Source organism: Streptomyces sp. NPDC001406 (assembly GCF_042895285.1).
Lineage (GTDB): Bacteria > Actinomycetota > Actinomycetes > Streptomycetales > Streptomycetaceae > Streptomyces.
The window spans coordinates 1-40,904 of record NZ_JBIAWG010000015.1 but is presented as its reverse complement, the minus strand read 5'-3'; the positions used below and the strand labels follow the sequence as shown (position 1 = coordinate 40,904).

Genomic DNA, 40,904 nt, shown 5'->3' with positions numbered 1-40,904 from the left:
TCGGCAGGCTCACCGTCACGGCCAGCCCTTGCCCGGGGGCGGTTCGTACCGTGACTTCGCCGCCGTGTGCTTGTACGACGCCCTGCACGATGGCCAGGCCGAGCCCGCTGCCCGCGCCGCCGCCCGCGCGGAAGAAGCGGTCGAAGACTCGTGCCGCGTCCTCCTCGGACAGTCCCGGGCCCTCGTCCGTGACGCACACCCGGACCGTCCCGTCCGCCCGCTCCACGCCCAGCCGCACCGGCACGTCGGCGGGTGTGTGGATGCGGACGTTGGTCACCAGATTGCCCAGCACCTGCCGCAGCCCCGACTCGTCCGCGCGCACCAGCAGGGAGCCGTCGGCGGCCACGGTGACCGGGCGGTCCGGCTGCTGCACCCGCAGGTCCTCGGCCGCGTCCCGCACCAGGCGGCTCACGTCCACGTTCCGCAGGCGCAGTTCGGGCCGCTGGTCGAGGCGGGCGAGGGTGAGCAGCTCGTCGACCAGCCGCCCCATGCGGTCCGCCTCGGCGTTCACCCGGTCCCAGGCGCGTCGGCGCTCGTCCGGCTCGGTCAGCATGCCCTTGTCGTAGAGCTGGAGGTAGCCGCGTATCGCCGACAGCGGGGTGCGCAGCTCGTGCGAGGCGTCGGCGACGAACCGGCGCAACTGGGCCGCGCTGCGCTCGCGCGTCCGGTACGCCGACTCCACCTGGTGCAGCATGGAGTTGAGCGCGAGCCGCAGCTGCTCGACCTCCTGGGTCGGATGGTGGCTGGAGGGGACCCGCCGGGTGAGGTCGCCCTCGGCTATGGCCGACGAGGTCTCCACCATGTCCTCCAGGGGCCGTAGCCCCTGCCGGACGCTGAACATCGTCAAACAGCCCAGCAGCCCGATCAGCAGGGTGCCGACGGCGAGGTCCAGCTTCAGGGCCTTGGCTATGCCCTTGTGCAGGCCGTCGGTGGAGGTGGCGAGCAGGATGTAGTGACCGTCGGCGAGCCGGATCGCGGTCGCGCGGTACGTGGCGCCGCGCACCGTGACATCGTGCGGCTCGGGGTCCGCGGCCAGGGCCCGCGGATCGTCCACCGCCGCCGCGAGGCCGCGCTGGGCGACGGTGGGCTCGATGTCGAAGAGCGTGATGGCCTCGCCCCGGCCGTCCACCGCGGCGAAGATCGAGTCCGGGGCCGGCTGCTCGTCCGTGCCGTTGGGCGCGAACCGGTCGCGGATGACGCCGAGCACGCTCAGCGAGTCGATCTGGCGCAGGGTGAGCCGCGAACCGCCCAGCGAGTCACGCATCTTGACCATCTCGGAGTCCACCTGGCCGACCAGATAGTGGCGCATCCCCATCAGGCTGACCGCGGTCGCCGCGATGATGCCGACGGCGAGCAGCGCGACGTTCGCGAGGGTCATCCTGCCGCGCAGGGAGTGCACCCCATGGGGCCGTTCGAACCGAGGGAGCCTCATGCCAGCCCGTATCCGACGCCCCGCCGGGTGGTGATCACCGGGGGCCCCAGGGTGTCCAGCTTGCGCCGCAGATAGCTGATGTAGGTCTCGACGACGGTCGACTCGGCCGGGGTGTGCTCGTACTGCCAGACGTGACGCAGGAGTTGCTCCTTGGGCACGATCCGGCCGCCGTTGCGCACCAGGAACCGCAGCAGCGCGTACTCGGTGGGGGTCAGCTCGACCGTGCGGCCCGCGCGGTGCACCGAGTACGTCGTCTCGTCCAGCTCCAGGTCGCCGTAGCGCAGCGGCGGCTGCTGCGGGATGACGTCGGCCGGGCGGGTGCGGCGCAGCACGGCGGCGATCCGGGCGACGACCACGTCGATGTCGAACGGCTTGGTGATGTAGTCGTCGCCGAAGGCGAGGGCGCCGACCATCTCGGCGGGCGAGTCGCGCGCGGTGAGGAAGACCAGGGCCAGCTCGGGCCGCCGGGCGCGCAGCTCGCGGCCCAGGGCGCGGCCGTCGCCGTCCGGCAGCATGACGTCGAGCAGCGCGGCGTCGGGCCGGGTGCGCTCGGCGAGCGCGAGGGCCTCGCGGACGGTGCCCGCCGTCATCACCTCGAAGCGGTGGTAGCGCAGGGCGATGGCGAGGACGTCCGCGATGCTCGGCTCGTCCTCCACGACCAGCACGGTTCCTGGAGCCGTCATGCCCCCAGTATCCGTACACCCACCGACAACGGTGGCCGGTCGCAGCTTTGGAGTTCCTTGAGAGTCAAGTCGGTCCCATGTCCACACGCGAGTGGTGCCCCCAATCCTGTTGCCCAGGACCTGGGGGACCAACCGACCGAACGAACCGGATGAACCGGACTATCAAGGAGTTTTGAGCGTGGAAGCATTGGCACGGTGGTGCTATCGGCACCGGCTGGTGGTCCTGTTGTTGTGGGTGGGGGCGCTGTTCGGCCTGGGATTCTCGGCGTCGACGGCGGGCACGGACTACGCGAACGTCTTCTCCCTTCCCGACACGGACTCCAAGCGGGCGTACGACCTGATGGAGAAGGCGTTCCCGGACAGCTCGGGCGACACCGACACGGTGGTGTGGAAGGTCGGCTCCGGCTCGGTGAAGGACCAGGACGTACGGTCCCGGATCCAGCCGGCGCTGGAGAAGATCGCGAAGATGAAGGGCGTCGGCGACGTCACCGGCCCCTACTCCGGCCCCCGCGGCGCGGCGCAGGTCAGCCGTGACGGACGGATCGCGTACGCGCAGATCACGTTCACGGACCGGGCGAACGCCGTACCCAAGGACCTGGTCCAGGACGTCGTCGACACCGCGCAGGCCGCCGAACGCGGCGGTCTCGAAGTGGAGCTCGGCGGCCAGGCGATCCAGCGGGTGCAGGAGCCGCCGACGGGCCTCGCGGAGATGGTCGGCATCGTGGCCGCCGCCGTCGTCCTGTTCCTGGCCTTCGGCTCGCTCTTCGCGATGCTGCTGCCGATCGGTGTGGCCATCTTCGGCGTGGGCACGGGGCTGTTCTCCACCCAGCTGCTCAGCCACACCACCGACATCCCCGACCTGGCCCCGCTGCTCGCCACCCTGATCGGCCTCGGCGTCGGCATCGACTACGCGCTGTTCATCGTCACCCGGCACCGGCGCGGCATCCTGCGCGGCATGGACCCGGAGCAGTCGGCGGTCACCGCCCTCAACACCTCCGGCCGCGCGGTGCTGTTCGCGGGCGGCACGGTGTGCATCGCGCTCGCCGGAATGCTGGTGACGAACCTGCGCTTCCTGGACGGCGTGGTGATCGGCACGTCCCTCACGGTGGTGCTGAGCGTCCTCGCGGCGACCACGCTCCTGCCGGCCCTGCTCGGCTTCCTCGGCCCCCGGGTGCTCAGCCGCCGTCAGCGCCGCCGGCTCGCCGCACAGGGCCCCGAGCGGGAGCGGACGAGCGGACTCGCGGTGCGCTGGTCGGCGGGCGTCCAGAAGCGCCCCCGTACGATCGCCGTGCTCGCCGTGGTCCTCATGGCCGCGCTCGCCCTCCCGGTGCTGTCGCTGCGGCTCGGCGCGACGGACCAGGGCAACGACGACGCGTCGACGACCACGAGGAAGGCGTACGACCTGCTCGCGGAGGGCTTCGGTCCCGGCTTCAACGGGCCGCTCCAGGTGGTGACGTCCGGTGGCGACACGACGACCCTGGTGAAGGACATCGAGGCGACGTCCGGGGTGGCCCAGGTCGCGCCGTTGCCGCCCGCCCGGGGCGTCACGGTCATCCAGGTCGTCCCGACGACCTCGCCCCAGTCGAAGCAGACGGACGACCTGATCGACGTCCTGCGGGACGAGGTGATCCCGAAGGCGGGCGTGCAGGCGCACGTGGGCGGTGTGACGGCGGTGTCGAAGGACTTCGCGACGGTCACCGGCGACCGCCTCCCGTACTTCATCGCGACCATCGTCGGCCTGGGCTTCCTGCTTCTGCTGATCGCCTTCCGCTCCCTGGTGGTGCCGCTGACGGCCGCGGTGATGAACCTGATCGCGGCGGCGGCCTCCTTCGGCGTCCTCGTCGCGATCTTCCAGTGGGGCTGGGGCCTGGATCTGCTCGGCCTCGGCAAGGAGGGCCCGATCAACGCCTTCCTGCCGGTCATCATGCTGTCCCTGCTCTTCGGCCTGTCGATGGACTACCAGGTGTTCCTGGTGAGCCGGATGCACGAGGAGTGGGTCCACACGAAGGACAACGCGCGCGCGGTGCGTGTCGGTCTGGCCGAGACCAGCCGCGTCATCAACTCCGCGGCCCTGATCATGGTCTGCGTGTTCCTGGCGTTCGTGCTCAGCGGCGACTCGGGCGCGGCGACGGCGGGCGTGGGCCTTGCGGTCGCGGTGGCCCTGGACGCGTTCATCCTGCGTACGGCGCTGGTGCCGGCGGCGATGCATTTGCTGGGCGGCTCGAACTGGTGGCTGCCGGGGTGGCTGGAGAAGCGGCTGCCGCACCTGGCGGTGGAGCCCAAGGAAGAGGCCGAGGAACCGGCTGAGCAGCAGAGCGGCCCCGCCTCGGTGGTCCATGGCTTCGTCCGCACGGCGGACGGCGACCCCGTCGAGAACGCCGCGGTGACCCTGCTCTCGAAGGCCGGCCGCCAACTGGACCGCGTGATGTCTCTGGCCGACGGCTCGTACATCGTGTCGGTACCGACGCCGGGTTCCTATGTGCTGGCGGTGACAGCGGGCTCGTACGGCTCCCGGGCCCGGCATGTGGCGGTGACGGACGGGCCGGTGGTGTACGACGTGGAATTGGCGGAGGGGGAGGTGGACGCGGTCAACTGACTCAGGTCAGCCCGGCTTTGAGGAGGCGCTCGACATCCAGTACCACCTTGCCACCCACGGACTCGGGGAGCGTGACGAGCTCCCCGGGGATGTGGATCCCGTGTTCGGCGTAACGGCCACCCGTGGGTTCGGTCAGTACATGCAGGCGCTGGTGCTGGCGGTCCACGATGACGTAGACGGGAATTCGGGCCTTGGCGTAGGAGCCGACCTTGGTCTGCAGATCCGTCTTCCAGTTGCTGGAGGTGACCTCCATGACCAGACGGAAGCACGTCGGGTCGTAGCAGCTGTTCTCCACGAGGTGATCTCGGTAGTCGTCGTCGACCACCGACAGGTCGGGGATCGCGTAGTCCTCCGGGCCGCTGGGGAGCCAGAGTCCGATGCCCGGGAGCACCCGTACCAGGCCCATACTCATGAATGGGGCAGCGAACAGCATCAGGGCCTCGGAGTGGGGGCCGTCCGGTGCGGGGCTCACGAGAATCTGCTCTCCGATGATCTCGACGCGGAGGCCCGGAACGCTCTCCATGATGTGGTTCGCTTCGGCGATGAGCGACCGCTCCTCGTGCGGCTGCTCGACAGCTGCTGCGGACATCAGGTGCCTCCCATGGGCTGGTGTCGAGAGCATCATCGTAGGCAGAAAGAGCCCCCGCCGTCCCGTCCGAACCGCTTCATCGAAAGTGATCACTCCGCCCCGCCCCGCCGCCCCTTGCCCGCCGGATCCGGCAGCGCCTTCGTCATCCCCGGCAGGAAGTCCGTGAACAGCTCGTGCACCTCGTGCACCAGCGGCCGCAGCACCCGGAACCGGGCCAGCGACACACCCCGCGCGGTGAGCCGCGCCCCCCGCGCCGCCAGGCGGTAACTGCGCTCGCGGCCCTCCGTGCGGTCGAAGATCCAGTACAGGACGAGCCCCATCTGGGAGAGCCACATCAGCTCGGGCAGGACCTCCCGCAGTTCCTCCGGCACCTTGGTCTTCGCCCCGCGCAGCACCTCCTTGTGGACGCTGATCGCCTCCATGCGCGCGTGCTCGCTCTCCGGCGAGAAGGGGCTGAGCGGGCTGTCCGGATCGGCGGCGTTCTTGAAGAACTGCACCGCGAACTCGTGGTAAGGCCGCGCGACGTCCAGCCATGCCTTCAGCACGCCCGCGAGCCGCGCCTCCAGGTCGGTCTCCCGGGCCAGGACCTCACGGACCGCCACCTGGTGCTCGGCGGCGATCCGGTCGTAGAAGCCCTGGATCAGGTGCTCCTTGCCCGCGAAGTAGTAGTACGCGTTGCCGACGGAGACCCCGGCCTCCTTGGCGATGGCCCGCATCGTCGTCTTGTCGTAGCCGCGCTCCTGGAAGAGCCGCATCGCGGTCTCCAGGATCAGCGCGCGGGTCTGCTCGGACTTGCTGGGGGCGTCGGCCTCACCGGGCCGGCCGGACTCGTTCATCGCGGACACGCAAAGAGCCTAACGACTGGCGCAGGCACCGCCGTCGCACCCCGGAGGAGCGTACGTCCACCCCTGGCGGGGGTCGTACGACCAGCCGTCCTCCCGCCGGTAGACCTTCCCGCCCCACTGGCCGCCCCGCCACTTGGCGGCGGCCAGTACCGCACCCTTGGCGAGCCCGGTGCCGACCGTGGTGCTGAGCCGGTGGGCGAGCGGGCGGTACTCGCGCAGGGCCCACAGGACGACGATCCAGGCGGCGGCGCCCCGGTAGACCTGCCCGGCGTCCCCGACGACGGTGACCTCGTCGAGGGTGGCGCGGTGGTCGAGCCCCGGGTACCGCCGCCGGGCCTGCGCCGACCCCGCCGGCACCAGCTCCAGCGGCACCAACTGCCGCTGCTTCACGAGCCAGTCGCGCACATGGGCGCACAGGGAGCACTCGGCGTCGTACAGCACGGTGAGCCCGTGGACCGGGACGCGCACGGCGCCCCGGTCTGCGGTGGCCGGCACGGCGCTCACACCCCGGTGCCCGGGGCGGCCCAGCCCTGCGGCGCGACGGGCGGCACCTGCTCCCGGTCCAGCACCCCGCGCCGCCGGATCCGGCTCAGCACGTACACATTGCCCAGGTGCATCACACCGAGCACGAGCAGCACCACGCCGAGCTTGGTCGACAGGGCCTCGAAGATGCCGCGGGTGTCCTCGATGGTGTCGTCACCGCTCAGGTACAGCGCCACGAAGCCGAGGTTGACCAGGTAGAAGCCGACCACCAGGAGGTGGTTGACGGCGTCGGCGAGCTGCTCGTTCCCGTGCAGTACGTCGGAGAGGAAGATCCGTCCGTTGCGGCTGAGCGTGCGGGCCACCCAGACGGTCAGCGCGATGCTGACGGCCAGGTAGATGACGTAGGCGATGACGGTGCGATCCATGCCCCACCCCTTCTTGAACGCGTTCAAAACGCTGACAGGGATGACTGTAGACCTGTTTTTGAACGTGTTCAACTCAAGTGTGGCGGGCTCCGCATCAGGGCCGTCTGCCGAGCTCCGGGCGCTTGGAGTAGTCCGCGAACCCGAGGACGTTGCCCCAGGGGTCGGCGATCTCGACGGTCCAGCCGGTCGCCACGGGGAAGGGTTCGTCGAGCAGGGTGATGCCGCGTTCGGTGAGCTTTTGCGCCGCGACCCGCGCGTCCGGCACCTCCAGCCAGACGCGCGGCGAGGGCCATGTGGGCGGCCGGTACCCCAGCTCCTCCTCGACCCGCAGCAGAATCCCGGGCGTCTCGCCGCCGACCTTCAGCAGCGCGATCCCGCCCTCGTCGAACCGGAAGGCGACACCGAACCCGGCACGCTCGTAGAAGCCGACGGCCTCCGCGAGGTCCCCGACGGGGAGCAGCACGTTGTCGAACCCGAGCAGCTCGTACGACTCGTCATCTGACATGCCATCAGATTAGGTACGGCGCAACGGGCCCCCACGCGGACAGACCGCGTAGGTCACCCGCCCGGCGGTGTCGGAGAGGGGCGAGCACGGCCGCCGCGTCCTCGGCGCGCAGGGCCCGGACGAACGGCTCGGCCAGGTTCAGGGGGGCACCGGTCGTGGACCGACACGGGCAGGCACTGCGCGGGGCCGTCCCCGGTCCTCGTCGACCGCGGGTCCGACTCGTCAGCCGCCCAACAGTCGAACTCGGGCAGCACCCGCAGCACCCCCACGGGAGGCTTTCATGGTCACCGTATGCCCGTCCCCTTGAAGTCCGAACCCGGGCTCGGCCCGGGAAGACGAGTGGGCCCCGTCCCGGTGTGAAACCGGAGGCGGGGCCCACCTTGCCGCAGTGGAGCGGAGCTCAGAAGCGGCGGGTGATCAGGGCCTTCTTGACCTCGGCGATCGCCTTCGTGACCTCGATGCCGCGCGGGCAGGCATCCGTGCAGTTGAAGGTCGTGCGGCAGCGCCACACGCCGTCGCGGTCGTTGAGGATCTCCAGGCGCTGCTCGCCGGCCTCGTCACGCGAGTCGAAGATGAAACGGTGCGCGTTGACGATGGCCGCCGGGCCGAAGTACTGGCCGTCGTTCCAGAAGACCGGGCAGGAGGACGTGCAGGCGGCGCAGAGGATGCACTTCGTCGTGTCGTCGAACCGCTCGCGGTCCTCCGCCGACTGCAGACGCTCGCGCGTCGGCTCGTTCGTGTCCTTCGTGACGAGGAAGGGCATGACGTCCCGGTACGCCTGGAAGAACGGCTCCATGTCCACGACCAGGTCCTTGAGGACCGTGAGGCCCTTGATGGGCTCGATCGTGATCGGCTTCTCGGGGTTGATGTCCTTGATCAGCGTCTTGCAGGCAAGACGGTTCTTGCCGTTGATCCGCATCGCGTCCGAGCCGCAGATGCCGTGGGCGCAGGAGCGACGGAAGGTGAGGGTGCCGTCGAGGTCCCACTTGATCTTGTGCAGACCGTCGAGGACCCGCTCCTTCGGGTCGATTTCCAGCTGGAAGTCTTCCCAGGCCGCCTCGGCCGAGACCTCCGGGTTGAACCGGCGGACCCGGAACGTGACCGTGATGTAGGGAGAGCCCGCGGCCTCCGCCTCCACCTTGTCCAGAACAGGAGTTGCCATCAGTACTTACGCTCCATCGGCTGGTAGCGGGTCTGGACGACCGGCTTGTAGTCGAGACGGACGGACTCGGTGCCGTCGTCGCCCACCTCGCGGTACGCCATGGTGTGGCGCATGAAGTTGACGTCGTCGCGGTTGGGGTAGTCCTCGCGGTAGTGGCCGCCGCGGGACTCCTTGCGGGCGAGTGCCGACACCGCCATGACCTCGGCCAGCTCCAGCAGGTTGCCCAGCTCGATGGCCTCCAGCAGGTCCGTGTTGAACCGCCTGCCCTTGTCCTGGATCGCCACGTTCTTGTAGCGCTCGCGCAGCTCGGCGATCTTCTCGACCGCGGTCTTGATCGTCTGCTCGGTGCGGAACACCATGACGTTCGCGTCCATGGTCTCCTGCAGCTCGCGACGGATCTGGGCGACCCGCTCGTTGCCCGTCGAGGTGCGCAGCTGCTCGATCTGCTCGACGACGAAGGACGCCGGGTCCTCCGGCAGCTCGACGTACTCCGCCTTCTGGGAGTACTCGGCGGCGGCGATGCCCGCGCGGCGGCCGAACACGTTGATGTCCAGCAGGGAGTTCGTGCCGAGACGGTTGGCGCCGTGCACCGACACGCAAGCGACCTCGCCGGCCGCGTACAGGCCCGGGACGACCGTGGTGTTGTCCGACAGGACCTCACCCTCGACGTTCGTCGGGATGCCGCCCATCGCGTAGTGCGCGGTCGGCTGGATCGGGATCGGGTCCGTGTACGGCTCGATGCCGAGGTACGTACGCGCGAACTCGGTGATGTCCGGGAGCTTGGCGTCCAGCTGCTCCGGCGGGAGGTGGGTGAGGTCCAGGTAGACGTGGTCGCCCTCGGGACCGCAGCCGCGGCCCTCACGGATCTCCGTGTAGATGGAGCGGGAGACGACGTCACGGGACGCGAGGTCCTTCATGACCGGCGCGTACTTCTCCATGAAGCGCTCGCCGTCCTTGTTGCGGAGGATGCCGCCCTCACCACGGGCGCCCTCCGTCAGCAGGATGCCCATGCGCCAGATGCCGGTCGGGTGGAACTGGAAGAACTCCATGTCCTCCAGCGGCAGTCCGCGGCGGTAGACGGCGGCCTGGCCGTCACCGGTCAGCGTGTGCGCGTTGGACGTCACCTTGAAGAACTTGCCGGTGCCGCCCGAGGCGTAGATGACTGCCTTCGCCTGGAAGACGTGGATCTCACCGGTGGCCAGCTCGTAGGCCACCACACCGGCCGACTTCTTGACGCCGTCGACCTCGGTGATCAGCTGGTCCAGGACGTAGAACTCGTTGAAGAACTCCACGCCCTCCTTGACGCAGTTCTGGTACAGCGTCTGGAGGATCATGTGGCCGGTGCGGTCGGCCGCGTAGCAGGAGCGGCGGACCGGGGCCTCGCCGTGGTTGCGGCTGTGACCGCCGAAGCGGCGCTGGTCGATCGTTCCGCCCGGCGTCCGGTTGAACGGCAGGCCCATCTTCTCCAGGTCGAGGACGGCGTCGATGGCCTCCTTCGCCAGGATCTCGGCGGCGTCCTGGTCGACCAGGTAGTCACCGCCCTTGATCGTGTCGAAGGTGTGCCACTCCCAGTTGTCCTCCTCCACGTTGGCCAGCGCGGCGGCCATGCCGCCCTGCGCGGCGCCCGTGTGGGAGCGGGTGGGGTAGAGCTTGGTCAGGACCGCGGTGCGGCTGCGCTTCGTGGACTCGATGGCCGCGCGCATGCCCGCGCCGCCGGCGCCGACGATGACGGTGTCGTACTTGTGGATCTTCATGATTCTCGCAGCCCCGTGCCTAGCGGATGTTCGGGTCGAAGGTGAAGATCACCAGCGTGCCCAGCAGGATGGTGAACACCGTGGCCGTGTAGAGCAGGCCCTTGAGCCACAGCCGGGTGTTCGCGCGCTCCGCGTAGTCGTTGATGACCGTGCGCAGGCCGTTGGCACCGTGCAGCATCGCGAGCCAGAGCATCAGCAGGTCCCAGACCTGCCAGAACGGGGACGCCCAGCGGCCGGCCACGAAGGCGAAGCCGATCTTGGAGACGCCGCCGTCCAGCACGAGCTGGATCAGCAGGTGGCCGATGACCAGGACGACCAGCACGACACCGGACAGGCGCATGAACAGCCAGGCGGCCATCTCGAAGTTGCCGCGGGTGGACCGCGGGGTCTTCTTGGTGCGCTTGCGCGGAGCCTCGATGAGCGGGGCCGGGTTGTCGACGTTGTACAGGGCGGCGCCCTCGACGGGGCCGATCCCGGACGCGGTGGTTTCAGTGGTGGACATCGGCGTCAGCTCCCGAACAGAACACGAGCGGCGTGGCCGAGGACCGGGTAGATCGCGCCGGCCATCAGGACGACCCAGACGACGACCACGGACCACAGCATCTGCTTCTGGTAGCGCGCGCCCTTCGACCAGAAGTCGACGGCGATGACGCGCAGGCCGTTGAGCGCGTGGAAGAGAATGGCGGCCACCAGGCCGTACTCCAGCAGCGCGACGATCGGCGTCTTGTACGTGGCTACGACCTTGTCGTAGTCCTCGGGGGAGACACGGACGAGAGCGGTGTCCAGCACATGAACGAACAGGAAGAAGAAGATGAGGACGCCGGTGACTCGGTGAGCCACCCAGGACCACATTCCTTCCCGGCCGCGGTACAGCGTTCCAGCCGGCACGGAAGAACCCTCCGGGAGCGGGGACTAGGGCCGCGCCGGCTTCGGTTGTCGGTCGGGCCCGGCCGGGTACGGTCCACCGGCCCCCAGCATCGTAGCCACGTGCCGCCGCTCGCCTGACAGGGGGCCTACCTCGTGTGATCAAACTGGCACCGGACGGGCTATTGGCGGGGCGGCATCTGGGGTGGGGTGTCCCGTTATTTGCCGGGTGCGGGTGCGTTGTGGCTTCTCGTGCGGCACCCCGCGCCCCCGAGCAGCTGCCCCAGCCGTTGCTTCGCGAGGCGCCGGATCTCCTCTGCCGTGAGGACGCGCTCCTCCTCCCGATCGTTCGTCAATCGTGACCGGATTCCTTCGAGGATGCGGTCGAGGGTTTCCTCGGGCGGAGTGTCACCCAGATAGATGACGAACGCGTGTCCGAATCGCGCCTCGTACGCGGCATGGGCAGCACTCAGTGCCGTATGCGCGGCGGAGTACGTGTCTTCGGGCAGGTCCGGCAACGACTCCCCGGCCAGCGCTTCCGAGAGGTCCGCGGGAGCGAGGTCGTACGCCGCCTCGTCCGCCGCGGCCAGGAGGGAGTCCAGGTCGGGGTAGGGACGGTGGTCGGCGACCCGCCGCGCCCAGCGCACGCTGCGCAGACAGGCGAGGAGGACGGTGTGGGCCTCTTCGACGGGCGCGGTGTTGAAGCCCTCCAGGAGGTCGGCGCAGGTGGGAGTGCGGGTCTGCTCCGGGAGGTACGGGAGACGGTGCGCAGGCAGCGTGGGTCCTCGCGTCACATGTGTTTTGGCAGGGGATGCTGGGAAAGATGTATCGCCACGTTACCGAGAGCGGTCAGGGTGTGTCCGAAGGATGCCCGAATTTCACTCGGACGGGAGAGTTTCGGACCATGCGGTGGACGCAGCGCCCTTCCGGGAGTCGTAGGTTGGCAAGGTGAGCCAGCACAGGCGCCGGGCGTCGGCGCAGCAGGTGAGGCAGAGGCGGGCGTTGACCGCCGCCGCCTTCGTCGGCACGGTGGCCCTCGGTGCCGGGCTCGCGGTCTGGGCCTCCACGGGCGGGGGCGACGGCGGACAGCCCGCGGGGGCGGCGCGGACGTCCCCGGGCGCCACGGCGACGACCTCGGGCAAGACCCCGGCCAGCCCGACGCCCTCCCGCTCCTACCCGCTGTCCCAGGCGCCCCGCACGATCCCCGCCGTCCGCTCCCACACCCCCGCACACGGCCCCGGCTGGCGTCCGGCGCGCGGTGAGCGCGTGGTGGTGAGCGACCCGGCGCTCGCCGACGAGGGGCGGCTCATAGCCGGTGAACTGGGGCTGTCGTACGCGGGCGAGAAGAACGACGTACGCCCGGGGGACGTACGGCTGGCGCTCGGCGGCGGCAAGGGCGCGAACCCGGAGTCGTACACCATGACCGTGCGCGGCGGGGGCGTGGACATAACCGGTCCCGCCGACGCGGGAGTCTTCTACGGCACGCGCACCCTCAAGCAGGAGGTCCACGGCGGCGGTACGGCCCCGGAGGGCGTCGTACGCGACCAGCCGGCCAAGCCGCAGCGCGGGTTCATGCTGGACATAGCGCGCAAGCCGTACTCCGCATCCTGGATCGAGGACCGGGTGCGTGAGCTGGGGGACCTGAAGTACAACCAGCTGGGGCTGCACTTCTCCGACGACCAGGGGTTCCGGATCGAGTCCACGACCCACCCCGAGATCGTCTCCGCCAACCATCTGACCAAGGCCCAGGTCAAGCGGATCGTCGACCTCGCGGCCGGCCGGCACATCACGGTCGTTCCTGAGATCGACTCGCCAGGGCACCTGGGTGCCGTCCTCGCCGCCCACCCCGACCTGCAACTGCGCAACGCGCAGGGCGCTGCGACGCGCGGGGCGATCGACATATCCAAGCGCGCGTCCGCGGCGATCGTCGACGACCTGCTCAACGAGTACGCGAGCGTGTTCCCCGGCGCCTACTGGCACCTCGGCGGCGACGAGTACCAGGCGCTCGTGGTCGCCGACCCGCAGGCCTCCTACCCGCAACTGGCCGCGGCCGCGCGGAAGGCGTACGGCTCCGGCGGGACCGTCGCCGACCTCACCACCGGCTGGCTGGGCGACCGCGCCGACACCGTCCGCGCCCACCGGCGGACGATCCGGGTCTGGAACGACGGCTTCTTCCGCGGCACGTCCGTCCAGCCCGCCAAGGACCTCCAGGTCGCCTACTGGACCGGCAAGGAGATCGGCGCCCGGCAGCCGGTCGAGTACCTGAGCGCGGGACGGCAGGTCCTCAACTACAACGACGAGTTCCTCTACTACGTCCTCGGGGAGCCGCAGACCTTCGTCTATCCCACGGGACAGCGGATCTACGAGCAGTGGAACCCGCGGGTGCTGCGCGGCACCACCGCCGTGCCCGCCCGGTACGACGGGCAGATACTCGGCGGGTCCTTCGCGGTCTGGAGCGACCGCGCGTACGCCCAGACGCAGGACCAGGTGGCCGCCGGCATCCGGATGCCGCTGCGGGCCACCGCCCAGAAGCTGTGGGACCCGGGCACACCCGCCATGCCCTGGACGGAGTTCAAGAAGCTGGCGGACCGGCTGGGCTGACGCCCGATCGAGTGGACGTACGAGTCTTTCGAACCGTATCTTCCGGATATCGCGCACGTGCCTCACGGGGGAGAGCCGTGCCCGGATTCGCGACCACACCTCGGGGGACTCAATGATCTGTTCGCGCTGCCATCACTTCGCCGCCGCGCCCGGCGGAACCCTCTGCACCCGGTGCGCGGGCGAGCCGCCCGCGCCGATGCCGGCGTACACCGGGACGCCGTACAGCGCAGTGCCGTACGCCGCCGCGCCCGGTGCCTGGCTGCGCTCGCCGGTGGTGCTCGGCCGGGCCGCCGCCGCGGCGCTCGGGCTCGTCATCGCCGTCGATCTGTTCGCGATCTGGGCGGACTTCCTGCAGCTCGACGTCGCGAGCGAGATCGTGGACGGCGCGAGCGGCTCCGACGTGGTCCGGCGGGCCGACCGCGCCGACTCCCTCTACGGCGCGTCGGGCATCGCCCAGGGGGTCGCGCTGATCGGGAGCATCGTCGTCTTCCTGTGCTGGTTTTACCGGGTGCGCGTCAACGCCGAGGTGTTCGACGCGTCCGGGCACAGCAAGTCGCGCGGCTGGGCGATCGGCGGCTGGTTCACCCCCGTGGTCAACCTGTGGTATCCGCGCCGGATCACCCTCGACATCTGGGACGCCAGCAGTCCCTGGGGCAAGCCTGCCTCGCACGCGCTGGTCAACGCCTGGTGGACGCTGTGGATCATCTCGCTCTTCGCCGACCGGGCCGCGCTGACCCAGTACCGCAGGGCCGAGGGCGCGGCGGAGCTGCGCGACGCCACCCGCACGATGCTGTTCTCCGACGCGCTCGACGTAGCGGCGGCCGTGCTCGCCATCCTCGTCGTGCTGCGGCTGACCCGGATGCAGCACCGCAAGGCGCTCGCGGGACCGGTGCCCGCCGCGGTCTGACCTTCGCCGGCGCGTATTTCCGCCCTTCCCCGGTCCGCAATACCGCATACGGCTGCGAACCCCTGTACGGCTGTGGTGTATTCGGCGCGACCGAACCGTGCGGCCGTGGGGGGACGAGCAATGGGTCACTGGGGCTACTTCGTCGTCGGCCGCGCCGAGCGGCCGCTCGCCGAACTGGACGCGCTGTCCGGCGCCGAGGGCATGACCCGGCGGGCCTTCGCGCCCGGCGGCTGGCAGGTGTGGGAGTACACCGGGGACGGCGGCGACATCGGGAACATGAACGCGCTCGCCGAACAGACCGGCGCGCCCGCGCTCTTCGGGTACGTCATGGACAGCGCCTGTGTGGTCGTCGAGGCGGCCGCGCCGGAGAGCGGCGGCTGGACCACGTGTCTGGCACGGGCGGCGATGGCCGGGTACCTGGGCGCCGAGCGCGAGGGTCTCACCCTGGACGACTACTTCCTCGAACCCGCCGACGCCGCCGGACGCGCGGTCGCCTGGGCCGCCGAGGCCGGGCACACGGTCAGCGCCGAGGCGCTGATCGAGGTGCTGACCGCCGACCCCGACCCTTTGGCCGAAAACCTTTTCTTCCGCCTTCTCGACCTGCTCGGTGTGGTGCCCCTGTGACACTACCGGCCCATCGCACGCAGTAAGGGGAAGTGCGGGCTCCGTAAAGGTCGGCGCCCTGGCGAGGGAGGCGTGGATGAGCCTGGTGGAACTGATCGCGCAGGCCGACGAACGCGGACTGGCTGCCAGCGGGTTGGCTTGTTTGGATCGGTGCGTCCCCCTGCTGGGCGGCGACGACGAGGTCCTTCGGCCGGTCTGGGCAAGCCTGACGGACGGCGGTGGCGACTGGGGCGAGTGCCTGGAGAAGGCACGCGCCGCGCTCGACTCGGCCGACCCCGACGACCCCGGCGAGGACGAGGCCGCGCTGCTCGCCCGCCGGATGCTGGGCGCCGCGCCGGCCGTGCGCGACGCCGCCGAGATACGGGTCTGGGCCGACGCCTGCTCGGTCGCCTCGCTCCAGATCCACCGCCTCCTCGACTCCGCCGAGGACGGTGCCGGCTCCGTCGACCAGCGCCGAGAGGGCCGTACGGAGGGCATGTCGCCGCTGGTCGCCGCCGAACTGCGGCGCCAGGTCACCGTCCTGGAGCTGCTCGCCGAGCACGGCGCGGGCGGGCTGCGCCGGGCGCTGGAGGTGTCGGTCGAGGGGCGGCGGGTGCTGCGCGCGGTCGTGTCGCGGCGGGCACGCGGCCGGGCCTGAGGCCGGGCCTGAGGCCCACCGCACCACCCGCCCCGGCACACTTCACCGCACGAGCCGCTTCACCGCACGAGCCACTTCACCACCGCTTCGCCGTAGTGCGCCGCCTGCGCGTAGAACGCCGACAGATCCCGGTGCGCCGACTCGAAGGCGGCCCGGATCTGTGACTCCGTGTCGGCATCGGCATCGCGCGGCACGAGATCGTGCCGGGCCATACGCCACAGCGACTCGAAGTCGATCGAGTCGAGGAATGCGGCGACCCGGTCCGCCTCCGCCGCGGTGAGCAGCAGGAACGGCGGCTGGGCGGGGTCGGGGTGACAGACGCGGTGCCCGCCGAGCACCACGTCGGTCTCCGGACCCTCCATGTCATGGCGCAGCGAGGCGCCGACGTAGAGGAGGTCATGGTCGAGATACCGCTTGTCCAGCATCTCTTCACGGTGCCGGTCGAGCCGCACCCGCACCGTGTTCCAGTCGTCCTCGAACAGCCTGCGCAGCCAGTTGGCGCTGTTGCGCAGCGCCGGGGCAGGTATTGCGCGGAGATGGAAGTACGTGCTCATCACTCAATGGAGCGCAGCGGAGGCCCCAAGTATCACTCCCCGGCAAACCCGAAATCCTGAGCGAATCCTGTGGGCGTTGTGCGGGTGCGCTGCGCCGGTCCTGCACCGGTTGCGGAAACGGCCCGGATCCGGGTGACGAAAACGCCGCTGACCTCGCTCTACCGAATGTGACTGTCGAGTATGTGAGAACACAGCAGGAGACCAGGCCGCATGCGGCGGCGAAGCCGGTGCGGTGGGCGGCCGACGCGGTGGCGACCATGCGTGAGGGCGCGCGGGTGCGGCTCGACTACTCGGCGCAGAGCCTGTGGCGCGTCGACCGGCTGATCGAGGACATCCGGCGCGAGGACGCACCGTACGCCGCCGTCGAGAACGTGCTGCGGGCTCTGGGCGCGTACGCCGGTGAGGTGATCGTCCGGCAGACCGGCGCCGAGTGGTGGGCGACCGGCGGCGACCACTGGGTCCGTACGCCCGACGGCAAGCTCTGGGACCCCATCGACGAGGCCCGCCGCTGCTTCGACGGGCAGGGGTCGCTGCGACTGCTGTGCCGGGACGCGACGGCCGCGTCCGCACGGCTCTGACGGGTTGCGGCCGCACGGCTCCGACAGGCCGCGTCCACACGGCTCGAACGAGCCGAATGCACACGGCTCAAACGAGCCGAATGCACACGGCTCGGAAAAACAGAATGCGCACGGCTCGGAAAAACCGAAGGCCGGGGCCCCGCTGAGCGGGACCCCGGCCGACTGCTGAACAGGGTTACGGCGTCATCGTCTGGCCCAGCCGGGCCCCCGCCGGTGTGCCCAGTGCCGACCTGCTGAGGACGAGGGTCTGGCTGTAGCCGAGGCCCGTGCTGTTGCTCGGCAGGTACATCAGGATGCCGTCACCGGCGTTCTCGCCCTCCACACCGAACGTCAGATCGGCGCGCCCGTACCCGGACAGGTCCGTCAGGGACACCGACGAGCCGAACCGGTCGTCGGTCTCGGTGCTGTCCGGGACCCCCGTGGTGTCCTGCGAGACGAGGACCGCGCCGGTGCCGGTGAGACCGGAGGCGCTGCCCTTGACCAGGAAGGTCGCTCCCGCGTTGGAGTACTTCACGGCCGAGCGGGTGAGGTCCTCGCCGGGGGCGCCCACGAGCGTGTCCTGGTAGCCGTCGCCGTTGAAGTCGCCGACCGAGACGGCGGTGCCGAAGGCGTCACCGGACTCGTCCGTCTCCGGGACGCCCGTCGTGTCCTGGTGGATCACGGTCATGCCGGTGGTCGTGAAGCCCGTCGACGTGCCCGGGACCATCGTGACCTGGCCGCCCGCCTTGCCGCCGGACTCGCTCGCGACCGGCTGGCCGATGACGATGTCGTCGTAGCCGTTGCCGTTGACGTCTCCGGCCGCGATCGACCGGCCGCCCTTGACGGAGATGACCCCCGCCTTGGTCAGACCCGTCGCCGAGCCGGCGAACCGGACCACGCGCCCGATGCCGCCCGCGTCACGGTAGTTGAGGGCCACGTCGCCGTAGCCGTCCCGGTTGAAGTCGCCGGTCGCGGCGTCCAGGTAGGCCACCGAACCCGTGGCGGTGGTCAGGGTGCCGGCGGTGGTGGCGCCACCGGTCAGCCGGACGTTCCAGTTGCCGCCCTTGCCGGTGCCGGCCGAGAACACGTCCGCCTTGCCGTCGCCGTTGAAGTCGCCGACCGCGACCGTGGAGCCGAGCTTGGCGCCCGCCGCCGTGACACCCGACGTGGTGTACGAGAAGCCGGAGTTGAGACCCGGCCCGTACAGCACCGTCACCGTGCCCCGGTCCGCGTTGCCGCTGGTGTCGTCCTCGCCGGGCGCGCCGATCGCGAGGTCGGCGTAGCCGTCGCCGTTGACGTCGCCCCAGGAGGTCGAGGTGCCGAAGGCGTCGCCGCTCTCGGAGGAGCCGGGGACACCGGGGCTGTTCTGGGTGAGCGTCACCTTCGATGCCTTGACCGGCCCGTCGACACCGCCCGGCACGACGGTCACCGAGTTCGCCTTGGGGGTGCCGGCGACCAGGTCGGCGATGCCGTCCCGGTTGTAGTCCGAGGTGCGCAGGGCGTGCGAGACACCCGGCGTCCTGGCCAGCGTGGCGATCAGGGGGAGCTTCTTGTAGAGGTTGTCGCCGGGGCAGGCCGTGGCGTTGGTGTCCCGGTGGCCGAAGACGCGCGGCAGCGTGATGGACGTGCCCTTCGCGACCTTGTTGCCGTCGACGCCCGCGGCGCTGCCGGAGGTCAGCGTCACCTTGCCGGTCGGGTCGACGCCGTACATCCCGAACTTCCAGGCCACGATGCGGGCGATCGAGTCGAGCGCGGCCCTGGACGGCTGCGCGCTCATGTAGTTGCCGATGTACGAGATGCCGACCGTGTTGGTGTTGAACCCGATGTCGTGCGCGCCGATCACCGGCAGGTCCGCGCCGCCGCTGCGGCCCTCGAAGATCTGGCCGCAGCGGTCGACGACGAAGTTGTAGCCGACGTCGAAGTAGCCGCGGGCGAAGTGCTCCTGCTGGATGGTCCGCATACGGCCGCGGGACTCGGCGCAGGACAGCTTGTTGTCGCTGTCCATGCCCGTGTGGTGGATCACGGCGGCCTTGATCTCGGCGCCGTACTCGGGTGTGCCGTTGTAGGCGGTGGAGGCGCCCCACTCCGCCTGCGTGATGATCGGCGGCTTCGCGACCGTGGAGGGGCGCGGGGCCGGGACCGTGCTGGACGGGGACGGGGACGGCGAGGCGGATGCGGAGGCCGAGTCGGACACGGAGGCCGAAGGCGAGTCGGACGGTGAGCCGGACGGCGGGTCCGTCGGGACCGGCGGGTCGCTCGGCGTGACGGTCCCGGCCGGGGAGTCCGTCGGCAGCGGGGAGTCCGTCGGTACCGGGGAGTCCGTCGCCGGGGCGGTGGTCTCCTCCGCGAACGCCGCGGGCTCCGTGGTGCCCTTCGGGTCGGTGCCCGGGTCGAGCAGTCTGACGTCCATGCCGGCCGGCTGGCCGCCCGCCTCGGTGCCGTCGGCGTTCACCAGGCGCACCTGGACGCCGTCGGAGTCACCGGTCCACAGCGAGGCCGTACCGCCACGCACGGCACCGGCGGCCCGCTGTGCCTCCACTCCGTCGGCCTGGAACGGATCGTCCACCAGCCGCTGCCACGCGGACCACTTGCCCGTCTCGATGTCCCGGGTGCGCACCTCGGGCCTGCCCTTGGCGTTCACGTGGGCGTCGTCCCAGGTCAGCAGCAGCGCGCTGAACCGGTCGGTGCGCTGCTGCCCCAGGCCCTTGCGGCCGGCGCCCCGGCTCTCCAACTTGACCGTGTGCACGGCCGCCTTGCGGCCCGCGCCCTTGCCGTCGCTCTGCGCGCCGGGATCCGCGATCGCATAGGTCACGGCTCCCGCGCCGCCCAGGACGACGGCTCCGAGTGTCAGCCACGCCCTCCGCTTGAGACTGAGCGGTCTGTACGCACGCGTCCTGCGAGGACTCAACTACCCCACCCCTAGAAATGAACCACGATGACACCACCTGTCACACAGGTGATACTTGTAAAGCGCAATGAAAGGTCCAGACGTCACCCGAGGGGCCGAACCGCGGCGGCCGCCGCCTGCTGCGGCGTCGGTGAGCCGACCTCGGCCTGACAGGTGGCGCGCCCGAACTTCCCGTAGGCGGAGGCGGTCTGGACGTGCTTGCCGCGCACGGCGAGCGAGCAGCTGGCCCGTCCGCCCTTCTCACCGAGCGTGATCGAGACCAGCGGCGACCGCCCGAGCGGCACCTCCACGGTCTTCTTCCACGGCAGCGCGACGGCACGGTCGACGATGGCCGCCCCGGCCTCGCTGCGGCCCTGGTAGGCGATGTCGGCGGTGCCGTCGCCGGTCACCTCGTACGTCACGGCGGCGGTCGGGACATGCGGCCCGGCCGGCTTGTCCGCCGTGTCGAGCACGCCGTACAGCACGAGCCCGCCGCAGGCGGCGACCAGGATCCCGGCGACGGTGAGAGAGCGCCAGTCCCTCGTCGATTCCGTATCGGTTGATGCCATGGGCGCGGTTTATAGCTCATTCGGCGAACCGCTTTCCAGTGCGCGGAAGAAACGGGCGAATCGGCGGAGGGAAATCCCGGGATCCGCCCCGACGTGGGGTCAACTATCCGTTTTGCCTTAGCAATTGACAGCACGTCATCTGAGTGATTAGAACTCCGCTCGCCACACAGGAAGATCACAGAGAGGAGTGGTCGAAGGCGCCTGACCGGCGCACTTCCGCGTGGCACGGCTCGACACAGTCTCCGGCCGGAATTCTCCGGACCGGAAGTTCGGCGTGCCCGCATTCGCCCTGGCGCACGCGCGCACAAGGGCGTCGGTGAAAACGCGGGTGCGCCACCAAAGAAAGGGCACAGGACGTGAAAGTCCGATATGGGAGATTGATCTCCTGCCTTGTCGTGTCGGCGGTGGCGAGTACCGCGCTGCCGCAGATCGCCTATGCCGTACCCGAGTCCGATTCCGGATCGGGCGGCCACGACAAGGGCATCGTCGACACCGTCAAGGGCTGGTTCGCAGACGACGACCACCACCTCGACAAGCCGCCGTCCCACGACGAACTGGACATGGCCGACCGGCAGAAGCTGCCGAGGGGCAAGAAGGCCCCGAAGGCCAGGCGGGTCAAGGAGCTGAAGGGCAAGCGGACCGCGACGGCGCGGTTCTGGCAGCTCTCCGACGGCCGTGTCCAGGCGGAACTGTCGGCCGTGCCGACGTCGTACCGCTCCGGCGACGGCAGGCACGCGGCCTGGAAGCCGATCGACACGGCGGTCCACGCGACGGACGCCAAGGGTTTCGAGTTCGCCAACACGACGAACGAGGGCCGGAGCTGGTTCGGTTCGGACACGGACAAGCTGGTGCGCTTCCGGTCGCCGGACGGCCGTACGGTCACCCTGGGCCTCGAGGGCGCGGGCGGCAGGCTGAAGCCGGTGGCCAAGGGGTCGACGGTCACGTACAAGGACGCCGCGCACGGCGCGGACCTGGAATACGGCGTCGGTCCCGGCCGGGTGAAGGAGAACATCACCCTGGCCGAACGCCCCGCCGGTCCGGTGAAGTTCACGTTCACGCTGGACACCGACGGGCTTGTCCCGCGGGCCCGTAAGGACGGTTCGATCGCGCTGTACGGCGCACTGCCGAACACCCCGGCGATGGTCATCCCGGCGCCGTACATGACGGACGCGAAGAAGGCGGACAAGTCCGTCTTCGGCAAGACCTACAGCACGAGGGTCAGGCAGAAGCTCACGAAGGACGGCAGGTCCTGGAAGCTGACAGTGACCCCGGACGCGAAGTGGCTGGCCTCGAAGGACCGCCAGTACCCGGTGGTGATCGACCCGACGATCACGATCGCGCCGTCGCCGTCGGACTCGCAGGACACGATGGTCCTGCAGGAGGCGCCGACGACGAACTACAACACCTCCTGGAAGCTGTCGGTGGGCCGCACGGCCACCGGCACGGCCCGCTCCCTGATCAAGTTCCCGCTGAGCGAGATCCCCTCGGGCACGCAGGTCGACTCGGCGCGTCTGGAGATGTACTTCGACAACGCGCACGACGGCGGCGGCACGAAGGTGCCGGTCGAGGTGCACCGGGCCACGGGAACCTGGGACGAGACGACGGCGAACTGGAACAACACCAGTTCGTACGTCGGTGAGCTGTCCGGCACCAGCTACACGGTGGACGACGGCGACCCGGGCACCACGGCGGCCACCGGCTCGTGGCCGGCGACGACGTCCTCGCTCGCGCAGTACGGCATCGGCGGCGACTACCGCTACAACAAGGACACGGTCGCCGGGGACACCTACACCTGGCAGCCGAACATCAAGGACGCGGGCACCTACCAGGTGGACGCGCACTACGTCGCGGCCACCGACCGGGCCACCAACGCCCCGTACTCGGTGACGTCCAAGACCGGCACCACCACCTACACGGTGAACCAGCAGTCCGGCACGAACGGTGTCTGGGCCCCGCTGGCGGGCGGCGCGCAGATCGACTTCGCGGCCGGTACGGCGGGCAAGGTCGTCCTGGGCGACGGCCCGGCCTCCGCGACCACGGCCGTGATCGCGGACGCGGTCCGCTTCACCAACCCGGCGATGATCAACAAGGACATCGGCGAGTACAGCCAGTGGCACAAGTTCCCGGTGACCGACACCGTGCAGCAGTGGCTGGACGGCACCTCGGTCAACAACGGGTTCATCCTCAAGGCCGCCGACGAGTCGGCGACCGGCCCGATGGGCGGCCCGCGCTACGAGGCCGGCGACGGCGACTACGGCGGCGAGACGTCCACGATCCCGCGGCTGACTGTCACGTACGGCAAGGTCGGCACCACCCTCAACTCGCCGACGGTCGTCCACTCCACGGGCCCGGAGCTGTCCTGGAAGGCGTACTCGAACACCACCGGTGACCCGAACAACGACATCGTCGAGTACCAGCTGCACCGCTCCACGCAGCAGGCGTTCACCCCGTCCGCGGCCACGCTCGTCGCCCCGATCGACAAGTCGGCGACGGCGTACACGGACACCACCGCGACTCCGACGCCGGACTCCTCCTCGGTGGAGATCGGGCGGTCGTACTACTACCAGCTCGCGGTGAAGACGAAGGGCGGCCAGCTCCTCGGCTCCCCCACGCGCATCGTGGGCGTCCCCAAGGCGGGCCGCACCATGCGCCTCGTCCAGGGCACCGCGGCCGGCGTCACGGACACCACCCTGTCCTCCGCGACACCGACCACCAACCTGGACACCATCAGCCGGGACGGTGTGGGCCAGAAGTGGCTGAGCGTGGGCAACAACACGCCCACGAACACCACCGAGAAGACCCGCGCGGTCATGAAGTTCCCGACCAGTGCGATCCCCACCACCGCCACGGTGCTGGAGTCCCGCCTGTTCCTGTGGGGCGCGGAGACCACCACCAAGACCAACGGTGCGATCTACGAACTCCACGGCCTGAACAAGGACTTCACCGAGACGCAGGCCACCTGGAACAACGCGAACTCGACCACGGCGTGGACGACGGCGGGCGGTGACTACTCGGGGACCGTCTCCGACACGGTCGGCACGGTCTCCGACGTCGGCCGTCACTGGTGGGACGCGACCTCCCTCACCCAGGGCTGGACCCGCACCCCGTCCTCCAACCACGGCGCCCTGATCAAGCTGAAGGACGAGACCGCCACGGGCCCGCAGGAGCAGACCATGTTCCTGGCCTCGGAGACCGCCGACCAGCAGATCGGCCCGCTGCTGCGCGTGATCTACGTCGACTCCACGACGGACGACACGTACTACGCGCCGCAGACCCCGGCCCGTATGACCCCGAACTCGACGTACACGGTGGACTTCACGGTCACCAACACCACGTCGAGCGCGTGGGCGAGCGGTGAGCGGGTCCTGTCGTACACCTGGCAGCTCCCCGACGGCACGGACGCGACCACGGGCGGCAACCAGCTGTCCACGGCGATCCCGCCGCTGTCCCCGGGCCAGTCGACGACGATCCAGGCGCAGGTCAAGACGCCGATCAACTCGGACTCGGGCAGCAAGCGCACCAAGTACGTACTCGGCTGGGACGTCAAGAAGGTCTCCGACGGCAGCTGGCTGTCGGCCGGCACCGGTGGCATTCCGCCGCTGAAGCAGAACGTGGCGGTGGAGGACCCCACCTCCAACGCGCTGGGCCTGGAGAAGTTCTACAGCTACACCGGCAAGAACACGGGCGCCGGCTCGACGGTGATGAACAACCTCGCCTACGGCAACACCGTGTGGTCGTACAACGCGTTCAGCAACCCGGGCCGCGGCCTGACGACGTTCGCGCGGTTCGCGTACAACTCGCTGGACACCGACAACACGACAGGTGGCGCGGGCGCGGGCTGGTCGGCCCAGGTCGGCGGGCCCATCCGGCTCGGCGCGGCACTGGACTTCCACCCGAACCCGGTTCAGAACGCGACGGAGATCCGTCTGCCCGACGGTGACGGCACCACACACGTCTTCACCAAGCAGGCCGACGGCAGCTGGAAGGCCCCCGCGGGCGTCCACTACCGCATCACGGCCAAGGCGGGCCTGGACTGCACCCCGGACAAGGACCCGGTGCCGGACGCGTGGACGCTGCTGCGTCCGGACGGCACGCGGTTCTACTTCGGCTGTGACGGCTATCTGACGTCTGTCGTCGACAAGAACGGCAACACCCAGACGTACACCTACGAGCAGCACAAGACCCAGGGCAAGGCGGCGAAGTTCCTCGCCTACATCACCGACCCGGCGGGCCGGCAGTCCCTGACGCTCGACTACTACAAGAAGGGCGACGCGTCGTACGACTACATCGACGGCACGGGCGCCAAGGTCACCGGCACCAGCCTGACCGACCCGGACATCTACGACCACGTGAAGTCCATGACGGACATCTCGGGCCGCAAGGTCTCCTTCTTCTACACGGTGGAGGGCCTGCTCGGTCAGTTCACCGACGGTGACGGCTCCAGCCAGCCGAAGAACTTCAAGTTCACCTACGACGCCCTCCAGGGCAACAAGAACGTCAAGCTGGTGACGGCCACGGACCCGCGCGGCCACGACACCAAGCTGGCGTACTACGAGCCGAAGGCGGGTGACGACCCGAAGTACCACTGGTGGACGAAGACCGTCACCGACCGCCTGAACGGCGACACCGGCTTCGCCTATGTGGCCGACACCGCGAACACCAAGTTCACGGACACCACGGTCACGGACGCCGAGACGCACGCCACGAAGTACGTGACGGACGACTTCGGCCGCCCGGTCCAGACGACCAACGCCAAGTCCCAGAACACCAAGATGAGCTGGGACGCCGACAACAACGTCACGTACCTGGAGGAGGACAACGGCGCCAAGACCGCCTACTGCTACGACCAGAAGACGGGCTACCCGCTCTGGCAGCGCGACGCGGAGAACAACAAGGCGGGCGTACCGGACCAGACGACCACCTGCGTCTCGGACACCACCAAGTGGCCGGCGAACGCGGCGAAGTACGAGTACCAGACGCGCGCGGACGGCTTCTCGGCGGACCTGTTCCGCAAGACGTCGCCGGAGGGACGGGCCTGGCAGTTCGGCTATGACTCGTTCGGCAACCTGAAGACGGTCACGGACCCCAAGGGTGTCGCGACCACGACGGTGCCGGACGACTACACCACGAAGTACGACTACGACGCCTACGGTGAGCTGATCAAGGCGACCGATGCCAACGGCAACCCGACGACGTACAGCGGTTTCGGGTCGACCGGTTACCCGGACACGATCACTGACGCGAAGTCGAACGTGACGAAGTTCGTCTACGACGACCGCGGCCAGGTCACCCAGGTCACCGACGCCAACAACAAGGTGACCACACAGACGTACGACACGTACGGGCGTCCGCTGGTCAACACGGTGCCGAAGGAAACCGGTGTCGTCATCACCACGCCGGCGCCGGTGTACGACGAGAACAACAACGTCACCAAGTCGACGGCACCCAACGGCGCGGTCTCGACAGCGGTGTACGACAACGCGGACCAGGTCACCTCGGCGACGGCGCCAGCGAACAACCAGACCGCTCCGCGCACCTCGACGTACACATATGACAAGGCCGGCAACCTGAAGACGACGACCGAGCCCAAGGGCACGGCGACGACGACGGATTCGACCGACTACGTCACGACGAACAACTACGACGAGATCTACCAGCTCACGTCCGTGGTCAACGCGAACACCGACAAGGTCTCGTACGAGTACGACAACGTCGGCAACGTCACCAAGGTCATCGACCCGAAGAAGAACGCGACGGCCGACACGACCGACTACACCACCAAGACCGACTACGACCTGGACCACCGGGTCACGGTCGTCACGGACGCGGCCGGCAAGACCACCAAGAAGGGCTACGACAAGGACGGCCTGGTCACCTCGGCCACGGACGCCGAGAACAACACCACGCTCATCACCTACGATGAGCGCGCAAAGCAGACCGAGGTTAAGGTCCCGCACGAGGGCACCACGACACGGTCGACGAAGTACGAGTACGACCAGGTCGGCAACACCACCAAGGTGCTCACCCCGCGCGCGACGGCGGCCGGTTCCACCGACGCCTTCACGGTCCGCACGTCGTACGACGAGCTGAACCGTCCGGCCAAGCAGTACCAGCCGTACGACCCGGCGGACTCCCGTTACAACGACCCGAATGTCTACACGGAGACGACGTACGACAAGGTGGGCCGGGTCGCCAAGACCTCCCTGCCGCCGTCGGACGGCGAGACGGTCCGCAACGACACCACCTACGGCTACTTCGACAACGGCTGGGTGAGGTCGTCCACGGACCCGTGGGACATCGCCACGACCTACGACTACAACGAGCTGGGTAAGCAGACCAAGAGGACCCTGACCTCGGCGGGCGGCTCCTCGGACCGCACGATGACATGGTCGTACTACCCCGACGGCTCGCTGAAGTCCCGCGCGGACGACGGTGTCCCGGCGGGCAAGTCGGTCGTCCTGGTCGACAACTCCGACACCCAGAACACCTCCAAGACCGGCACCTGGACCAAGGGAGACATCACCGGTCAGCAGGGCTACAACCACGAGACCCACGCGGCCGGCACCGGCACGGATGCCTACACGTGGACGCTCAACATCCCCAAGGACGGCACGTACGCCGCGTACGTGAAGTTCCCGAAGGTGACGGGCGCCGCGACGACGGCCAAGTACACGGTGACCTACGACGGCGGGACGGCCGACAAGACGATCGACCAGAACGCCACCGCGAACCAGGGCACCTGGGTCTCACTCGGCTCCTTCGCCTTCAAGCAGGGCAACGCGGCGAAGCTGCAGCTGTTCCAGAACAGCGCCGGCACGGTCGTGGCGGACGGCGTGAAGCTCGTCCGTGACACCACCGGCGACCCGGCCGACACGGAGAAGGACAACTTCGCCTACTCCTACGACCTCAACGGCAACCTGACCCAGATCGACGACACCTCGTCGACGGCGAAGATCGACTCGTACGCGATCACCTATACGGGCCTCAACCAGGTCCAGAAGGTGAGCGAGTTGCTGGCCGGGGTGGAGAAGAAGGCCACGTCGTACACGTACGACGCGAACGGCCTGTCGGACACGATCACGCACCCGGACCAGTTCTCCAAGTACACGTACGACCTGCGTGACCTGGTGAAGACGGTCTCGGTCGGCAAGACGGCCACAGACGCCTCACCCAAGGTGGCGTCGTACACGTACACCGACCGAGGCGCCAAGCTCCAGGAGACGAAGGCCAACGGCAACACGGTCGACTACACGTACTACCTGGACGCGGCACTCAAGTCGACGACGGAGAAGAAGCCCAACGGCACCCTCGTCTCCACGCACACCTACGCCTACGACCCCAACGGCAACAAGTCGCAGGACGTGGCCAGGAAGATGAACGCCGACAACCACGCGGCGTACCTCGACTCCACCACGGACTACACCTACGACCCCGCCGACCGCCTCAAGCAGTCCGTGAAGACCGGCAACGGCGCCGGGACGGAGACGTACGTCCACGACAACAACGCCAACGTCATCAGCCAGACGGTCAAGAACGTCACCACCAACTACAACTACGACCGCAACCGGCTGTTGAATGCCACCATCGGCAGTTCAACAGCGAACTACAACTACGACCCGTTCGGCCGCGAGGAGTCGGTCACCTCGGGCAGTCAGGTCATCGAGCGGAGCGTGTACGACGGCTTCGACCACGTCATCGAGTCCCAGAAGATGGACGACATGGGCGCGATGAAGTCGACGACCTACACCTTCGACCCGCTGGATCGCACCGCGTCGAAGACGGCAGCCGGCAAGACGACGAACTTCGAGTACCTGGGCCTCTCGAACGAGGTCCTGGACGAGAAGGTCGCCGGCACGCTCACCAAGTCCTACCAGTACAGCCCCTGGGGCGAACGCCTGTCGCAGGTCAAGCACAACAGCGACGGCACGACGGAGGACGGCTACTACGGCTACAACGGCCACACCGACGTCGAGACCCTCACGGACAACAACGGTGACACGAAGGCGACGTACGGCTACACCGCCTACGGCTCCGACGACACCTCCGAGTTCACCGGCATCGACAAGCCCGACACCGTCGACCCGACCAAGGAGGCATACAACCCGTACCGGTTCAACGCCAAGCGCTGGGACGCCCAGTCCGGCACCTACGACATGGGCTTCCGCGACTACAACCCGGGCCTGAACCGCTTCACCTCCCGGGACATGTACAACGGCGCACTCGCCGACATGGGGCTCGGTGCCGACCCGTACACCGGCAACCGATACGCGTTCGGCGGTGGCAACCCCACCAGCTTCGTCGAACTGGACGGACACACCAGCTGCGACGTCACCGGGATGTGCGGGGGCACCTACCGCGAGACTCCGATGATCAAGGCGGAGGAGCGGCAGAGCCCCGCGAAGTCCTATCAGGCTGTCGAGGACTTCATGTTCGCCGAGATGAAGGGAAATCTGAAATCGGACGCGTTCAAGGAGATCAAGCACTACACCAGCTCCTGCGACACCTGGAATCCCATCCAGTACGAGCTTGACTGCCGCCCCAGCCTGTCCATCAAGCTCTGGTTCGACCAGGTCCACGAGAACGGTCCCTGGGACCACAAGAACTTCCTCCTGAAGAACTTCGCTGTCCACAAGGAGAACGATGTCTGTTGCTACACCGGCAAGATCACCGGGATGAGCGCTGAGGTCTACCACGACGTGTGGTCGAACGTGCACTACGGCTATGTGGGAGCGGCGGCCGGTCTCGACGACGACCTGCTGGAGACCGCGGCGGCGCCCAGCCTGCCGGGCGGCAAGAACATTCCGGGAGCCGAGCACATCCCGTACGTCGGAAGGTCCGACGACGGTGACAAGGCGACGGTGCAGTTCGGCATCAAACTGTGGCACAAGTACGGTGCCGACCTCACCCAGGAGCAGTTCCACTCCGAGCTGCTCAACATGTTCGGGCAGCTCCAGGGAACCGACAAGATCTACTCGTTGGCCCCGCCGCCACCCACCTGGGACAAGGTCCCTGGGGGCTGGGTGTAACCAGCACCGTTGGGCTTCCTGAGCCCGATGTACCATCCCTCGCCGTGGAGGCAGCCGGCTCTGTTCCGGCTGCCTCCACGGCACCTCTTCTGGTGGAAGGCCGCACATGAGAACGGATGAAGTACGGGGCGTCCCCGAGAAGAAGGCCGTGCCCTACAGCGCAGGCGCCTGGCTGCTCGGTATCGCCCTCTTCCTGGTGACCGGGTACGTGACCGCGCTGCTGCTTTTCAGTACCTGGGTGAACTGCGACATCGGCGCCAATAACCCCTACCAGTTGGTGCTGCTGGTGGCCGTGTCGACCGGCATGGCGTTCGCCTCGACACTGCTGTGGGCCCTCATGCGCAAGCTCACCGGTCGCCGGGGCCTGCTGAAGCCCCTCGCGCTGACGGTGCTCGCCGTTGTGGTACTGCTCTGGCCGGTGCTGGCGGTCTGGTACGTCTCACCCGGCCACCCCGACAGCGTGTGCGAATCCGGCGGCACACCCCTGGTGTGGCCGGCCTGGTTGCCCGTGTAGGGGGTGGCCCCGGCGGACGGGTGCTTCTGGGGTGACCGGGGCGAGCTGCACGGTGGACAGCTCTGGCCGGGCCTCCCATTCTTCGCCAGCTCCTCCACTCCCACTGCTACCGGTACCTGGGCCTGTCCAATGAGGTCCTGGACGAGAAGGTCGCCGGCACGCTCACCAAGTCCTACCAGTACAGCCCCTGGGGCGAACGCCTGTCGCAGGTCAAGCACAACAGCGACGGCACGACGGAGGACGGCTACTACGCCTACAACAGCCACTCCGACGTCGAAACCCTCACGGACAAGGACGGCGACACCAAGTCCACGTACGGCTACACCGCCTACGGCGACGACGATTCCTCCGAGTTCACCGGCATCGACAAGCCGGACACGGCCGATCCGACGAAGGAGGCATACAGCCCTTACCGGTTCAACGCCAAGCGCTGGGACGCCCAGTCCGGCACGTACGACATGGGCTTCCGCAACTACAACCCGGGTCTGAACCGCTTCACCTCCCGGGACATGTACAACGGCGCCCTGGCCGACATGGGCCTCGGAGCCGCCCCGTTCACCGGCAACCGGTACGCGTTCGGCAGCGGCAACCCCAGCAGCAACGTCGAGGTCGACGGTCACTTCGACATCGGCGGATTCATTGACACCGCCATCGACACCGCTGAGAGTGCTGTCGAAGGGGCGGCGGAAGGGATCGCCGAGGGAGCCGAGACCGTCGCCGGCAGTGGTTCCAGCCTGCTCAGCAAGGCGGGCGGATACGGCCTGGCGGCCTGGGTATTCCTGGAGGAACTGGGCTGGGACACTCCGACCGCCCAAAACGGATACGAGTCCGACCCCGGTGACAAGCCGGACTACAGCGAGGGGCTCCTCCTCAAGCCGGACTCCGTCAAGGAGTGGCAACCCGGCGACGCTCGGGTGCCGTTCACCAAGGAGGACTGCGCGAAGAGCCGGTCGAGCATGATCTATTACATGCCGCTCGACTCCCAGGGGCGTGCTCAGGGCGCGATTGCGTGCCTCAGCGAGGCGGACATCAACTACACCGACAAAGACGGAAACCTGAAAGACCCGAACAATGCGACAAAAATTGTGGGAAGCACCACAATCTGGCCGATGAGCACTCCGGGTGCTTGGGCTGCTTCTCCCAAAGGGTGGCGTCCGGGTATGGGCCTCGATCGGTCGTTGCGGTGGACCGGCTCTGGCTTCCGGGCCGCTGGTGCTTCGCAGGGCAGTGTGCTGAGGCGTGTTGACGTGGGCCCGGATCGGGCGGTCTGGTCATGCGGCCGCGTCGACCAGGGCTTGGAGCAGGCGCTGGGGGTCTTCGGCGATGCGGTTGCAGACGTAGAGCCACCATTCCGTGCCGAAGACGATGTACTCCCGGGTGGGGTGGCCGCGCTCGGCCATGGCCTGGAGGCGGTCGGGCCCGAGGCCGAGGAGGGTCTCGAACTCCCAAGGATCGGAATCGTGACCCTTCCCTCCGAGGAGCTGGTCAACGCGGTTGATCAGATCCCAGTCGTGGGTGGCGAAGGAGCACAGATGGCCCGAATCGGCCAACTGTTGCGCGTACGCAAGATAGGCGGCGGTCAGGGCCGGGGCCTCGCGCCGGTGGGCGATGGCCTCAGGTTCGAGGAAGGCGCCCTTGACCAGGCGGATGCGGCCGGGACGGGAAAGCAGCTCCGGCAGGTCGTCTGCCGTGCGATATAGGCGTGCCTGGACAGTGATGCCCACATGATCGAACCGCTCGCACAGCTTGCGGTGCAGGGCAAGCACCTCGCCGGTACGGTCGGAGCCTTCAGCCGAGATCACCATCTCCCGCCCGGTGTCGGCGGTGGCCTGGGCGATGCGGGAGGCGTTGGCAAGGGCAAGCTCCGCATCGACGGCCAAGCCGATGTGGGACAAGTCCAGGGAGATCGAGCACCCGGGTGGCAGTAGCCGGGCCGCAGAGAGGAACGTGTCGGTCTCTTCCGTGGCTCGCCGCGGGTCGCGGCAGCTCTCGCCCATGTACTCGACGTTCACGCGGTGGCCGACGGCCAGGACCTGCTGCGCCCGGTCCAGGGCGTCGGGCAGGGTTTCACCGGCCACGTACCGCCGCGCAACTTTGCCGGCCAGAGGGCCCAGGACCGGGTCACCTGGGACACGCCACTTCAGCTCCTCGTCGAGCGCGAGCCCACGCAGGACTTGGGCAGCCTGTGACGAGAGGACGGCGTTGGTGGCGGGGATCTGCGTGGTCATGCGCTGTGCCTAGCTGTTCGCGGGATGGATGAACGCCTGCGAGCCTTCCAGACCGGTGCTCCCACCCGAGAGTGGCAGAAACGACAGGTAAGCTGAAATTCCTGCCACTGTCGTAAGAGGGGATCGGGAACCGATGCTTCACGACGTCGCCGTCCTAGCCCTCCAGGGTGCCCACGCATTCGAGCTGGGCGTGTTCTGCGAGGTCTTCGGGATCGACCGCAGCGACGACGCGCTGCCCGTGTACGACTTCGCTCTTGTCTCGGCCACCGGCGACAGCGTGCCGACCCGCCACGGCTTCGAGGTGCGGGCCCGGCACGGCCTGGAGCGGCTGGCCTCGGCGGACCTCATCTGCGTCCCCGCCTACGACCCGCACGTGCGCCAGCCGGACCACCTGACCGAGGAACTGCGGGCCGCTGTGCAGCGGGGCGCTCGGGTCCTGAGCATCTGCACCGGGGCCTTCCTCCTGGGCGAGGCCGGGCTGCTCAACGAGCGACGCTGTACCACGCACTGGCGCTACACCGACGAACTCGCCCGCCGCCACCCGCGTGCCCGGGTCGAGTCGGACGTGCTCTACGTCGACGAGGACCCGGTCATCACCGGCGCCGGCACCGCCGCCGGCGTCGACACCTGCCTCCACCTCATCCGCAAGGAGCACGGCAGCGCCGTCGCCAACGCAATCGCCCGCCGCATGGTCACACCCCCACACCGTGACGGCGGCCAGCACCAGTACCGCCAACGCCCCCTCCCCCGGGAGGGGACCGGGTCCCTCGCCCCTGTCCTGGCCTGGGTGGAAGCCAACCTCGACCAGGACCTGACCGTCGACGCAATGGCCTACCGTGCCCACCTCTCCCCACGGACCTTCGCCCGACGCTTCCGGCAGGAAACCGGGACCACACCACTGCAATGGCTGACCGGACAGCGAGTCCTGCTCGCGCAGCACCACCTGGAGACCACAGACGACCCAGTAACCGCGATCGCCCACCGCACGGGCTTCGGCACCGTCGACAACCTCCGCCACCACTTCGCCCGACACCTCGGCACGACGCCCCAGGCGTACCGGCGGGCGTTCAGAGCCCTGCCCACCAGCCGACGATCCGCGCCCCTCACAGTTCCACAAGGGCCGCGCAGTACTGACTGATCGCTGTCCGGTCTTGAGAACGGAACCAGGTCGGCAAGCCCGTCACTCACCGTGACTGCACGTCAGTGGCCCAGACGTTGCGCACCGCTCAAGATCGAAGACCCGGACAAGCACGTCACCGCCATGGACGTGGACCCGTACCTGACCGAGGTGGCGACGGAACGGCTCGCGGACCGGAATCAGGACGTGCAGTTCGGGCTCGCGGACCGGCTGCTCAACCGGACACGGGACGTGCGCGGCGAGTGGCAAGAACTTGCCACAAACACGGGCCAGTTGGCGGAGACACCTCTGATGCTCTGCTCGTCGCCTGGTCGCGAGGCGTAAGCCTTCTAGGCCGGCCGTCGGCTCCTTCGGTTGGAGTTCCAGCGGTGGTGTTGCCCATGAGGGCTGTCGATGACGTTCTTTCGCACCACCCAGCCGGGCAGCTGTCGTTCACACGGAGACTTTATGTGGGTGGACTCTCTTCTCCGTGACACAGGTTGGGGTGTGCGGGAGCCCCGCAGCGGGTGGGGTCGTCGATCCGTCGCTGACCGAACGCTTCCGCCTGCTGCTGGTCGAGCACTTCGGGGCGGCGGAGTTGCTTGAGATGCGGGGCAACCGACCCGAACGGTCAACCTGACGGCCTGCCGGCCAATGGCAGGCCCTCAGTCATGTTCTCCTTGCGATTCGTCAGCTCAGGAACCTCTCTCCATTCGGAGACACGGCCGTCTCGGCCGGCCCCACGGCTGGGTCAGCCCGGCTTGACCGCCAGCGTCGCAAAATAGTTCGACATGTATTGAGCGGATGCGTTGGATTGGTGCGGCGCTTCCGCGAAGCCGGTGATGACGAACCCCGCGGCGAGTTGCCCGCCGATCTGGTCGGTGAGGGTGTGGCTGTATTCAAGAGGGGCATCCGCGCCGAACTTCGTGGCGCGTTCCTCGGCGGAGTACTGCGTGACATCGCTGTAGGGCAGCTTGTGCACGACGATCAGCTCGCCGCGCTCGTCGAGCGCCTCGTGGTCGAACAAGTACACATCAGGGTTGAGGAAGCCCACGAGCAGAGTTCCGCCCGGTCGCAGGATGCGGAAGCACTCACGCCACACCGGTGCCAAGTCTGGTACGAATACGTTAGAGACCGGATGGAATACCACGTCGAATGTTGCGTCGCCGAAGGCGCTGAGGTCGCGCATGTCGCCCAGGACGGTGCGCAGCTCGAGTCCGTCGCGCGCCGCCACCATCTGGTCCTGGCCGAGCTGGCGGGGTGAGTTGTCGAATACGGTGACCCGCGCCCCTGCGGCGGCGAGGATCGGACCCTGCTGGCCACCGCCGGAGGCCAGGCACAACACGTCCTTGCCGGTCAGGTCCGTCGGCAGCCAGGAGCGGTCGACTGGCTCACGCCCGATGAGAACAATCGACCAGTCGCCCATGCGGGCGCGCTCGACATCCTCAGCACTCACCGGCCTCGACCACTCGTTGCCCTCTTGGACACACTTGTCCCAGGCTGCCCGATTGTGGGCAACGGGGTCGACAACAATGTCCTGCACGTTTAACTCCCTGCTACAGCCAAGCGGACACCTGCGGTACTGACAGTTCGGTGCCGCTAGCCAACACGATTGCAGGGTGCGGGCTCAACGAAATTCGCGGGCATCGAGGTGTCCACGGGCTCGACGGGTGGTCGCGCAGCGGGTGCGTAAGCGCTGGTTGCCGGGGTTGCGGAAGCCGTAGGCGTCGCGGGCGATGGTCTTGATGACCCGGTTGGTGCCTTCGGAGCCGGCGTTGGTGATCCCAGTGTGCAGGAACGCAAGGATCTCTGGCCCCCCATGTCTCGACCGTTGTGGCTAGGCGCTGCAGTTCGGGAAGGTCGGCGTCGGCGCATCGGCGGTAGAACCGGTACAGCAGATCGCGGACCTGTTCCCGGTCCGGGCGGGTCCGGGCGGTGGCAAGCAGGTCCAGGAGGTCTTCCTTGGCGTTCCACGCAGCGGTGATCGGCGCGCCGATCACCCTGGGCAGGTTGGACAGCTCGTCGAGGAGAGCGTCGACCTGCTCGCCGCGCATCCGGGCGGCGGAGCGGGTGAGCCGGTTGCGCAGTTCCCACTCGCGGTTGCCCTTGCGGCCGCGCCGGCCGCGGTGGGTCACGGTGATCCGGCGGCGGACCTCGGCGAGGGTCTGGTTCGCCGGCTGCACCAGGTGGAAGTGGTCCACGACCAGGGTGGCCTGCGGCAGGACCCGGCGGATCGCCGCAACGGTCCGGCCTCCCGGTCGGCGCGTGTCGTCGCGGTCGCGATGGCGGCCCTGTGCGCCAGTGTTCCCACCTCGCTCCTGGTAGGGGTGTTCGCCTGGCCGGCGGTGCTATTGGCCTGTGCCGTACCCGCGGCTCTGGCCGCGCCCGTCTTTATGCCGTGCAAGGGGGCCCTGCGTACGCCGCTACCCACGCCGCTACTTCCGTACCGTGCGGGCGGGGGAGGGCCGCCGAACGGCGACGGCCCTGTGATCAGCTCGGACGATCAGGCCTTGACGTAGGGGCGGGAGCCGGGCTCGCTGCTGTCGTCATAGCTCAGGAACCAGTGGGCCGCGAACTCGACGGGAATGGAGAAGGGATGCCGGCGGTCGGTCAGGTAGTGGAACAGGAACTCCGTGGCCGTGCAGTCGAAGCGGCTGTCTGCCTCCCCGTCGTCATTCGTGGCGTAGACGGGCCATCGGTCGGGGTCGGGGCCGTCGATGATCCAGTAGAACGCCTGCTCATGCTCGTTGCTGGCCCAGCGCAGCAGGCCGCCCGCCGCCGGGAGGGGCGAATCCGGCTCCCATGACTGCGGCTCCCATGGCTGCGGGCCCGGTCGCGCGCCGTACGGGACGGAGCGGATGAGGTCCGGGGGAAGGTAGACGTCGAGGAAGCCGTCGAACTGGCCCTCGCCGAAGGTTTCGACCAGCGTCTTGTAGTCGGCCGGCAGGGGTGTTCCCAGCTGGGACTCGACCGCCGTCCAGTCGACCGGATACGTGCGTGCGGATGTCCACCCCGTGACGGCCACGAGTCGGTCCAGCCAGGATGCCTCCGGCGGCAGTCGGTCCGGGCTCGCGGTGGTCCGTTCGGCGACGGCCAGCACCGGCCGGGCGTCGTCCTCGTGAAGGTGACCGAAGGCGATCCATCGTCCGCCGAACGGCCAGACGAACTCCCAGTCGATCTGTTCGGCGCAGGGCAACCACGCCTGCCCGCTGCCTTCCGTGCGAGGAGACCCGTACCGGGTGTCGAGCGTCGCCACGAGGTCGTCCACGTCCGCGGTGTCCGAGACCGGCAGGCACACATGTCCCGCCGGATGAGCGGGCTCCGCACACCTCAGGTCGCCGAAGTCCGGCCACACGAGTGCTGCCACCTCCGCCAGCAGTTCCTGAACATCCATGGCCGGGATTCAAACACGGGCCACCGACAGCGGGCCGAAGTGCGGGCCACCGCTTCGGTGCGACCACGAAACTCCGCTTTCGGCTTGCTTCGTCCCATCGTTCGCGGCCGCCTCGACGGCTGTTGTATAACCAGGCCGCCATCGAACTGCCCATCCCTTTCGAAGAGGTACGTCATGTTGTCCGGAACCGGAAGACCTCTCCGTCCGAGCTGGCTCCGCGCCCTCGGTCTCGTGTCGGCCGTGGTTGCCGTGGCAGTGTCGTCCGGATGTTCGACGAGCGACGGCAAGGGGACGTCGGCAGAGCGGCATGCTTCCGGGAAGCCCGGGGCAGCGCGGCCCGACTCGACGCGTACGGCACACCCCACGCCCAAGCCCGTCCCGCCGCCGAGGACCGCCGCGCAGTTCGTCTCCCGGGCCCGGCAGGCCATGGGCGCCGAGGAGGGGTGGACGTTCGCCCTGCGCGGCAGCGAGTCCGCCGTCATGCAGGGGCAGGCGCCGTCCGGGGCGACGTACGCCGCGACCGTGCACCGGACCACCGCCCCCGTCGCGCTCCAGCAGACCGGCACGATCACCACCAGCAAGGGGGAGCGCAAGCCCGAGGTGGTGTATGTCGTCGGCGGCACGGGTTACGTCAAGGAGGGTGCCGAGGGATGGAAGAAGGGGGCGCTCTCCGAGCCCGACATCGCCGATGACGTCGAGGACCCCTTGGCCGAGCTGGACGCGTTCGCCGCGTACGCGAAGAGTGCGACGGTGAGTCGTACAGGGGCGGGCGTACGACTTCGGGTGAGTGCGTCCGGATGGCGGTTGTCCGCTGCCCGCAGCCGTCCTGCGCTCCGGCGGGCCGTACGCGAAGTGGAGCCCGCCCTGGCGCAGTTGCGCAAGGCGGGCGTCACGGCGACCGACGGTCAGGTCATGCTCAAGAGCTTCACCGAGACCTGGGATCTGGGGGATGCGGTGCATGGGTATCGGGTTGCGGCACATCGGTACGCGTTCGCGTTTCATGTGCCGTTCCAGGGTGGGGACATAACCGTGAGTCAGGAGGTGCGGGCCGACAACCGTGGCGTGTTCAGCGGGCACTTGGCCTTGCCGTCCGGTGTGAAGTGACCTGTGCGACGCACCACAGGGTAAGAAGGTTGTACATCCGGTGTGAGTTCCCATGTGGCGATTGACACTCCCGTGGCCTGTGATGTTGGTCAGTCAGATTCCGCTTGGTGAACGGGGGAACGAGGTTCTGCTCCCCCTGATCCGAGCGAAGGGGGAACGTTGTCATGGGTGGAGTGGACACGCGACCGTGCCCGGGCGAGATGCGTGCGTGCGCGGCTGCCTTCGTCGCCCGTGCCACCGCGCGCACCCGGCTGCCGCTGGACTACTCCGAGCGCAGCCTGAGGGTCGTGGACTTCCTGATCGACGGGCTGCGCAAGGGCGGCGCCGACCGGGAGCGGGCACGGGACGCGCTGTTCGGGCTGGGGGCGTACGTCGGTGAGGTGCTCGTGCGCCGCGCGGGGGCGGTGTGGGTGGACTTCGACGCCGGGCAGCGCGCCTACTTCGGGCAGCCGGTGGGCGTGCGCATGCCGGACGGTCGGGTGTGGAACCCGCTGGGCAGGGTGCTCAACCGTTTCGAGGTGGGCGGTCCGGAGGACTCGTTGCAGACCTTCTGGCTGACCCTGCACGGGCGGCCGCGCCGCGAAGTCGGCTGACCGGCGGGCACTCCAGCGGCCGGACGGGCGGTTTGCGCGCAGAGTCCGATTTGTCGCCCCAGTCGTCCCGACGCTTACCGCTGCTGTATAACCAGCCCTCGTTCCGGTCGGCCGCCATTTCTCGGCCGTGCCTCTGCTTTCCGCTGCCCATCGAAGGGTCTCTTCGTGCTGCCCTCTTCGCGTTCCCGTGCTCGTACGTGCTTCGTCGCCGCGCCGGCCGTCGCCGGCGTCCTGCTGATGGCGTCGGCCTGTGGGAGTGGAGGAGGCGACGGCCCAGGGGCGGATTCCGCCGACGCGGCCGAGAACGTTGCCGTCGAGACGTCCGCAGCCTCCGGCGCGTCCAAGGTGTCCGCCTCCGCGTCTGCCTCGGTTTCCGCCTCCTTCTCAGCCTCCGCCTCGGCGAAGGGCAAGGCCAAGGCCAAGGTCAACGCCTCCGCCTCGCCGAGTACGGCCCCGGGTACGGCCGGCACTCCGCGGGCCACCACCGCCCCGCCCGCCGCCTACGCCACCCCGAACTTCCCCGTTCCCGCCTCCCCGGGTGACGCCACCCAGCTCATCACCGTGAAGGCGAGCGGCTCGTACGCCACCGTCACCGCCTGGGCCAAGGGGGCCTCGGGCTGGAAGGCCCAGTTCAGCACCAGTGCGGGCCGGGTCGGCTCCAACGGCGTCACGAACGGGGCGACACGGCGGCAGGGGACGTACACCACGCCCTCCGGGACGTACTCCATCACCGAGGGCTTCGGTGTCGAAGCGGGCGGGACGAGCATGCCGTACCACGTCGTCAACAGCTCGGACTGGTGGGTGGAGGACCCCCAGTCCAAGTTCTACAACTCGATGCACAGTGCGGCGGGCGCCGACTTTCCGCTCACCGAGGCCGGTGACCGGGGCAGTGAGCATCTGATCAACTACCCGACCCAGTACGCCAAGGCGCTCGTCATCAACTTCAACCGGTGGCCCGCCACACCCGGTCGCGGCGCCGGCATCTTCCTGCATGTGAACGGGAACGGCGCGACCGCCGGTTGTGTGTCCGTGCCGCGCGCCACGATGGACCAGATCATGGCCTGGATCCGGCCCGGCACCCACCCGCGCATCGCCATCGGCTGAGCGGATGATCGAACCCGGTGTGACGGATAGGCGCGCGGTACCGGCCGCCCACGCGATCGAGGTCGGGACCGAGCCGCTGGACCGGCCGGCGCGGAACTCGGTGGGCGGCTGGCCGTTCCTCGACGACGTCCAGGAGTGGCCGGAGTGCCCATCGAACAGGACCCGACGACAGAGCCCGAATACGAGGCTCTGTGTGTCTCCGGCGACGAAACGGACTGCGGCGCGAGGTCCGGCACGCACGGTCACCCCGGGCCCGTCGAGGAATGGCAGCGCAAGCACACACAGGAGACCCGGCACCTGCGCTACCGGCGCAACTTCGGCGACTACGCGGTGCTACGGCAGGACGGGTCGGCCGGGGCCCGGACATGCGAGCACCGGCAGATCGAGAAGCGCGAGTGCGGCACGCACTGCCGGGACTGCAAGCGACAGCTCTACCTGTGATGGCCGGCGCAAACGCGGCAACGTGTTGTCAGTGCCGTGATGTTGACTGTGCAAGCCCATCACGAGAGAGCGAGGCCGGCAGTGACGGAACCAGGCGAGGTGGACCTCGTCCACCTGGAGGACGCGGACGGGAACCGTTGCGTCGTGCGCGTCACCGGGCGCTCCAGGCCCGGGGTGCTGCCCGGTCACGACACCCTCCGGGCCGACGTGCTCGTATCGGCGAGCTTCGTCGACGCCCGCCTGGATGTCTACATATTCCAGCGCGACCTCGACGCCTGGCAGCGCGACTTGACCGGCCTCGCGCCCGGGAAGGACGTGAGGATCGGCCGTGACCGCGGGCTGGAACTCGTTCTGCACATGCTCGAGGACCGCTCCTTGGCCGTGACCGTCCACGATCCCGAGCGCCTCACCACGATGCTGCGGATCCGACCGGGGCAGAACTGGGTCGATGAGCATCACCTGCGCCTTGAGCAGGTCCGGCAGGCCTGGCCCAGCGAAGTCGTGGAGACGGGCCCCATGACCTACGAATGGAGTCCCAGCCGCCGAAGCCGACAGGTGAGGGGTGAGCGGTGAGTTTCCACATGCATCTGCGTGCCGTCCAGGAATCCGAGGTCTGAGGCTCAACCTCGGGAGTGGACACCCGGTTTCATGCGACGAGCGACAGCGTACGTGATGAGATCAGCTGTTGCTCGAACTCGACTGGCGTGAG

General features: G+C 68.8%; 35 protein-coding genes and 2 pseudogenes. 17 read left to right on the top strand and 20 right to left on the bottom strand.

What is annotated here, in order from left to right; genetic code table 11:
* Both ACFY1J_RS32660 and ACFY1J_RS32655 read right to left on the bottom strand, forming a co-directional pair.
* The coding region (locus ACFY1J_RS32660) for an ATP-binding protein (protein ID WP_390732475.1) at positions 1–1,432 on the bottom strand (1,432 nt) is incomplete at its 3' end.
* The gene (locus ACFY1J_RS32655) at positions 1,429–2,115 is read right to left on the bottom strand and encodes a response regulator transcription factor (protein ID WP_390710087.1); all 687 of its coding nucleotides are present in this window, start codon (positions 2,113–2,115) and stop codon (positions 1,429–1,431) included. The genes ACFY1J_RS32660 and ACFY1J_RS32655, both read right to left, overlap by 4 nt.
* 187 nt (positions 2,116–2,302) lie before the next feature.
* Here ACFY1J_RS32655 and ACFY1J_RS32650 point away from each other — a divergent pair, with 187 nt between their 5' ends.
* Positions 2,303–4,711 carry an MMPL family transporter gene (locus tag ACFY1J_RS32650; RefSeq protein ID WP_390710286.1) on the top strand — a complete coding sequence of 803 codons (2,409 nt, stop codon included), beginning with the start codon at positions 2,303–2,305 and terminating at the stop codon, positions 4,709–4,711.
* Between the two features lies 1 nt (position 4,712).
* Here the strand turns inward: ACFY1J_RS32650 and ACFY1J_RS32645 are convergent, their stop codons facing one another.
* From ACFY1J_RS32645 to ACFY1J_RS32600, 10 genes are all read right to left on the bottom strand, one after another.
* On the bottom strand, positions 4,713–5,300 hold the full coding sequence (locus ACFY1J_RS32645) for a Uma2 family endonuclease (RefSeq protein WP_390732474.1): 588 nt from the start codon (positions 5,298–5,300) through the stop codon (positions 4,713–4,715).
* Between the two features lie 89 nt (positions 5,301–5,389).
* Positions 5,390–6,136, bottom strand: a complete 747-nt coding sequence (locus ACFY1J_RS32640) for a TetR/AcrR family transcriptional regulator (RefSeq protein WP_390710285.1) — start codon at positions 6,134–6,136, stop codon at positions 5,390–5,392.
* A gap of 18 nt (positions 6,137–6,154) precedes the next feature.
* Entirely contained in the window at positions 6,155–6,649 is a 495-nt protein-coding gene (locus ACFY1J_RS32635) for a thiol-disulfide oxidoreductase DCC family protein (protein ID WP_390710085.1), read from the bottom strand.
* Positions 6,646–7,053 carry a hypothetical protein gene (locus ACFY1J_RS32630; RefSeq protein WP_390710084.1) on the bottom strand — a complete coding sequence of 136 codons (408 nt, stop codon included), beginning with the start codon at positions 7,051–7,053 and terminating at the stop codon, positions 6,646–6,648. Before ACFY1J_RS32630 ends, ACFY1J_RS32635 begins: the two co-directional genes overlap by 4 nt.
* Positions 7,054–7,147: 94 nt before the next feature.
* Positions 7,148–7,558, bottom strand: a complete 411-nt coding sequence (locus ACFY1J_RS32625; protein ID WP_390710083.1) for a VOC family protein — start codon at positions 7,556–7,558, stop codon at positions 7,148–7,150.
* A gap of 400 nt (positions 7,559–7,958) precedes the next feature.
* Positions 7,959–8,720, bottom strand: a complete 762-nt coding sequence (locus ACFY1J_RS32620; RefSeq protein ID WP_390710082.1) for a succinate dehydrogenase iron-sulfur subunit — start codon at positions 8,718–8,720, stop codon at positions 7,959–7,961.
* Positions 8,720–10,474, bottom strand: coding sequence for a succinate dehydrogenase flavoprotein subunit (gene sdhA / locus ACFY1J_RS32615; protein ID WP_390710081.1), 1,755 nt, complete (start codon positions 10,472–10,474; stop codon positions 8,720–8,722). Before sdhA ends, ACFY1J_RS32620 begins: the two co-directional genes overlap by 1 nt.
* 19 nt (positions 10,475–10,493) lie before the next feature.
* The gene (locus ACFY1J_RS32610) at positions 10,494–10,976 is read right to left on the bottom strand and encodes a succinate dehydrogenase hydrophobic membrane anchor subunit (protein WP_390710080.1); all 483 of its coding nucleotides are present in this window, start codon (positions 10,974–10,976) and stop codon (positions 10,494–10,496) included.
* Positions 10,977–10,981: 5 nt separating this feature from the next.
* Complete coding sequence (sdhC, locus tag ACFY1J_RS32605) at positions 10,982–11,362, bottom strand: succinate dehydrogenase, cytochrome b556 subunit (RefSeq protein WP_363293801.1); 381 nt, start codon at positions 11,360–11,362, stop codon at positions 10,982–10,984.
* A gap of 194 nt (positions 11,363–11,556) precedes the next feature.
* Entirely contained in the window at positions 11,557–12,132 is a 576-nt protein-coding gene (locus tag ACFY1J_RS32600) for a 2-oxo-4-hydroxy-4-carboxy-5-ureidoimidazoline decarboxylase (RefSeq protein WP_390710079.1), read from the bottom strand.
* 154 nt (positions 12,133–12,286) lie between these two features.
* Here ACFY1J_RS32600 and ACFY1J_RS32595 point away from each other — a divergent pair, with 154 nt between their 5' ends.
* The 4 genes from ACFY1J_RS32595 (at position 12,287) to ACFY1J_RS32580 (ending at position 16,107) form a co-directional block, all read left to right on the top strand.
* On the top strand, positions 12,287–13,939 hold the full coding sequence (locus ACFY1J_RS32595) for a glycoside hydrolase family 20 protein (protein WP_390710078.1): 1,653 nt from the start codon (positions 12,287–12,289) through the stop codon (positions 13,937–13,939).
* 112 nt (positions 13,940–14,051) lie between these two features.
* The gene (locus ACFY1J_RS32590; RefSeq protein WP_390710077.1) at positions 14,052–14,846 is read left to right on the top strand and encodes a DUF4328 domain-containing protein; all 795 of its coding nucleotides are present in this window, start codon (positions 14,052–14,054) and stop codon (positions 14,844–14,846) included.
* A gap of 120 nt (positions 14,847–14,966) precedes the next feature.
* On the top strand, positions 14,967–15,470 hold the full coding sequence (locus ACFY1J_RS32585; protein ID WP_390710284.1) for a hypothetical protein: 504 nt from the start codon (positions 14,967–14,969) through the stop codon (positions 15,468–15,470).
* A gap of 76 nt (positions 15,471–15,546) precedes the next feature.
* Entirely contained in the window at positions 15,547–16,107 is a 561-nt protein-coding gene (locus tag ACFY1J_RS32580) for a hypothetical protein (RefSeq protein ID WP_390710076.1), read from the top strand.
* A gap of 59 nt (positions 16,108–16,166) precedes the next feature.
* On the opposite strand, the gene ACFY1J_RS32575 is transcribed toward ACFY1J_RS32580, so the two are convergent.
* A complete protein-coding gene (locus ACFY1J_RS32575) occupies positions 16,167–16,661 on the bottom strand; it encodes a DUF1877 family protein (RefSeq protein WP_390710075.1) in 495 nt (164 codons plus the stop codon).
* Positions 16,662–16,843: 182 nt separating this feature from the next.
* Between ACFY1J_RS32575 and ACFY1J_RS32570 the strand changes: the two genes are divergently transcribed.
* Positions 16,844–17,239, top strand: coding sequence for a hypothetical protein (locus ACFY1J_RS32570; protein WP_390710074.1), 396 nt, complete (start codon positions 16,844–16,846; stop codon positions 17,237–17,239).
* Between the two features lie 175 nt (positions 17,240–17,414).
* Here the strand turns inward: ACFY1J_RS32570 and ACFY1J_RS32565 are convergent, their stop codons facing one another.
* Positions 17,415–20,030, bottom strand: coding sequence for an N-acetylmuramoyl-L-alanine amidase (locus ACFY1J_RS32565; protein WP_390710073.1), 2,616 nt, complete (start codon positions 20,028–20,030; stop codon positions 17,415–17,417).
* Between the two features lie 179 nt (positions 20,031–20,209).
* Positions 20,210–20,674: a hypothetical protein gene (locus ACFY1J_RS32560; RefSeq protein WP_390710072.1), complete on the bottom strand. Its 465-nt coding sequence runs from the start codon at positions 20,672–20,674 to the stop codon at positions 20,210–20,212.
* A gap of 1,367 nt (positions 20,675–22,041) precedes the next feature.
* Here ACFY1J_RS32560 and ACFY1J_RS32555 point away from each other — a divergent pair.
* The 3 genes and pseudogenes from ACFY1J_RS32555 to ACFY1J_RS32545 all read left to right on the top strand — a co-directional run.
* Complete coding sequence (locus ACFY1J_RS32555; RefSeq protein ID WP_390710283.1) at positions 22,042–29,700, top strand: DNRLRE domain-containing protein; 7,659 nt, start codon at positions 22,042–22,044, stop codon at positions 29,698–29,700.
* Positions 29,701–29,806: 106 nt separating this feature from the next.
* Entirely contained in the window at positions 29,807–30,214 is a 408-nt protein-coding gene (locus ACFY1J_RS32550) for a hypothetical protein (protein ID WP_390710071.1), read from the top strand.
* Positions 30,215–30,276: 62 nt separating this feature from the next.
* Positions 30,277–30,774, top strand: a pseudogene (locus ACFY1J_RS32545) (RHS repeat-associated core domain-containing protein); the annotation flags it as partial.
* Positions 30,775–31,485: 711 nt separating this feature from the next.
* On the opposite strand, the gene ACFY1J_RS32540 reads toward ACFY1J_RS32545, so the two are convergent.
* A complete protein-coding gene (locus ACFY1J_RS32540) occupies positions 31,486–32,211 on the bottom strand; it encodes a proline dehydrogenase family protein (protein ID WP_390710282.1) in 726 nt (241 codons plus the stop codon).
* Between the two features lie 18 nt (positions 32,212–32,229).
* On the opposite strand from ACFY1J_RS32540, the gene ACFY1J_RS32535 reads away from it, so the two are divergent.
* The 3 genes from ACFY1J_RS32535 (at position 32,230) to ACFY1J_RS32525 (ending at position 33,904) form a co-directional block, all read left to right on the top strand.
* Positions 32,230–32,403: a hypothetical protein gene (locus ACFY1J_RS32535; RefSeq protein WP_390710292.1), complete on the top strand. Its 174-nt coding sequence runs from the start codon at positions 32,230–32,232 to the stop codon at positions 32,401–32,403.
* 172 nt (positions 32,404–32,575) lie between these two features.
* Positions 32,576–33,580 (top strand): GlxA family transcriptional regulator, encoded by a 1,005-nt coding sequence (locus tag ACFY1J_RS32530; protein WP_390710070.1) that lies wholly within the window; start codon positions 32,576–32,578, stop codon positions 33,578–33,580.
* Between the two features lie 51 nt (positions 33,581–33,631).
* Positions 33,632–33,904: a hypothetical protein gene (locus ACFY1J_RS32525; RefSeq protein WP_390710069.1), complete on the top strand. Its 273-nt coding sequence runs from the start codon at positions 33,632–33,634 to the stop codon at positions 33,902–33,904.
* 406 nt (positions 33,905–34,310) lie between these two features.
* On the opposite strand, the gene ACFY1J_RS32520 is transcribed toward ACFY1J_RS32525, so the two are convergent.
* The 4 genes and pseudogenes from ACFY1J_RS32520 to ACFY1J_RS32505 all read right to left on the bottom strand — a co-directional run bounded on the left by ACFY1J_RS32520 (position 34,311) and on the right by ACFY1J_RS32505 (position 36,953).
* Positions 34,311–35,102 carry a class I SAM-dependent methyltransferase gene (locus tag ACFY1J_RS32520; protein WP_390732473.1) on the bottom strand — a complete coding sequence of 264 codons (792 nt, stop codon included), beginning with the start codon at positions 35,100–35,102 and terminating at the stop codon, positions 34,311–34,313.
* 84 nt (positions 35,103–35,186) lie between these two features.
* A complete protein-coding gene (locus ACFY1J_RS32515) occupies positions 35,187–35,342 on the bottom strand; it encodes a transposase (RefSeq protein WP_390710281.1) in 156 nt (51 codons plus the stop codon).
* A gap of 43 nt (positions 35,343–35,385) precedes the next feature.
* Positions 35,386–35,793 (bottom strand): annotated as a pseudogene (locus tag ACFY1J_RS32510) (transposase); the annotation flags it as partial.
* A gap of 269 nt (positions 35,794–36,062) precedes the next feature.
* Positions 36,063–36,953 carry an SMI1/KNR4 family protein gene (locus ACFY1J_RS32505; protein ID WP_390710067.1) on the bottom strand — a complete coding sequence of 297 codons (891 nt, stop codon included), beginning with the start codon at positions 36,951–36,953 and terminating at the stop codon, positions 36,063–36,065.
* Positions 36,954–37,193: 240 nt separating this feature from the next.
* Here ACFY1J_RS32505 and ACFY1J_RS32500 point away from each other — a divergent pair, with 240 nt between their 5' ends.
* From ACFY1J_RS32500 to ACFY1J_RS32480, 5 genes are all read left to right on the top strand, one after another.
* Positions 37,194–38,057 carry a hypothetical protein gene (locus ACFY1J_RS32500; RefSeq protein WP_390710066.1) on the top strand — a complete coding sequence of 288 codons (864 nt, stop codon included), beginning with the start codon at positions 37,194–37,196 and terminating at the stop codon, positions 38,055–38,057.
* A 164-nt stretch (positions 38,058–38,221) separates the two neighbouring features.
* Positions 38,222–38,650, top strand: coding sequence for a hypothetical protein (locus ACFY1J_RS32495; protein WP_390710065.1), 429 nt, complete (start codon positions 38,222–38,224; stop codon positions 38,648–38,650).
* A 165-nt stretch (positions 38,651–38,815) separates the two neighbouring features.
* Positions 38,816–39,754, top strand: a complete 939-nt coding sequence (locus tag ACFY1J_RS32490) for a L,D-transpeptidase (RefSeq protein WP_390710064.1) — start codon at positions 38,816–38,818, stop codon at positions 39,752–39,754.
* Between the two features lie 144 nt (positions 39,755–39,898).
* Positions 39,899–40,195 carry a hypothetical protein gene (locus ACFY1J_RS32485; RefSeq protein ID WP_390710063.1) on the top strand — a complete coding sequence of 99 codons (297 nt, stop codon included), beginning with the start codon at positions 39,899–39,901 and terminating at the stop codon, positions 40,193–40,195.
* Positions 40,196–40,276: 81 nt separating this feature from the next.
* Positions 40,277–40,768 carry a DUF5959 family protein gene (locus ACFY1J_RS32480; protein WP_390710062.1) on the top strand — a complete coding sequence of 164 codons (492 nt, stop codon included), beginning with the start codon at positions 40,277–40,279 and terminating at the stop codon, positions 40,766–40,768.
* Positions 40,769–40,904 lie beyond the last annotated feature (136 nt).

What these genes read in the sequence shown, in the direction of transcription:
- ACFY1J_RS32495 (WP_390710065.1), top strand. Translation starts at nt 38,222, where the DNA reads ATGGGTGGAGTGGACACGCGACCGTGCCCGGGCGAGATGCGTGCGTGC.
- ACFY1J_RS32610 (WP_390710080.1), bottom strand. Translation starts at nt 10,976, where the DNA reads ATGTCCACCACTGAAACCACCGCGTCCGGGATCGGCCCCGTCGAGGGC.
- ACFY1J_RS32530 (WP_390710070.1), top strand. Translation starts at nt 32,576, where the DNA reads ATGCTTCACGACGTCGCCGTCCTAGCCCTCCAGGGTGCCCACGCATTC.
- ACFY1J_RS32580 (WP_390710076.1), top strand. Translation starts at nt 15,547, where the DNA reads ATGAGCCTGGTGGAACTGATCGCGCAGGCCGACGAACGCGGACTGGCT.
- ACFY1J_RS32655 (WP_390710087.1), bottom strand. Translation starts at nt 2,115, where the DNA reads ATGACGGCTCCAGGAACCGTGCTGGTCGTGGAGGACGAGCCGAGCATC.
- ACFY1J_RS32640 (WP_390710285.1), bottom strand. Translation starts at nt 6,136, where the DNA reads ATGAACGAGTCCGGCCGGCCCGGTGAGGCCGACGCCCCCAGCAAGTCC.
- ACFY1J_RS32575 (WP_390710075.1), bottom strand. Translation starts at nt 16,661, where the DNA reads ATGAGCACGTACTTCCATCTCCGCGCAATACCTGCCCCGGCGCTGCGC.
- ACFY1J_RS32645 (WP_390732474.1), bottom strand. Translation starts at nt 5,300, where the DNA reads ATGTCCGCAGCAGCTGTCGAGCAGCCGCACGAGGAGCGGTCGCTCATC.
- ACFY1J_RS32560 (WP_390710072.1), bottom strand. Translation starts at nt 20,674, where the DNA reads ATGGCATCAACCGATACGGAATCGACGAGGGACTGGCGCTCTCTCACC.
- ACFY1J_RS32550 (WP_390710071.1), top strand. Translation starts at nt 29,807, where the DNA reads ATGAGAACGGATGAAGTACGGGGCGTCCCCGAGAAGAAGGCCGTGCCC.
- ACFY1J_RS32620 (WP_390710082.1), bottom strand. Translation starts at nt 8,720, where the DNA reads ATGGCAACTCCTGTTCTGGACAAGGTGGAGGCGGAGGCCGCGGGCTCT.
- ACFY1J_RS32505 (WP_390710067.1), bottom strand. Translation starts at nt 36,953, where the DNA reads ATGGATGTTCAGGAACTGCTGGCGGAGGTGGCAGCACTCGTGTGGCCG.
- ACFY1J_RS32625 (WP_390710083.1), bottom strand. Translation starts at nt 7,558, where the DNA reads ATGTCAGATGACGAGTCGTACGAGCTGCTCGGGTTCGACAACGTGCTG.
- sdhA (WP_390710081.1), bottom strand. Translation starts at nt 10,474, where the DNA reads ATGAAGATCCACAAGTACGACACCGTCATCGTCGGCGCCGGCGGCGCG.
- ACFY1J_RS32590 (WP_390710077.1), top strand. Translation starts at nt 14,052, where the DNA reads ATGATCTGTTCGCGCTGCCATCACTTCGCCGCCGCGCCCGGCGGAACC.
- ACFY1J_RS32555 (WP_390710283.1), top strand. Translation starts at nt 22,042, where the DNA reads ATGGTCCTGCAGGAGGCGCCGACGACGAACTACAACACCTCCTGGAAG.
- ACFY1J_RS32540 (WP_390710282.1), bottom strand. Translation starts at nt 32,211, where the DNA reads ATGGGCGAGAGCTGCCGCGACCCGCGGCGAGCCACGGAAGAGACCGAC.
- ACFY1J_RS32630 (WP_390710084.1), bottom strand. Translation starts at nt 7,053, where the DNA reads ATGGATCGCACCGTCATCGCCTACGTCATCTACCTGGCCGTCAGCATC.
- ACFY1J_RS32585 (WP_390710284.1), top strand. Translation starts at nt 14,967, where the DNA reads ATGGGTCACTGGGGCTACTTCGTCGTCGGCCGCGCCGAGCGGCCGCTC.